The sequence below is a fragment of the Pontibacter lucknowensis genome (assembly GCF_900156415.1).
In the GTDB taxonomy this organism is placed as follows: domain Bacteria; phylum Bacteroidota; class Bacteroidia; order Cytophagales; family Hymenobacteraceae; genus Pontibacter; species Pontibacter lucknowensis.
The window spans coordinates 230686-288356 of the sequence record NZ_FTNM01000005.1 but is presented as its reverse complement, the minus strand read 5'-3'; the positions used below and the strand labels follow the sequence as shown (position 1 = coordinate 288356).

Annotated in this window: 45 protein-coding genes and 1 other RNA gene (2 of these 46 only partly in view); 37 read left to right on the top strand and 9 right to left on the bottom strand. The window is 51.7% G+C overall.

Annotated elements, in window-relative coordinates:
• The 26 genes from BW972_RS16200 to BW972_RS16075 form a co-directional block, all read left to right on the top strand.
• Positions 1-1060: the end of an ABC transporter permease gene (locus BW972_RS16200; protein ID WP_083674226.1), read on the top strand. It extends 1349 nt beyond the left edge of the window; only the last 1060 of its 2409 coding nucleotides appear in the window; the start codon falls outside the window, past its left edge; the stop codon is at positions 1058-1060.
• Between the two features lie 41 nt (positions 1061-1101).
• The gene (locus BW972_RS16195) at positions 1102-2487 is read left to right on the top strand and encodes a S41 family peptidase (protein WP_076422873.1); all 1386 of its coding nucleotides are present in this window, start codon (positions 1102-1104) and stop codon (positions 2485-2487) included.
• A gap of 24 nt (positions 2488-2511) precedes the next feature.
• Positions 2512-3705, top strand: coding sequence for a DUF4932 domain-containing protein (locus BW972_RS16190; RefSeq protein ID WP_076422872.1), 1194 nt, complete (start codon positions 2512-2514; stop codon positions 3703-3705).
• Positions 3706-4088: 383 nt separating this feature from the next.
• The gene (locus BW972_RS16185; RefSeq protein ID WP_007653307.1) at positions 4089-5225 is read left to right on the top strand and encodes a transglutaminase-like domain-containing protein; all 1137 of its coding nucleotides are present in this window, start codon (positions 4089-4091) and stop codon (positions 5223-5225) included.
• Between the two features lie 142 nt (positions 5226-5367).
• Positions 5368-5737, top strand: a transfer-messenger RNA (tmRNA) gene (gene ssrA, locus BW972_RS16180).
• A gap of 439 nt (positions 5738-6176) precedes the next feature.
• Positions 6177-6854, top strand: a complete 678-nt coding sequence (locus tag BW972_RS16175; RefSeq protein WP_007653308.1) for a response regulator transcription factor — start codon at positions 6177-6179, stop codon at positions 6852-6854.
• 1 nt (position 6855) lies between these two features.
• Entirely contained in the window at positions 6856-8250 is a 1395-nt protein-coding gene (locus tag BW972_RS16170) for a HAMP domain-containing sensor histidine kinase (protein ID WP_076422871.1), read from the top strand.
• A gap of 693 nt (positions 8251-8943) precedes the next feature.
• Positions 8944-9249: an urease subunit gamma gene (gene ureA / locus BW972_RS16165; protein WP_007653127.1), complete on the top strand. Its 306-nt coding sequence runs from the start codon at positions 8944-8946 to the stop codon at positions 9247-9249.
• A 32-nt stretch (positions 9250-9281) separates the two neighbouring features.
• Complete coding sequence (gene ureB, locus BW972_RS16160) at positions 9282-9692, top strand: urease subunit beta (protein WP_076422869.1); 411 nt, start codon at positions 9282-9284, stop codon at positions 9690-9692.
• A 20-nt stretch (positions 9693-9712) separates the two neighbouring features.
• Complete coding sequence (ureC, locus tag BW972_RS16155) at positions 9713-11548, top strand: urease subunit alpha (protein ID WP_076422867.1); 1836 nt, start codon at positions 9713-9715, stop codon at positions 11546-11548.
• Between the two features lie 62 nt (positions 11549-11610).
• Positions 11611-12090: an urease accessory protein UreE gene (locus tag BW972_RS16150; RefSeq protein ID WP_076422970.1), complete on the top strand. Its 480-nt coding sequence runs from the start codon at positions 11611-11613 to the stop codon at positions 12088-12090.
• A 5-nt stretch (positions 12091-12095) separates the two neighbouring features.
• Positions 12096-12782: an urease accessory protein UreF gene (locus BW972_RS16145; protein ID WP_076422866.1), complete on the top strand. Its 687-nt coding sequence runs from the start codon at positions 12096-12098 to the stop codon at positions 12780-12782.
• A gap of 24 nt (positions 12783-12806) precedes the next feature.
• The gene (gene ureG, locus BW972_RS16140) at positions 12807-13433 is read left to right on the top strand and encodes an urease accessory protein UreG (protein ID WP_007653122.1); all 627 of its coding nucleotides are present in this window, start codon (positions 12807-12809) and stop codon (positions 13431-13433) included.
• On the top strand, positions 13426-14433 hold the full coding sequence (locus tag BW972_RS16135; RefSeq protein ID WP_076422865.1) for an urease accessory protein UreD: 1008 nt from the start codon (positions 13426-13428) through the stop codon (positions 14431-14433). Before ureG ends, BW972_RS16135 begins: the two co-directional genes overlap by 8 nt.
• 9 nt (positions 14434-14442) lie before the next feature.
• Complete coding sequence (locus BW972_RS16130) at positions 14443-14787, top strand: hydrogenase maturation nickel metallochaperone HypA/HybF (protein WP_007653119.1); 345 nt, start codon at positions 14443-14445, stop codon at positions 14785-14787.
• A 24-nt stretch (positions 14788-14811) separates the two neighbouring features.
• Positions 14812-15531, top strand: coding sequence for a hydrogenase nickel incorporation protein HypB (gene hypB / locus BW972_RS16125; RefSeq protein ID WP_143732114.1), 720 nt, complete (start codon positions 14812-14814; stop codon positions 15529-15531).
• A gap of 6 nt (positions 15532-15537) precedes the next feature.
• On the top strand, positions 15538-16041 hold the full coding sequence (locus tag BW972_RS16120; protein ID WP_083674225.1) for an urease accessory protein UreE: 504 nt from the start codon (positions 15538-15540) through the stop codon (positions 16039-16041).
• Between the two features lie 155 nt (positions 16042-16196).
• The gene (locus BW972_RS16115) at positions 16197-17234 is read left to right on the top strand and encodes an ABC transporter substrate-binding protein (RefSeq protein WP_159439866.1); all 1038 of its coding nucleotides are present in this window, start codon (positions 16197-16199) and stop codon (positions 17232-17234) included.
• On the top strand, positions 17231-18238 hold the full coding sequence (locus tag BW972_RS16110; protein ID WP_076422863.1) for a FecCD family ABC transporter permease: 1008 nt from the start codon (positions 17231-17233) through the stop codon (positions 18236-18238). Before BW972_RS16115 ends, BW972_RS16110 begins: the two co-directional genes overlap by 4 nt.
• Complete coding sequence (locus tag BW972_RS16105; RefSeq protein WP_076422862.1) at positions 18235-19011, top strand: ABC transporter ATP-binding protein; 777 nt, start codon at positions 18235-18237, stop codon at positions 19009-19011. The genes BW972_RS16110 and BW972_RS16105 overlap by 4 nt, the downstream gene beginning before the upstream one ends.
• Positions 19012-19563, top strand: a complete 552-nt coding sequence (locus BW972_RS16100) for a GNAT family N-acetyltransferase (RefSeq protein WP_076422861.1) — start codon at positions 19012-19014, stop codon at positions 19561-19563. It abuts the gene before it with no gap.
• 3 nt (positions 19564-19566) lie between these two features.
• On the top strand, positions 19567-22014 hold the full coding sequence (locus BW972_RS16095; protein ID WP_076422860.1) for a TonB-dependent receptor: 2448 nt from the start codon (positions 19567-19569) through the stop codon (positions 22012-22014).
• Between the two features lie 18 nt (positions 22015-22032).
• Positions 22033-23319 (top strand): porin, encoded by a 1287-nt coding sequence (locus tag BW972_RS16090; protein ID WP_083674223.1) that lies wholly within the window; start codon positions 22033-22035, stop codon positions 23317-23319.
• Positions 23320-23828: 509 nt separating this feature from the next.
• Positions 23829-24233 (top strand): nucleoside diphosphate kinase regulator, encoded by a 405-nt coding sequence (gene rnk / locus BW972_RS16085; RefSeq protein WP_007653104.1) that lies wholly within the window; start codon positions 23829-23831, stop codon positions 24231-24233.
• A 49-nt stretch (positions 24234-24282) separates the two neighbouring features.
• A complete protein-coding gene (locus tag BW972_RS16080) occupies positions 24283-25305 on the top strand; it encodes a rod shape-determining protein (RefSeq protein WP_076422859.1) in 1023 nt (340 codons plus the stop codon).
• Between the two features lie 310 nt (positions 25306-25615).
• Entirely contained in the window at positions 25616-26152 is a 537-nt protein-coding gene (locus BW972_RS16075) for a TetR/AcrR family transcriptional regulator (protein WP_076422858.1), read from the top strand.
• A gap of 169 nt (positions 26153-26321) precedes the next feature.
• On the opposite strand, the gene xylE is transcribed toward BW972_RS16075, so the two are convergent.
• The 7 genes from xylE to BW972_RS16040 form a co-directional block, all read right to left on the bottom strand.
• Complete coding sequence (gene xylE / locus BW972_RS16070; RefSeq protein ID WP_076422857.1) at positions 26322-27776, bottom strand: D-xylose transporter XylE; 1455 nt, start codon at positions 27774-27776, stop codon at positions 26322-26324.
• A gap of 24 nt (positions 27777-27800) precedes the next feature.
• Complete coding sequence (gene xylA, locus BW972_RS16065; RefSeq protein WP_076422856.1) at positions 27801-29132, bottom strand: xylose isomerase; 1332 nt, start codon at positions 29130-29132, stop codon at positions 27801-27803.
• A gap of 26 nt (positions 29133-29158) precedes the next feature.
• Entirely contained in the window at positions 29159-30643 is a 1485-nt protein-coding gene (locus tag BW972_RS16060) for a xylulokinase (RefSeq protein ID WP_076422855.1), read from the bottom strand.
• A 6-nt stretch (positions 30644-30649) separates the two neighbouring features.
• Positions 30650-31831 carry an endo-1,4-beta-xylanase gene (locus BW972_RS16055; RefSeq protein WP_076422854.1) on the bottom strand — a complete coding sequence of 394 codons (1182 nt, stop codon included), beginning with the start codon at positions 31829-31831 and terminating at the stop codon, positions 30650-30652.
• 208 nt (positions 31832-32039) lie between these two features.
• Entirely contained in the window at positions 32040-32798 is a 759-nt protein-coding gene (locus BW972_RS16050) for an SDR family NAD(P)-dependent oxidoreductase (RefSeq protein WP_076422853.1), read from the bottom strand.
• A gap of 13 nt (positions 32799-32811) precedes the next feature.
• Positions 32812-34977 (bottom strand): alpha-glucuronidase family glycosyl hydrolase, encoded by a 2166-nt coding sequence (locus tag BW972_RS16045; protein ID WP_076422852.1) that lies wholly within the window; start codon positions 34975-34977, stop codon positions 32812-32814.
• A 70-nt stretch (positions 34978-35047) separates the two neighbouring features.
• The gene (locus BW972_RS16040; RefSeq protein WP_076422851.1) at positions 35048-36091 is read right to left on the bottom strand and encodes a LacI family DNA-binding transcriptional regulator; all 1044 of its coding nucleotides are present in this window, start codon (positions 36089-36091) and stop codon (positions 35048-35050) included.
• Between the two features lie 717 nt (positions 36092-36808).
• Here BW972_RS16040 and BW972_RS16035 point away from each other — a divergent pair.
• From BW972_RS16035 to BW972_RS15995, 9 genes are all read left to right on the top strand, one after another.
• On the top strand, positions 36809-39838 hold the full coding sequence (locus BW972_RS16035; protein WP_234986413.1) for a SusC/RagA family TonB-linked outer membrane protein: 3030 nt from the start codon (positions 36809-36811) through the stop codon (positions 39836-39838).
• 8 nt (positions 39839-39846) lie between these two features.
• Positions 39847-41790, top strand: a complete 1944-nt coding sequence (locus BW972_RS16030; protein ID WP_234986412.1) for a RagB/SusD family nutrient uptake outer membrane protein — start codon at positions 39847-39849, stop codon at positions 41788-41790.
• A 225-nt stretch (positions 41791-42015) separates the two neighbouring features.
• A complete protein-coding gene (locus BW972_RS16025) occupies positions 42016-43971 on the top strand; it encodes a sialate O-acetylesterase (protein ID WP_083674221.1) in 1956 nt (651 codons plus the stop codon).
• 187 nt (positions 43972-44158) lie between these two features.
• Positions 44159-45367 (top strand): mannonate dehydratase, encoded by a 1209-nt coding sequence (gene uxuA, locus BW972_RS16020; protein WP_076422850.1) that lies wholly within the window; start codon positions 44159-44161, stop codon positions 45365-45367.
• Entirely contained in the window at positions 45333-46790 is a 1458-nt protein-coding gene (uxaC, locus tag BW972_RS16015; protein WP_076422849.1) for a glucuronate isomerase, read from the top strand. Before uxuA ends, uxaC begins: the two co-directional genes overlap by 35 nt.
• Before the next feature lie 23 nt (positions 46791-46813).
• Entirely contained in the window at positions 46814-48139 is a 1326-nt protein-coding gene (locus tag BW972_RS16010; RefSeq protein WP_076422848.1) for an MFS transporter, read from the top strand.
• 74 nt (positions 48140-48213) lie between these two features.
• The gene (locus tag BW972_RS16005) at positions 48214-51120 is read left to right on the top strand and encodes a glycosyl hydrolase 115 family protein (protein WP_076422847.1); all 2907 of its coding nucleotides are present in this window, start codon (positions 48214-48216) and stop codon (positions 51118-51120) included.
• A 203-nt stretch (positions 51121-51323) separates the two neighbouring features.
• On the top strand, positions 51324-53042 hold the full coding sequence (locus BW972_RS16000; protein ID WP_234986411.1) for a glycoside hydrolase family 43 protein: 1719 nt from the start codon (positions 51324-51326) through the stop codon (positions 53040-53042).
• Positions 53043-53082: 40 nt separating this feature from the next.
• Positions 53083-54186 carry a glycoside hydrolase family 43 protein gene (locus tag BW972_RS15995; protein WP_076422846.1) on the top strand — a complete coding sequence of 368 codons (1104 nt, stop codon included), beginning with the start codon at positions 53083-53085 and terminating at the stop codon, positions 54184-54186.
• A 123-nt stretch (positions 54187-54309) separates the two neighbouring features.
• On the opposite strand, the gene BW972_RS15990 is transcribed toward BW972_RS15995, so the two are convergent.
• Complete coding sequence (locus tag BW972_RS15990; protein WP_076422845.1) at positions 54310-54972, bottom strand: bifunctional 4-hydroxy-2-oxoglutarate aldolase/2-dehydro-3-deoxy-phosphogluconate aldolase; 663 nt, start codon at positions 54970-54972, stop codon at positions 54310-54312.
• Positions 54962-55981, bottom strand: a complete 1020-nt coding sequence (locus tag BW972_RS15985; protein ID WP_076422844.1) for a sugar kinase — start codon at positions 55979-55981, stop codon at positions 54962-54964. Before BW972_RS15985 ends, BW972_RS15990 begins: the two co-directional genes overlap by 11 nt.
• A gap of 399 nt (positions 55982-56380) precedes the next feature.
• Here BW972_RS15985 and BW972_RS15980 point away from each other — a divergent pair, with 399 nt between their 5' ends.
• Together BW972_RS15980 and BW972_RS15975 are read left to right on the top strand one after the other, a co-directional pair.
• Positions 56381-56917: a YceI family protein gene (locus BW972_RS15980; protein WP_076422843.1), complete on the top strand. Its 537-nt coding sequence runs from the start codon at positions 56381-56383 to the stop codon at positions 56915-56917.
• 130 nt (positions 56918-57047) lie between these two features.
• Positions 57048-57671 carry the 5' portion of a ring-cleaving dioxygenase gene (locus BW972_RS15975; protein WP_076422842.1) on the top strand. The gene runs 312 nt beyond the window's last position, so the window shows 624 of its 936 coding nt (coding positions 1-624); its start codon is at positions 57048-57050; its stop codon lies beyond the right edge, outside the window.

Here is a 57671-nt window from a genome sequence, read left to right as displayed (position 1 = left end):
CGTGTGTACGCTGGTTGTATACCTGCAACTGCATTTCATTCGCACCAAAGACATCGGTCTGCAGCGTGAAAACGTGGTGCTCATACCTATAGAAGGACAAATACGAGACCGCCTCGAAGTTATAAAACAAGACATGCTGAAAATAAATGGTGTTTCGGCAGTAGCGGCATCAGACCAGAACCCACTGTGGATGGGGTCTAACACAGGCGATGTGGAGTGGAAGGGGAAGGAGTCCGGAGCAGATGTGCTGATAGACTTCATGCACGTAGACTACGGATTAATTGAGGCCATGGGTATGAGGTTGAAAGAAGGAAGGACCTTCTCAAAAGACTTTGGCGCAGACACTGCCAACTATGTCATAAACGAAGAGGCAGTACGGCTGATGCAGATGAGTGAGCCAGTGGGCCAGTGGCTTAAGTTGTGGGGCGTGGAAGGACGCATTATTGGCGTGATCGAGAATTTCCAATCCAGGAGAATGCAGGTTGGTGCTGCTCCTCTTATCATCAAGCTTGATCCGGATAACGTTAGCTACCTGTATGCCAGAGTAGAGCCCGGAAACACATCAAGTGCGCTTGCCGACATTGAAGGAGTGTTGCAAAAGTATAATCCGGCTTTCCCTTTTGAGTATCACTTCCTGGATGATGTTTTTGAACGCATATACAAGAGTGAGGTCATCATCGCAAAGCTGACCAATTATTTTGCAGGTATAGCCATCGTGATTTCCTGCCTCGGTCTGTTTGGGCTGGCGTTGTTTACAGCGGAGCAGCGCAAGAAGGAGATCGGTGTGCGCAAGGTACTGGGTGCGTCAGTGTCGGGTATCGTATTCATGCTCAGCAAAGACTTCCTGAAGCTGGTGCTCATTGCCAATGTCATTGCGCTGCCTTTGAGCTGGTACATGATGAACTCCTGGCTCAGCGATTATGCCCACCGCACTGAGCTTAGCTGGTGGATCTTTGCATCAGCCTTTGCTGCCACCATCATCATCGCCATGTTTACACTCAGTTTTCACGCCATCAAAACAGCCATGGCCGACCCGATCGGTTCGCTGCGGACGGAGTAAGTCATTCATGTAAAATCAAGCCAAAAGTATAAAATAACCCTATGAAAAAGTTTCTATTATTGCTGATGTTGCTAACAGGCTTTGTCACGAAAGCCCAGATTCCTAACACGCTGTCTGCTGCTGATAAGGTATACGGGCTGTCGAAGTTCTGGCAGGAAGCAAATTATAATTTCGTATACCTAGATAAGGTGGACCGGACCAAGTGGGACAATGCCTACCGTGAGGCGATCAACATCGTGCAGCACACCAAAAACGATTACGAGTACTACCGCGAGCTGCAGAAGTTCTGTGCCCTGCTCAACGACGGTCACACCAACATCTATTTCCCGAAAAGCATCGATACCCTGCTGTACAACGACATGTTTGGCAAGTACAGGATTTTCCTGAGCAACATCGATAACAAAGCCATTGTCACAAGGACCAACCTTAGCATAAAAGATGAGGTGCCGGTGGGCAGTGAGATAATTGAGGTGAACGGACAGCCGACAGCGGACTATCTGAAGCAGCACGTGTTGCCTTATATTTCCTCTTCTACGGATTATGTGCTGATGGATTGGGCCGTTAGTAATATGCTGAAAGGTCTGAAAGGGGAAAAGTATGACATCACCTACAGAACCCCGAAAGGTAAGGTGAAAGCATTGACACTGACGCATGACAAAACTGCCGAAAAGGAAGTATTCCCTTCCGTTGAAAAGCGGGAGCTGCTGACCCTGAAGTGGTATCCCGACCAGACAGCACACCTGGCCCTGAATGGCTTCCATGATCCGAAGATAAATGAGCTGTTCCTGGAGAAGCTTCCGGAGCTGCGCAAAGCGAAAGTCCTGATAATAGACCTGCGCTCCAACGGCGGCGGTTCTACCACCATAGGCCGTGAGATACTCGATTACCTAAGCCCCGATACGCTGCTGTACGGTTCGAAAAACTCCACACGCCAACACCTGGCTAGCTATAAAGCATGGGGTGCATTTACAGCTCCAAAAGATACGGTTGATAATGCCTGGGCCGCTAAATCATTGAACGCTTTCCAGGACAGGCTGATGCATGAGTTTGACTACAGTCCGGCCCAGAATAAAGTAAAACAGAACGATAAGGTAATTGTGCCTACCGCCATACTCATCGGGCACAACACAGCTTCTGCCGCCGAAGATTTCCTGATCTACGCCGACAACCAGAAGCACATGACCAAAATTGGCGAGAACTCCTTTGGGAGCACAGGCCAGCCTTTTATATTTGATCTGCCTGGAGGAGGTGGAGCCAGGATCTGTACGAAGAAGGACACCTACCCCGACGGCCGTGAGTTTGTGGGCTATGGTGTAAAGCCTGACATAGAAGTGAAAAGGACGCTGCAGGACTACATCCAGAAGAAAGATCCGGTACTGGAGCGTGCGCTTAAGCACTTAAAAGGACAGAAGCTGGCATCAAAATAAACCAAACCTACTTTTAGCTAAACCATGAAGAAGAAGATCCTGAAATATACTTTGGGAGTAGCATTAGCCTGCGTCCTATCTGCTGGCTATATATGGCAGGCAGGGCATGATAAAGCCATTGCCGGAATAGTGGATGTGCCTAAGAACGTAAACTTTACGGAGAAGTACATTCGTGAGCATCAAGGCAAATTTGCGGTAGAGGTGCCAGAAGTGCACGAACTGGCAAACATTCTGGTGGCCATATCCACCATAGGGCAGCAGGACTCGAACATGGTGGATATGACCACACCCTACTATAGAGAGGTGATGGCGCATTTCTCACCGTACAAGAATCACCCTGTTATGGATGTGGTAAACAAGCACATTACGGAGGTGTTCGACAATGACAGCTACTGGTACTACTATGCCATGAAAATGAATGCCTGCGCCTACGTGTTCGATAAAAAAGGCAACATTAAAAACGAAGGCATCATTCAGAAAATGGGTTTTGATAATCAGGACGACCCCATCAAAGCCAATCTTGCATTGATTGAGGACTTTGCCCAAAAGTCTGATTTTCGAAAATTCTACAAGCGGCACCAGCCATATTATAACGAGTTGATAAAGACTTACCGCTCCCTGAATCCGATAGACCAGATGCAGGCCTGGCTGGAGAGTAAGTTTAGATTTAAGTATGGAAACTACCGTGTTACGTTTTCTCCCCTGGTGGGTGGTGCGCATGCTACCCAAAGTTTCGAAGATAATGGCTTTAGCCAAACAGTAATGTTCGTATGCAGAGCCGAGTCCGATTCTCAATATAACACACAGGTAAATGAGATGCTGGAAACGCGTGTGGTATTCACAGAAATCGATCACAATTTCGTGAATCCGACATCAGACAAGTACATTAAACAGATTAACGAGATTTTTTCAGACAGAGGAAAGTGGGTTGTGGAAATGAATGGTACCAGCGCCTACAGCTCGCCTTACAACGTGTTCAACGAGTACATGACCTGGGGTATCTATTCGCTCTACTGCCTGGACAAGTTCTCTGCCGAGGATGTTGCTACGTTTATACCTTTGATGGAACGCCAGATGGAGCAAAGTAGAGGCTTTGCCCGGTTCGGTGATTTTAACCAGAAGCTGATCTCACTCTACAAGGATAATCCACAGATAAGCATAGACGAACTGTATACAGAGATGTTAGACTGGAGCAAAGAGCTACAGGCAAAACGATAAAACAGCACAGCATTTTGGACTGAGCGATTGATCAGGTCAGAAACAGACCCTGCAAGCAACCAGCTTGCAGGGTTTTTTTATTTGGTAGCTATTGTTGGCAGCAGAAATTGTGCGACGAACCGGTAGGTAAAAGATTGTCTCAGAAACGCACAGATGTGTCAGATGCAGGTGTATCGAAAGCGAACAGGTATGTATTTTATTTATAGTTAATTTATTGATTTATAGCATTTTGTGTTTTTTTGGCACCGATCTTTCTTATACTCTTTCAGCAGGCCAGCAGGTATAGCGTTGAGACCAAGCCCGCAGGTAAGAGAAAGATAAAGATCACATAAAAGCGAAATAAAAAATCATCTATAACACAGTATTAAGCGCAAAATAAAATTATGAAAAAGTTATCATCAATCCTGTTCGTGTTGTTCGTGTTGGCCATGCCTGCCTTAGCGCAGCAGAAGTACAAAGGCCTGCCTGTAATCAAAGCCAACGCTGCCAAAGCCGACTATAAGATCGGTAAGGAGTGGACAAAAGGTACCTGGAGCATTATGCCAGAGCTTTCGCCTGATGTAATGTTGGTGCCGGTGCACAACAAGAAAACGTATGTGATGTTCCGTACCGACCTGGACTCTATTTCTTTCCAGGTGAAGCCGGGTAAGTCGTACCGGTTCTATGTGCAGCTCAACGAGGAAGACTATGCCCTGACTAAGTTTAAAGGTTACGGCCACGAAGCTCTGAAATTCAACAAGGCGCAGGAAGTGTCGGGCTATACCTTCCTGTACGAGCAGAATCAGAATAACGAGTTTTTGCAAACGCTGCGCAAGCAGTACCAGCTGGATGCGCTAGTAGCCGGTGCTAAAAACGATACTGAAAAGGCGCTGCGTATTGTGAATTGGGTACACCGCCAGTGGAAGCACGATGGCATGAACGAGCCAAGCAGCCCTGATGCCCTGACCATTCTGGCCGAGGTGAAAGAGGGCAAGAACTTCCGCTGCGTGGAATACGGCATCGTAACGACAGCTGCTCTGAATGCAATTGACCTGCCTGCCCGCACCATGGGTCTGAAAATGAAGGAGGTTGAAACCATAGAATACGGAGCTGGTCACGTGGTACTGGAGGTGTTCTTGCCGGACCTGAACAAATGGGTAATGCTCGACGGCCAGTTCGACGTAATGCCAGTGCTCAACAACGTGCCACTCAACGCAGTGGAATTCCAGCAGGCAATTGCCACTAACTACGAAGCGCTGGAGATTAGAAGCCTATCGGGTACTTCCAAGAGCAAATACGTGAGCTGGGTATACCCATACCTGTACTACTTCGACGTGAAGTTCGACAACCGCGAAGGTATAGCCCTGCAGCGCGAAAAGATCGACGGAAAGTCTTCTCTGATGCTGGTGCCTGCCGGCGCTAACATCCCGAAGGTGTTTCAGATAAAGTACCCGATGGAATACCTTAAGTACACGCACTCCCTGATTGACCTGTACGAAGCGCCTAAAATGACAAAGCAGGAAATGCTGACCGTAAAGTAAAAGGCTACGCAAGCATGAAACCTAGAACCAGTTAATTGTGTTCTATACACAGAAAACAGATAGAAGTATGCCGCAAATTGCTTATATTTGTGGCATACTTCTTGAAGTATAATGCGTAGGAATACGACGTTCTTTAATTTATGGGGATGACTGGAATTGACAGCTTGTGCAGATTGCGTGTAAGCATGTCGGGTGATGAACGTACCACCTGTTAAAAATCCGTTCGAACAATAACTGGCGAATATAACTACGCCATGGCTGCTTAATCTAGGTATTAAGCACTAGCCATAGTCTCGTGCAGGTTTCGTGAATCTGCTTGCACATACGAGGCTTCGATCCGATTTACTAGTCTGTGTAAAGGTGCGGTGCACAGGCGAAATAAAGCATCTAAGGAGTGCGCATAAGTTTGACTTATACTTGCAAGCTCCCGACAATCCGAATAAGTCTAAGCATGTAGAAAGCCCGTCGATTTCCTTGTCTGGACCAGGGTTCGAATCCCTGCATCTCCACAATCCTAAGCAGAAAGCCCCGCTGGTGATAAACCGGCGGGGCTTTTTTTGTTTTTTATGTATAGGGCATCTACAGCCTTGTTGGGTGTCTTTCTATACCAATAGGCACTATGCCATTTTATCTCTGTTATTGCTCAAGATCAATGTAAACCGGGGCTGCAACGGATAGAATCGCTTGTTACTAAAGCGCAGGTATAGAAACACGGCTTGTAGGTCCATGAACCTTCTGGCATGGACTTTTATGGAGCAAATCCCCAAATGTTCGTTCGAACCTGTTATTTTGGTGCTGCTGTTCATAATACGAATATATGACCATCTCCCATGATTTTGACCTAAACGATATAATAGAAGTCTCGTCTGACTAATATAGGCTTAGGATGCTTTGATTAGAGCTGATCTGTGTTCTGCGTAATGGGAAATTGCATTAACCGGTTTTTGATTTATGAAAGTATTGTTCTTAGAAGACGAGCCCAAAGTAGTCTCTCTTGTCAAACGAGGGCTTGAAGGTGAGGGAATTGAATTTGCGGTGGCGATGGATGGCTTTACGGCTGTAAAGATGGCCGGGCTGAACCAATATGACCTGATCATACTCGATGTAATGGTGCCCGGCATGAGCGGACTAGAGGTTTGCAAAAGCATCCGGGATGCAGACCCCGATACGCCAATTCTCATTTTATCTGCCTTGGGTTCTACACAGGATATAGTGGCTGGCTTTAACAATCTGGCTGATGACTATATGGTGAAGCCTTTCAACCTGGCTGAACTTCGGGCACGCATGCAGAGCCTCGTGAGAAGATCGGGCAGAAGTATGGTGCAGCAGAATGTGATGACCATAGCGGACTTAAGCGTTAACCTCGACACAATGGAGGTGACCCGCAACAACAAGGTCATTGCGCTTACTGTGCGGGAGTTCAAACTGCTGGAGTACCTGATCAAGAACAAACGCAAGGTGCTCCCACGGCTGGACATTCTGGAGCATGTATGGGGCGCTGACTTCGATATGGGCACCAATGTGGTGGATGTGTACATCAACTACCTCCGCAAGAAGATAGACAAAGACTTTAGCCCGCGCCTGATCCACACGGTGGTAGGTATAGGCTATGTGATGAGGACGCAGTAGCATGAGATTACAGTATTCGCTGATCGTTTTATTTACCGGCCTGATGGCTTTGATATTACTAGGTATAAACCTGGTGATGTACTCCATGTCGTCTGGCTACAGGCAGCATAACTTCTTCCTGAGTCTGGAGAACAGCTCCACTGTTGTGGCAAGCGCCGTGCTGCAGCAAGAGAAAGCGGAAGATTACTATGCCGTTAAGAACAGTATGCTGCAGCATTTGGCAGATGAAGAGGAATACATCCTGCGTATCAACAAAGGAAGCGAACAAATTCATTTTCCAGCCTCACTGCCACTCGACGAGTCATTTTACTGGGAGACTATCCGTAACGGAAGAGCCCGGCATTATGAAAACGGAGTGCATTATGTCGGACTGTTTAGAGAAAATGTCACCGGAGAAGAGGATATACTGGTGGTGTCTTCGGCACGGGATGTGGAGGGTGACGCTTACCGTAAACGCCTGAAAACAACGCTGGCCATTGCCTTTCTGGCGGCTGTGTTTGTGATGACGCTCACCACCGTGTTTTTCTCTAAAAGACTGTTTGGCCCCATGGTCAAGATCATAAAGAAGGTGAACAGTATCAATGCCTTCAACCTGAACGACAGACTTGAGAAAGAACATAGCCTGGACGAAATCAGTGAACTGCAGGATACGTTGAATGATATGCTGCAGCGGATAGAAACGGCTTTTAAAGCACAGCAGGCCTATGTCAGCAACATCTCACATTCGCTCCGCACGCCGCTCACTGTTATTGCCGGGGAGGCTGAGATAGCCCTTTTTCGACTGGAGCAGGGGCACCCGGCTACCTACTCGATACAGATGATTATGCAGGAAACCGAAAAGCTCAAGCACATCATCAATACCTTGCTGGAATTGGCAAAAGCCGAGGGGAACGGGCAGGACCAGGGCTGGAGTGTGCGCAGGATGGATGAAATACTGGAGTCGGTGCAGGAGGTGGTGAGTAAGATGGATGAGCGGTATAAGCTTAAGATGGACTACAGCGAATTCCCGGAAAACGAGGCGATGCTGTTTGTTAATTGTAATGAGCAATTGCTGATTCTGGCTATCTGCAACATCATTCTGAACGGGTTTAAGTACTCAGATAACCAGGCTGTATACCTGAAACTAACCTCAACAGGGCAGAAGATAAGCTTGCAGATAACAGACTCAGGCATTGGCATACCCGCTTCTGATCAGAGCAAAATTTTCAATTCTTACTTCAGGGGTTCCAACACGGCTAATTACGAAGGTTTTGGCATCGGGCTGCCGCTGGCCATGAAAATCATTGAAACGCACAAAGGTACGATTCGGGTAAGTTCGCAGGTTGGTAAAGGTACTATCATGGAGGTAGTACTGCCTGCGGCGTATGCTGCCCATCACGCTACCATGCAGGTATAGCCCGACTGCCTGCGGCCTGCCGAATGTAGGTTAAATCATTTTTTTTATTTATTACCGGATCATCTATCTGAAGCCCTACCAAGTGTAGGGCTTTTATTTTGGTTATATTTCCTATCTATCTGTCTGGCTATCGCAATGCCCTACACGATCTGGTAAACACAGAAACAGGCAGCTCACACCATGTAAAGGGCTGCAAACTCCTTCTCTCTAATCTCATTCTAATCTCTCTCTTAAATCAGCTTAATAGGTCATGTCTAACTTGGCGCTTGAGTATGAGCTAGTTGCCTTACAACCTTTTAATGCTAAGGTAAGTAAAACTTATTTCAGTACAGAGCAATACGGGTATAATGATATCAATACAGGGGCGTTTAGGAGTATTTGATTTTTTTGTTTCAGCATACCTTTTAGGGGTTGTGCCTCTCTGTACACAAAATGCACCCAGCTGTCAGCGAGACCCCTTACTCAATAGCAACGAAAGAAAAGATTACTATCTCCGGTTCATGCTCTGGAGTCAAAAAATCTGTGCCCGTGCAACAGAGAATAACCCTTAACTCAGCAGCATAGTGCCCATATAAACTTCCAACACTTACTAAGTCCTTACTAATAGCCACGGAAATGACCGATGGGCGGCGGAATGGGTTCATTGTTCAGTTTCAGATATTTCTATAGTCAATCTTATTAACACACAGTTATATGCACTTAAATCCGATTGAACACGAAAAACTATTGCTTCACCTCGCAGGTGAACTTGCAGCCAAGCGGCTCAAGCGAGGCGTGAAGCTGAACTACCCGGAGTCCATTGCCTACATCTGCGGCATTTTGATGGAAGAAGCCCGTGATGGGAAGAAAACGGTGGCGCAGCTGATGGAAGAGGGAACCAAGCTCCTGAAAAAGGATCAGGTAATGGAAGGTGTGCCCGACATGCTGCACTATGTGCAGATTGAAGCAACCTTTCCGGATGGTGTAAAATTAGTCACGGTCGACCACCCTATACGCTAAAACAGACTAAGAACAATTAAAACATTTATACTATGAAACCGGGTGAATATATACTACAGAAGGGTGAGATAAAGGCGAATGACAAACGCAGGACAGTGCGTGTCACCGTGGCCAATACCGGAGACCGACCGATTCAGGTAGGCTCGCATTACCATTTCTTTGAGACCAATAAGGCGCTCGAGTTTGACAGAGCAGCTGCCTTTGGCATGCGCCTCAATATACCTGCCAGCACGGCTGTGCGCTTCGAGCCAGGCGAGAAAAAGGCAGTGTTCCTGGTAGAATTTGGGGGCAACAAACTGATCAGCGGCTTTAACAACCTGACGGAAGGAGATGTGACGAAGAAGAACGTGCGCGACGCCGCTATTCAGAAAGCACAGAAGGAAGGATTTAAGGGCGCAGGAGGTGCTGCCGCACCTGCCAAGGGTAGAAGAAACAGAAAATAACATCATTTAATCAGGAAACCATGTCAAATTGGAATAGACGCGAATGGATTAAAGTGGTCGGACTCTCGACCGCCGGGCTTTCACTGCTTGACTTCAATGCATTGGGAAGCGATTCTTCTTCGGTAAAATATGTAGACGGCGAATTATACATCCCGCGCGACCGCTATGCTGCACTCTTCGGTCCAACTACGGGCGACAAAGTGCGCCTGGCCGATACGGAGCTCTTCATACAGATCGAAAAAGACTTTAACGTTTACGGCGACGAAAACAAGTTCGGCGGCGGCAAAACCGTACGCGACGGTATGGGCCAGTCTACCTCAGCAGGGCAGGACGAAGTGCTCGACCTTGTGCTGTTGAACGCCATTATCATTGACCACTGGGGCATTGTGAAAGCCGACATCGGTATAAAAGATGGCAAGATTGTAGGTATAGGAAAAGCCGGTAACCCCGATACCCAACAAGGTGTGACCAAAGGCATGATCATCGGTGCGGCCACCGAGGTGCAGGCCTGTGCGGGCAAGATCGTTACGGCAGGAGCTATCGATACGCACATTCACTTTATTGCGCCGCAACAAGTAGAGGTAGCGCTTTTCAGTGGCGTTACAACCATGATCGGCGGTGGTACAGGTCCATCAGACGGAACCCTTGCTACAACCGTAACGCCAGGCAAGTGGTGGATGGAACGCATGTTCGAGGCGTCGGAGTCTACCCCAATGAACTTTGGTTTCCTGGGCAAAGGCAACACTTCTACCTTTAAAACAGCTGCACAGCCAATCGAGGCAGGTGCACTTGGCCTGAAACTGCACGAAGACTGGGGTACTACGCCCTCTACGATCGACATCGCTTTGCAGGTGGCTGACAAATATGACGTACAGATCGCCATTCACTCGGACACGCTCAACGAAGCGGGCTTCCTTGAAGACACTGTGAAAGCGATCAACGGCCGTGTGATCCATACCTACCACACCGAGGGTGCAGGTGGTGGCCACGCTCCGGATATCATCAAGATTGCCATGTACCCGAACGTGCTGCCTTCCTCTACCAACCCAACCAAGCCGTATACCATCAACACCGTGGACGAGCACCTGGACATGCTGATGTCGGTGCACCACCTGGATAAGAGCATACCGGAGGATGTTTCATTTGCCGACTCCCGTATCCGTCCGCAGACCATTGCCGCCGAGGATATCCTGCAGGACATGGGTGTGTTCAGCATGATGTCGTCCGACAGCCAGGCCATGGGGCGTATTGGTGAAACCATCATGCGTACCTGGCAGACCGCTCATAAAATGAAAGTGCAGCGTGGCCCGCTGGCAGAGGATAAAGCCTCTGGGGCAGATAACCTGCGTGTGAAGCGCTACATCTCCAAGTATACCATCAACCCAGCCAAAACACACGGCGTGTCCGATTATGTGGGCTCTATCGAGGTAGGCAAGTATGCTGACCTCGTGTTGTGGGAGCCAGGTATGTTTGGGGTGAAACCAGAGATCATTTTCAAGAATGGCGTGGCTGTGGGTGCCCGTATGGGTGACCCGAACGGTTCTATTTCCCTGCCGCAGCCTGTTATTTACCGTCCGATGTGGGGGTACTACGGCAGGTCTATCCAGACAAGCGGTTTCAACTTCGTGTCGCAGATATCGATGGAGAACGGCAGCATCAACAAACTGGGGCTGGGCAAAGGGTTCCTGCCAGTGAGAGGATGCCGCAAAGTGACCAAGAAAGACATGGTGCACAACAACGCCACACCGAAACTGGAGGTAAACCCAGAAACCTACGCCGTAACGGCCAATGGCGAGTTACTCACTTGCGAGCCGCTGAAGGTGCTACCAATGGCGCAGCGCTACTTCCTGTTCTAAACTTGTTACAAAACGTGCTGCCGGCTGGGTTATACCTGAACTGGCAGCACCTTTATCACCCTATGCTACTAGTAGAAAAGGTCATCGGCAACCTATCCAACACCAATACAGGTAACCTTTCGATTGATTTTTTGGACCTCGATTGGTTTGATACGGGCAAAACTACCCTACGAAAGCGGACTAGGGCGGGACAGGAGATCGGTATACGCAAAGACTCGACACCGCTGGAAGACGGTGACTTGCTATACCTGGACGGAGAGCGGGCCATTGCCATCAACATACTGCCCTGCGAGTGCATCGTGTTCAAGCCCGACAACTTCAAAGACATGGGCACCATTTGCTTCGAGATCGGAAATAAACACATTCCTGTTTTCATCAACGAGGAGGCAGAGGTCTTGGTCGAGTTTGAGAACCCGCTTTACCGCTTGTTGGAGCGCTCAGGCTACGAGCCACGGCGTGAGGTGCGAAAGCTCCTGAAAACACATGCCTTGCGTGTGCGCCGGCATGGAAACAATTACACCAGAAAAATAACCATTAAATAACAGCTATGCAGCCACTCTTAACCCTCCTGCAGATCAACGACTCCATGTTTCCGATCGGAAGCTTTACGCATTCTTATGGGCTGGAGTCTTACGTGAGTCAGGGCATTGTGCACAACACGCCAACGGCCAAGGTATATGCTAACAACATGCTGCGCCATAGCATTTACTACAACGATGCGGCCTTTTTGCAAAAAGCCTGGGCCTTGCTGGAGGCGAAGAAATCGGTGCGGGAATTTCAGAAGCTGGACGAAATGATTACAGCCCTGAAGGCACCTGCCGAGATTCGGGACGCGAGCAAAAAACTGGCTGTCCGTTTCCTGAAGCTGACGCAGGAGCTGCACCCTGTTAAGCGCTGCAGTAACTACCTGTCTAAAATTCAGGAGGGCAAGCTGCACGGGCACTATGCCGTCGCCTTTGCCATGTATGCGCATGCCAGTGGCATCACCCTGAAAGACGCCTTGCTGGCCTTTTACTACAACACCCTCAATGGCATTGTCACCAACTGTGCCAAGCTGGTGCCCATTGGGCAGGGTGATGCCCAGAAGATCCTTTTCGACCTGCAGGCCACCATTAAGCAACTGGTGGATGAGCAGGAAAACATGGAAGAGGAGATGGTCGGGCTCTGCTGCATCGGGCAGGAGATACGTTGCATGCAGCACGAAAAGCAATACTCAAGACTATATATATCCTAAAGAAACCACCTAAACAGATACTTTATGTCAAAAAAACATGTGAGAATAGGGGTTGCTGGTCCTGTAGGATCAGGAAAAACGGCTTTGATTGAACGCCTGACCCGCAAGATGAGTGAAGCGTACAGCATCTGTGTCGTGACCAACGACGTGTATACCCGCGAGGATGCTGATTTTTTGACAAAGAATTCCTGCCTGCCTGCCGACCGCATCATGGGTGTGGAGACGGGCGGCTGCCCGCATACTGCCATACGCGAGGATGCCTCGATGAACATTGAGGCCGTGGAAGAACTGGTAGAGCGCCACCCCGATACGGAGATCGTGTTCGTAGAGAGCGGCGGCGATAACCTGTCTGCCACCTTCAGCCCCGATTTGGCTGATGTGACCATTTTCGTGATTGACGTGGCCGAGGGCGACAAAATGCCCCGCAAGGGAGGCCCGGGCATCACCAAGTCTGATTTGCTGATCATAAACAAAACGGACCTGGCCCCTTATGTAAATGCCGACCTGGACATGATGGACCGCGACACAAAGAGAATGCGCGGCGAGCGACCGTACATCTTCACCAACCTGATGAAACTGGAAGGTTTGGATGATGTGATCAACTGGATCAAGACGTATGCTTTACTAGAAAAAACAGAGGCGCATGCTTAAAAGTACCATCAAGGTTAACGCGGAGAGGGAAGGGGCGCTGACACTCCTGAAAGAGAGTTGCCACAATGCGCCCTACAAAGTGATCCACTACGGCTCCCGACATCTGCATGAGCATCTGGAGCTGATCATGATGAGCTCTTCTCCGGGTATCATGGATGGGGATGAAATTGACATTGAGGTGAACGTGCATGAGGATGCCCGCCTGAAGCTGTTTACGCAGTCCTTCAACAGGCTGCACCCCATGGAGAAAGGGGCTGTGCAGCGTACGAATGTGCTGGTCAGGAAAGGCGGCATCTACAAATTCATCCCACACCCGATCACGCCATTTGCTAATTCTATTTTCAGGACGGTGAATGAGATCCATGTGGATGAGCACGCCAACCTGATCTGGGGCGACATCATCGCTTCGGGGCGAGTGCACTCGGGAGAATCGTTTCAATTTACGCGCCTGCACAGCATCACCAAGGTATACAGCGGCAAAAAGCTGGTGCTGTTCGACAACCAGTTGCTCGAGCCCGGCAACCAGCCATTTGACTCGATCCTGTTTTATGAGCGCTATACCCACCAGGCTACGCTGATCTATGTATCGCCTTATGCGGCGGAGCTGAAAGCAGAGCTGGACGAGATCCTGACGGCTCAGTACGAGGAGTTCACTTTTGGCTTCACGCAGTGTGCACCGAATGCCGTGATGATACGAGCACTGGGCAACGAGGGCGTGATGCTCTATGACTGGCTGAGCGCCATGGGGCAGCTGTGCTGGGAGTTTACGGTGCACAAGCAGGAAGAGGAGCAAGCTAAGCTGGAAACGGAGCAGGCACCTGCACCAGAAGCCGAAGAAGCGGCGCCAGTAGCTGAAAAACAAACTAAGCGAAGCAGCGCCAAACGAACAAAAAAAGACGCAACCGCAAAAGGCTCAGCTAAAAAAGCAAAAGCTATGCCTGAGGCACCAGCCCAACAGGATTTGGAAGAAGTGCTGGCCGAGGTGGTGGCAGAGAAATAGAGAGAAACCATGCACGAGATTTCGATTGTACGGAACGTCTTTGAAACACTGCAGGAAACCTATCCCGACAAGTTTGAGCGGATAACGAAAGTGCAGATAGAGGCGGGTTTGCTGAGCAATATACAGCCCATCCTGATCCAGAACGCCTTTGAGGCCCTGATCATGGAAGAGCCGCAACTGGCCGACATTGAGCTGGAGGTGCTTTTGCTGCCCATTATCGCCCACTGTGCCGCCTGCGACAAAGACTTCGAAGTGAAACGGCACAAGTTTGTGTGCGACTGCGGCACTCCCTCCAAAAACATTGTGCAGGGAGAGGAGCTGCAGATCAGCCGCATTGAATTTTTAGAGAATTAACCCTAAGACTTAAAAGATATAGATATGAGTACACCATCCATGCCTAAAAGCAACAGAATGCCGGTAGGCTCTGTGCAGTGCGATAACACCACCCTCAACCTGTTAAAAGCTAACGACTTCGTCGCCAAAGCCATCCGCGACAGATTGCCTGATGTGCTGGTGATCAACGTGTGTTCCTCTCCGGGCAGCGGCAAAACCACCCTGATGCAGGAAACCGGCAAGCGCCTGAGCGACAAACTGAATATGGCTGTGTTGGTAGGTGACCCTGAAACCGACCGCGACGCCATCCGCATGAAAGAAGTGGGTATTAACGCGCTGCAGATCGTAACAGGCGGCATGTGCCACATCGAGGCCCAGATGATTCTGCAGGCACTCGACCACATCGACCTGACGGGCGTTGATCTTCTCTTCATTGAGAACGTGGGCAATCTGGTTTGCCCTGCCGCCTTTGACCTGGGCGAAGACATTCGGGTAACCGTGCTGGCTGCGACCGAGGGCGACGACAAGCCAAAGAAATACCCGCGCATGTTCCTGACCAGCGAGCTGATGGTGGTTTCCAAAGCCGACCTGCTGCCTTATGTGCCTTTCTCGGTAGAGGCCGCCACGCAGGATGCCCGCGAAGTGAACCCGACCATAGAAGTGATAAGCATCAGCAGCCTGAAAGGCGATGGCATGGACGATTGGTGCAACTGGCTGTTGGCCAAAGTAGAAGAGAAGAAAAAAGCCAAGCTGGCGACGGCTTAGTAGTACATGGCAACCGAGTTATCTATGCTGACGGAGCCGCTAGTGGTGACGCGGGCGCTTGCCAAGGAGCAGAACCTGAGCGGCCGCATGATCGACTTTTTCGAGATAGAATGGTACGAGGCCTCCAAGTCGCGGATGAAAAAGAAGACGCAGGGCGGAGTAGAAGTGCTGGTGGAGAAGTCGCATAGAGGCCCGCTGGAAGACGGGGACCTGCTATACCTGTCAGAGGAGCGGGCGATCATGCTGAAGATAAAGCCATGCGACTGCATCGTGCTATACCCGCGGGGTCTGCAGGAAGTGGGCACGATCTGTTTCGAGATCGGTAACAAGCATGTGCCGATTTTCATCACCGAACAGAACGAGGTATGTGTGGCCTACGATGCGCCGCTGTACCAGTTGCTGCTCAGCGGAGAATTCGTGATTGAGATTGAGGAACGGGTGCTGCACCCTGCGCAGATGGTCAAGGCCTATGGTAATAAGCGGCAGATTGAGAGCGAGCGACAGGTATAGATGAAAATATAAGTTTAGCTAAAAGCTGAAAAGCAGACTGTTCCAGCCAAGGCAAGCGGAACAGTCTGCCTTTTGGTAGGCAAGAGTCAAGGTATAAAGACTGGATAATTAAAATGGTCTCAGGAAAAAGCACTCAGCGATTTTGTGAAGAAAGTATGACGTATTGGAGAGAGAGAATGGCCGCTCGTCTGGTGATGGTTATGTGTGCTTGTATGCTTTTGTTGAGCGCCTGCCAGAGCGAGAGCGGCGACGTGAAGGCAACAGCGGCTGATGCGATTGTAGTGAATGATATTCGGGGGAAGGAGATCCGTTTGAGCGAGCCAGCCCAGCGTGTGATTGTGCTGTATCAGGGCGCTTTGGACGGCATGTATATGCTGAATGCGGAGCATACCGTGGTAGGTATACAGAATAACATCTACACCAACCCCGAGACCTTTAAGTATTTCAGCAAACTGGACCCACGCATTGCCCGAAAAGAGCTGCCCGCTCCAGGTAACTGGGAAACCTCCACCAACATCGAAAGTGTGCTGGCCCTCAAGCCGGATCTGGTGATCATCGCCTCCGGCCAGACCGACGCCATTCGTTTGCTCGAAAGTTTAGGTATAAACGTGTTTGCCGTATCGCCGCAGAACAACGAGCAATTGTTTGAGGAGATCGAGAGCATCGGCAAACTGACAGGTACGCACGAGCGGGCCGTAGAATTGCTGGGCTATACCCGTCGCAAGCTCGATGAGATTGCGAAAGCGACAGATCACATTGAGCAAAAAAAGTCGGTGTACTATGCGTGGTCAGGCGGGCGAATCTACTCCACTTCGGGCCAGAACAGCCGCATGGCGGAGTGCTTCCGGTTAGCGGGTGTGAACAACGCCTGCACCTTTGAACTGGACCAGCCCAACATTAACCCCGAAACGCTGATAGCATGGGATCCTGACCTGATTTTGCTCTGGAGCACCGAACCGCAGGTGCTGTATGACAAGAAAGAACTGGCGGTGCTCAAGGCTGTGAAAAACAAAAACGTGCACGTGCTGAATCCGCCGTTTTTCTACGACCCACATACTCTCAAAATTATGTATGCCGCTATCGAGCTGCACAATGTTGCTTATGGCGGCAGCGAGAACTTCGACCTCGACGAGAACCGAAGGGATATCATGACGAATTTGTATGGTGCCAAAGCCACTGCCTTGCTTGAATGAGAAAAGTACTGACTGGCTTCCTGATCTACGGCCTGCCTATACCGCTGTTGCTGTATTCCCTGACGGTAGGTCCGTCGCAGGGGCTGGTGTTCGCGGATTATTGGGATTGGGGCAAAGCCGCGCTGAACGGCGGCATTCACGAGAACTCGACCAAGGTATACATGCTCAACAACATCATCGAGAATGTGCGCCTGCCCAGGGTATTGCTCACATTTATCATTGGTGCGGGCTTGGCTTCCTCGGGAGGAGCCTTGCAGGGTATCTTCCGCAATCCGCTCGTGGACCCTTATGTGCTGGGTATTTCCTCGGGCTCTGCTTTTGGAGCGGCGCTGGCGATTGCCTTCCCGCTGTTGCACATCAACGTGATGGCCTTTGTGTTGGGAGTGGCCTCTGTTATTATGACTTACTCCTTTGCCTTTAGCAACAACAAATCCTCTATTGTGGCGGTCATCCTTTCAGGTATGATTGTGTCGGGCATCTTTACGGCCTCGCTCACGGTGGTGCAGTACATCAGCGATCCTTATAAATTACAGGCGATTGTGCAATGGACGATGGGCAACCTGCACCACGCCTCCTGGGATAAACTCAACACGGCGGCATTGCCGGTAGGTATAGGCATTGTGGGCATGTACCTGATGCGCTGGCGCCTTAACTTATTGGCACTGGGCGAACAGGAGGCAAAAGCCGTGGGCGTGAATCCGACGGCAGATAAGGCGACTTTGGTTGCGCTGGCTACGCTCACGACGTCCACCTCAGTGGCGGCGGCCGGTGTCATCAGTATGTATGGTCTGTTCATCCCGCACCTCACCCGCATGATGGTGGGGCCGGATAACCGCAAAGCCATGCCAGCCAACATCTTCTTTGGCGGGTCCTTTCTGGTGATCATCGATAACTTCTCCCGCTCACTAATGGACTTCGAGATCCCAATCGGCATTTTCACGATGCTGCTGGGGGCACCTTTTTTCCTCTTCTTAATGAAGAAAAACAAAATCAACTGGGTATGACAGATGTGGCGATAGAAGTAGAGAACCTCAGTTTCGGGTATGGCAAAACGCCCATACTCGAGAGAGTGGATGTGGCCTTCCCAGCCAACCGTTTCTCGGTACTGCTCGGGCGCAACGGCAGCGGCAAGTCTACGCTTTTCAACATTATGGCGGGCCTGCAGAAGTACCAGTATGGCTCCGTGAAATTGATGGGAAAGGAGCGCAGCAAAATGTCTTTCTCAGATTGCGCCCGTGTGCTCGGCTTCCTGCCGCAGTTTCACAAATCGGTGTTCCCTTTTCAGGTGAAAGACGTGGTGTTGACGGGCAGGGCGGCTTTCTCGGCTTTCAGTCCGAAGAAGAGCGACATGGAAAAAGTAGGGCAGGCCATTGAGGAACTGGGCATCAGCCACCTGGCGGACAGGCCTTATACCGAGCTGTCGGGTGGGGAACAGCAACTGGTCATGATTGCGCGGGTGCTGGTGCAGAACCCCCGCATTATTTTGCTCGACGAGCCCACCAACCACCTCGATGTGTACTACCAGACCTACGTGCTGGAGAAGCTAAAAAAGCTGACGGAAAATGACCTGACGGTGATCGCCATCATGCACGACCCGAATATGGCTTTCCTGTACGCCGACCAGTGCTACTTCATGAAAGACAAAACCGTGGTGACGCCAACAGAAGCGTTCGACTACCACGACAGCAATTTCCTGGAATATGTGTATGACGTGCACTTTACGACTGTGCAGGTGAACAACAAAATGATGGTGGTACCCGGCAGAAAGATAAACTAAATGATACAGATAAAACCTATAGCAAAGGAGCTGATACCAGAGTTGGTCGCTTATGTGATGGATTTCCGGAAGGAGCTGTTCCCGATGATAGACCATGGCAAATTGCCGCACGACCTGGCACATTTCGAAGCTTCTTACATCGAGGACAAGTATGCCGTTTTTTTGGTAGCTACCGATCTTTCTGATACTATCGTTGGCACCATCGGCATGCGGACCTATGACCACCGCTTTACCCATCTCAACTACGAAAGACAGCTGACTACCGAAGTGCAAAAGCTCTACGTGGAGCCTTCTCTCCGGAAAGTCGGTCTGGGGACCTGCCTTGTCAGCGCCCTGAAAGAAGAAGCCGAACGCAAAGGCATCGAAATGCTCTACCTGCATACCCATCCTTTTCTTTCCGGAGCACAGGAGTTCTGGGCAAAGCAAGGTTTCCGGCTGGTTTGTCAGGATGAAACACCTGTTTACCAGGCCATCCACATGGAGCTGCAACTGAAAGAGCTAAGCGAAAACAATATAAACCAACACAAAGCGACGGAGCTAAAACTGACCTGACCGATGTCTGCAAGATCGATGCAAGGTATACTGAGCCTGCTGGTGCTATACCTACTTTCTATACCTGTCTTTGCCCAGCCAACTGGCAGTGTGGGCGGTAAGGTGAAAGACGGAAAAGGAGAAGCCTTAGTCGGGGTTTCGGTAGGTATAAAAGATGCCTCAGTTGGGAATGTAACCGCCCTGGATGGCACTTTCAAAATTGACGGGCTGCCGTACGGACGCTATACCTTGTTGGTGAAAGGGCTGGGCATGGTGGACAAAACCGTTCCTTTTACCCTGACCGAACAGTCGCCCCATGTATGGCTGGACGTGGTGCTGGACCGCCAGACGCACGTGATGCAGGAGGTGCTGGTGACGGGACGCAAGGAAACCAACTACGTGAACGACTACAGCTTTTTGGGCACCAAACTGCAGAGCAGGGTGGTGGACGTACCGCAGACCATCTCTTCGGTGACTAAGGAGCTGATAGAGGACCAGCAAGCTTTTCTGGTAACGGATGTGGTGCAGAACCTGGCGGGAGTAACCCAGTACTCGGCCTACGACGACCTGACTATCCGCGGCTTCCGCAACGGCTACGATACAGGGTATAGGCTGGTGAACGGACTGCGCTCGGGCTACGGGTTTGGCACGAGCTTTTTTCGGGTGCCGCTCACGGTGAACATTGAGAGTGTGGAAGTGCTCAAAGGTCCTGGTGCCGCCCTCTTCGGCGACATCAACCCGGGGGGTACAGTGAATCTGGTGACTAAGAAGCCGCTGGACGAAAGCCGCAAAGCGGTGAGTTTCTCTGTCGGCAGTTTCCAGACTATGCGCACCACGCTCGACCTGACAGGTCCGCTCAACGAAGACAAGTCTTTGCTCTACCGGCTCAACATCGGCTACGAAGACACCAAGACCTTCCGGGACGTGAACGACCGCAGCTCCCTGATGATTGCACCTACCGTTACCTTTCGCCCCACCGCAAATACCACCGTCAACGCCGAGTTGGTCTACAGCCAGTTCGACGGCTACCTCGACCGCGGTATGGGTATACGGGGCGGTGACCTGTATGCCTTGCCGCGTTCTTTCACCCTGAGTCAGCCCAGCGACTACTATCGTGTAAATGACATCTCATTCAACGGATCGCTCAACCACCGCCTCACCGATTGGCTGTCTTTCAACGCGGCCTACATGAAATTTGTGTACCACGAAGAACTGAGCGAGCACCGTACCCTCAACACCTTTGCCGATGCACCTGCCAATACCATCATGAACATGCGGTATCTGGAGAAAAAGATAAACGACTATACCGACAACCTCTCCGTATACTTCGCCCTCAGTGGCAACACAGGCTGGTTGCGTCACGATGTGGTGGCAGGTATGGACTACATCAAATTTGAAGCGGATAAGCGGGGACACCAGTGGGAGGCGCGCCGGATGGAAGTGGATGGACAGCCTGTTCCCCTTACTTTCGACCTCAACAACCCGACCTACGAACTCCGCGACCCGAGCAAGTACATTCGCCTGCCGCTGTCGCCGTTCTTTGTAGACTACCTCAACACCAGCTACAGCACCACAGGGCTATACCTGCAAGACCAAATCACCGTGACCGACCGCCTGCGCCTGTTGCTGGGCCTGCGGCAGGAGTTCTTCCGTGACCAGCGAGTGTATGACAACGGAGAAGAAAAGGTGCATCAGAATGTGCTCCTGCCAAGAGCGGGGCTCACCTACAAGTTGCTCGACAACCTGAACTACTTCGCCAGCTACAGCCATGGCTTCAAACCCATTGATCCCGCTTTCGTGCGCAACCCCGAGAATTACGGCAGCGACGCACCTTTCAATAGCGAAACCAGCTTTCAAGCGGAGTCAGGGCTCAAGGGTGAGTTCCTGAACAAGCGCCTGTTCGCGTCGCTGTCGGCCTTCCACATCGAGAAGCGGAACACGCTGGTGAACACCGGGCAGGTGACAGACACGGGCAACCCCATCTACCGGCAGAACGGGCGCATTAAGTCTCAGGGCGTGGAGCTGGAGATGAACGGCAGTGTAAGTGCCGCCTTCAACCTGAGCCTGAACTATGCTTTTAACCATACTGAAATAGTGACCACTGAAATGGAATCCGAAAAAGGGACCATGACACCCAATGCGCCGAGGCACTCGGCTGGGTTGTGGGCTAAATATACCTTCACGGGTGCTGGTCTGGAAGGCTTCGGGCTGGCCTTGGGCGGCAACTACGTGGGCGAGCGTAAGATGGAGCGACAGGTGCAGGACACGCACACAGGAGATTGGGTCTGGGGCTACTGGCCTGAATATGCGGTACTGAACGCGGCGGCCTTTTACCGTGCCAATAAGTTTAGGCTGAGCCTGAACGTCAACAACCTGTTCGATGAATTCTACTTCGTGGGCGGCTACGATTATCAGCGGGCCTTTCCCGGTGCCCCACGCCACTTTATTCTATCGGTCGGCTATACCTTTTAAAACCAATATACTAGTAACATGAAACAAAACTTACGCACAGGTTTTACGGCCTTTCAGGAATGTTTATCTAAAACCATATCAATGAATAAGTATTTCCTCTCTTTTATTATCCAACTATTTGTAGTTCAGTCTGTATTTGCTCAAAATACCGGAATCGAGAAGAGTAGTACGGATAGCACAAGCTCTAATAAAACGCCTACAATTCAAGGAATCTCAGATGGCAGCTTATCGGGTTTGAGCGAAAGGATAGATGTGAATTTTCTACTTCGAAGCTCAGTAGATTTCCCGAGTGGTGCTTCCAATCAGGCATCCGTTAATTTGAACGAAGCACGGATGGAACTGAGGGGAGATGTCACGCCGGATCTGAGTTTTCGCATACGGTACCGGCTAAACAGAAGCTTTGCTCAAAATAGTTTAGATAATGCCCCAGGCGCTGTTGATCATGCGAATTTAACTTATCGGTTTGGCACCGGAAAGAAATGGCATCTGACAGCAGGAAAGCAATCCGCGAGTGTGGGGAGCTGGGAGTTTGACAAAAACCCCACTTTTGAATACCAATATACCGAATACGTGAACAGGCAGCTGAACCTGTTTTTACTCGCCATGAAGCTCGGCTACGATGTCACTGAGAACCATACCTTCCAGTTACAACTGCACAATACCTCTAACAGCAATTTCAACACGATCTACAACACGACAGGCTACAACACAGACGGACTAAGGCCGTCAAAAACACCTTTTGGCTTATACGTTGCGTGGCTGGGCAATCTATTGGATGAAAAATGGCAGACTTTTTACAGCTATAATATTTCGCAGTTCGCCAGGGGTAAAACAGATCATGCCGTATCCATCGGCAACCAGGTTGTGCTCGACCGGTTTAAAGCTTACCTCGACTTGCAGAGCACCAACATGTCCGTGGACTATCCTAATATTGGGTCGCCGGCTGTCAATACATTTATGGCTCCTACTCCGGGGTTTACTCCGGTTTTTCTGCAAGACATCAATTACAAGACAGCCGTGCTCCGCGTAGATTATGAGTTTATACCCAAGTGGTTTGTAACTGCCAAAGGCTTTTACGAAACGGCCAGTCACCGAAAAGACAGCGAGATCGGAGACAATTTCAGAGAGCATACCGGCCTTTTGGCAGGCCTTGAATACAAGCCTATTGCCAGCCAGGAAATGCGGTTGTTTAGTTACTATTACTACAACACGTCACAGTATAACAATGCAGTAGGGGTAAGTAACCCGAATCAGAAGCTGCACTTGTTCTCGGTCGGTGTGCTTTACTTTGTGAATGCCCTTTAGCTGAAGCATTGTGCGGCAATTGTAGCTGCTGTAAGGACAAGTATAGCCGGTAAAGTGGTTGTTTCCTTGCTTTTATGGGGCTTTATCCGTTACTTTGAAAGAATACTATCAGAACCGTGCTGCCACCTAACAGAAAAATTCATCTCTTTTCAGAGCCGCTTACAGGCTTTGTTGCGGCATCGCATCACGTATCTCAAAGTGATGTGCTGAATGGCTATTGTCTTTTCTTTTATACAGCCCCTAAGGCCTTCATTAAGTAAGCCGGAAACCTCCGGCCCCGGGCGCAAGCCACCATACCTTGCTACAGGTTATCCCTGTTCAATATTCTAGCATTTATCTTTTCGCAAAACACCTTTACGCAGCACAAAGGCTGCAAGTAAGGGAGTTTTTGCGTGTTTAATTTTTTTAAAACCTCCGTGCTGCATGCGCTGGAGGTTTTGCGTCTGCCTTTGGGGCATGGCAAGGCGCTATACCTGCAAGATTTTTCAAAGCTTTAAAATACCAATGATATGAACCCGATTTATGTAACAGAAAAGGATTTACAACGGCTGCACAACCTGGTACAGGTGCAGCGCCAGGTAAGCGGTGCCCATTCCGTAGAGGCCCTCAGCAGGGAACTGAAGCGAGCGAAAGTGGTAGCCTCCGAGGAGATTCCGGAGAATGTGGTAACCATGAACTCGCTGGTGAAGCTGAAGGAGCTGAAAAGCGGTGCCGAGATGGAACTGACTGTGGTATACCCCAAGGACGCTGACTTACCGAAGTTCAAAATCTCAGTGCTGGCACCAGTGGGGACGGCCATACTGGGCTGCAAAGTAGGTGACAAGGTGGAGCGGCCGGGCCCTAAAGGCACGGTGGTGTACGAGGTGCTGGAGATTTTGTATCAACCCGAAGCTGCAGGCGATCTGGCCCTTTAATTTACCGGCCGGATTGGTCTGTCGGAGGAGAATATTTTTACCATAAAGAATGGGTTTTTTAGATTTTTTCAGAGAGGATATTGCCATTGATCTGGGCACAGCCAATTTTCTGGTGATGCAAGGCGACAAGGTGGTGGTGGACGAGCCTGCCATTGTAGCCTACAGCCGTTCATCAGGAAAAGTGCTGGCCATTGGCCGTAAGGCGATGCAGATGGAGGGAAAGGCGCATGAAGACATCCGTATTGTGCGGCCGATGAAAGATGGCGTGATCGCTGACTTTCATGCCGCAGAGCACATGATGAAGGGGATGCTGCAGCTCATTAATGGAGGGAAAAGGAAGCTGGGTGCTTCGTTCCGGATGGTGGTTTGTGTGCCTTCCGGTATAACCGAGGTAGAGAAACGCGCTATACGCGACTCGGCCGTTATTTCTGGGGCGAGGGAGCTATACCTGGTGCACGAACCAATTGCTGCGGCCATCGGTATCGGGCTGGATGTGGAGGAACCGAACGGGCACATGATTGTGGACATTGGGGGAGGTACCACCGAAATCGCCGTGATTGCCTTGAGCGGGATTGTCTGCGACCAATCCCTGAAGGTAGCGGGCGAAAGCTTTAATGCCGATATTGTGCACTACATGCGCAAACACCACAACCTGTTGATCGGACAGTCTACCGCCGAACGGATCAAGCTGGAAGTAGGTGCTGCCCTGCCTGAGCTGCAGGATCCACCTGCTGATGTGGCCATCAAAGGCCGTGACCTGCTCACAGGTCTGCCGAAACAGATACACGTTTCCTATACGGATGTCGCTTTTTTTCTGGATCGCTCACTTTCCAAAATAGAAGAGGCGGTGATGAAAACACTGGAGATGACACCACCTGAGCTCTCCGCAGACATTCACCAGACCGGTATCTACCTGACCGGTGGCGGCGCTCTGCTGCGTGGTCTGGACAAACGGATAGCTGCCCGAACGAAACTGCCCACCCACGTGGTGGAAGACCCACTCCGCGCTGTGGTGCGGGGCACGGGCACGGCTATGCGAAATATCGACCGCTTCCAGTTTTTGATGCGCTGAGTTAGTGGCAAATTTGTGCAACAGGGTATACCCTGGCAGTTCGTATAGCAGCATTGCAAAGAGCCCCGCTGGAGATAAACTGGCGGGGTTACTTTTTGTAAGAAATCACCGGAATGTATAAGTCTATAGCCACTGCCTGAATAGCTTTATTATTAAATAATCTTTAAATTTATTCTGATCGTCGGCGTTGCACTTTCAGTTTGTCTGGCAAGCTTTTATTTTTGCATAAAATCAATCTACATGCTTCCGGATTGTACCGTTGGTGCATTTTAGGTTGCATTTCCTTAGAAACCTTTAGTCCTTCATCAGAATGTATAAATCAAAGAAAGAGCATATTTTAGAAACAGCGTTGGACCTGTTTGCCGATAGGGGATACGAGGCTACTCCAACAAGTCTCATTGCCAGGGAAGCTGATGTTTCAGAAGGACTTATTTTTAAGCACTACATTAACAAATCGAACCTGCTGGAAGAAGTAATCAAGGCAGGTTACAGGCGCATTACGGACAAGAGTAAAGGCCTGGCCATGGAGAATGACCCGCTGAAACTGATCAGCAGTGTGCTGGATATGCCCCAGCGGCTGGTAGAAGACGAAAGGAATTTCTGGCGTATGCAGTTTCGGTTGGTTGATGACGAGATCGCGCAGAAGCATCACAACCGTTATACCCACTCCGTGATGCAGAAACTGGTGGAAGCATTCAGGGAGTTGGGCTACAAAGATCCCGAAATGGAATCGGAAGTGTTGATGCTACTCGTGGAAGGACTCTGGCGACTCTTCGTGACTAACGGTGACAAAGAGCATTACAGAAAAATGGTGGAGTTGATAAAAGCCAAGTACGCTGCGTCGTAAGGGCAAGGCCGGACCTTTATTGTACTACAGGTTTAAGGAGCGGACGAAGCTCCTTTTTTTGTATTCAGCAACAAGCAAGGTAAAAAAGAAGTCTGCCAGACAATCAGAAGAAACACTCCTGCTATACCTGACAGACTCTTCAAAAAAAACAATCAAAAAATACGAGATGCTATGCTTTGGTTTTAGCGGCCATGGCAGGTGCCTTGTGACGGACTGAAGCTGCCTCGCCGGTCCACAGCGCCTCCATCTCTTCCAGCGACTTGTTCTTTGTCTCTGGTACCATCTTCCAGACAAACAGCAGCGACAGCACACTCATCACACCATAAAAACCGTATGTGAAGGCCCCGCTGAACTCCATCATGGATGGGTAAGTAGAGGAGATGAAATAATTGGCTGCCCACTGCGCCGCCACGGCCACCGCGACTGCCTTACCCCGGATCTTGTTCGGGAAAATTTCCGAGATCAATACCCAGCAGATCGGTCCCCATGACATCATAAAGGATGCCGTGTAGATGATGATGAAAACGAGCGTGCTGATACCGATCACCTCAAAATAGGAGAGACCTGCAATAGCGAACATGCCGATGGCCATACCTACTGAACCCACCATCAGCAGTGGTTTTCTGCCCCATCTGTCAACGGTAAGTATAGCCACGACCGTGAAGATCACGTTGATGATACCCATCACAACTGTCTGCAGCATCGAGGCGTCCTTGCCGGCACCCATGCTTTCGAAAATGCGCGGCGCATAGTACAGGGCCACGTTGATGCCCACAAACTGCTGAAAAACCGAGAGCAGAATACCGATCACGATTACCGTTTTGCCATACGACAAGAGTTTGCCAGAGTGGTGCTCCACCGTGTTTTTAATGTCTGCCAAAATAAGGCTGGCGCGTGACGGGCCGTTTACTTTTGTCAGGATTTGCAGTGCCTCGCGGTCCTTGCCCACCATGCTCAGGTAGCGGGGCGACTCCGGAACGAAAAAGAGCAACACACCAAATAAACCAGCAGGTATAGCCTCCGACAGGAACATCCTTCTCCAGCCCACTTCATTGAGCCACTCCGGTGACTGTCCGCTGGCAATGCCCCAGTTCACGAAATATACCACCAGCATACCAAAGATGATGGCAAACTGATTGAGTGACACCAGGCGACCACGCAGGTTGGCTGGCGCGATCTCTCCGATGTATACCGGACAAACCGCCGAAGCCAGACCTACCCCTATACCACCAATGATGCGGTAAAAGTTGAACATGTACAGCAGGCCCATAGTGGGTTCGCCCTGGTTAAAGAACAAAAACTCCGGATATGCAGAACCCAGCGCCGAGAGAAAGAACAGGAACGCCGCCAGGATCAGCGTTTTCTTACGGCCGATGCCAGAAGAGAAGAACCCTGAAATGGCACCTCCAATGATACACCCAATCAGGGCACTGGAAATAGTCGCCCCGTGTACCCAGGTGCTCAGGCCCTGGCTCGTGATCAGGTACTGCTGCACCGATTTCTCGGCACCAGATATCACGGCCGTATCGTAACCGAAAAGGAGGCCGCCCAGGGTGGCGATTAACGTGATGCCAGCGATGTAGGGTAAGTTCTGCTCCGCCGATAGGTTTTCGTTCTTTAGCATAGAGATGGGGTTTAGAAACAACTACTAGATAAAGCGATTGATCAGGTTCTCCAGGTACTCCTGGCGGCCACTTCTCACTTCCGGCTCACCTTGCTCCACAGCGTAGTCGCGCAGATTCTCCAGCGTCAGTTTGCCTTCCTCGAACTCCTTGCCCTTGCCGCTGTCAAAAGAGGCATAGCGCTCTTCCCGGATTTTTTTGTAATCGGAGTGTTGCAGGATGTTGTCGGCCGTAATCAGGGCGCGGGCAAAGGTGTCGGCACCTCCGATGTGGGCGTAGAACAGGTCGGCCGGATCGGTGGAGTTTCTGCGGATCTTGGCGTCGAAGTTGATGCCGCCGCCCTGCAGACCACCCGCCTCCAGGAATACCAGCATGGCCTCTGTCAGCTCGTTGATGTTGTTCGGGAACTGGTCGGTGTCCCAGCCGTTCTGGTAGTCGCCGCGGTTCGCGTCGATAGAGCCCAGCATACCCGCATCAGCGGCCACCTGCAGCTCGTGCTGGAAGGTATGGCCAGCCAGGGTGGCGTGGTTCACTTCGATGTTCAGTTTAAAGTCACCGAGCAGGTCGTACTGGCGCAGGAAGCCGATCACAGTGGCGGCATCGTAGTCATACTGGTGCTTGGTCGGCTCCATCGGCTTCGGCTCGATAAAGAAGGTGCCCTTGAAGCCCTGGCTGCGGGCATAGTCTTTGGCCGTGTGCAGAAAGCGGGCAAAATGCTCCTGTTCGCGCTTCATGTTCGTGTTGAGCAAGGTCATATACCCTTCGCGACCACCCCAGAACACGTAGTTTTCGCCGTTCAAAGCGATGGTAGCGTCCAGTGCTGCTTTTACCTGCGCGGCCGCGTGCGTGAGCACATGGAAGTCGGGGTTGGTAGAGGCGCCGTTCATGTAGCGGCTGTGCGAAAACACGTTGGCCGTGCCCCACAGGAGCTTTATACCTGTCTCCTGCTGTTTTTGCTGGGCATAATCTACCATGGTCTGCAGTCGGCGCTCGTTCTCCTGGATGTCGTTGCCGTAGTCCACCACGTCCACATCATGGAAACAGTAGTAAGGCAGCCCCAGCTTGGAGATGAACTCGAAAGCGGCGTCCATTTTATCTTTGGCTCTGCCGATCACGTCGTCCTGTTTGTTCCAGGCAAACCTGAGCGTAGGTCCGCCAAAAGGGTCAGAACCGTCGGCGTTAAAAGAGTGCCAGTAGGCCACGGCAAAGCGCATGTGCTCTTTCAGGGTTTTGCCTGCCACCACGCGGTTCTCGTCGTACCAGCGGTAAGCCAGCGGATTGTCCGATTCAAGCCCCTCGAACTTGATCTTGTCGATGCCTTTGAAATATTCAGTCTGGGATAAGGTATGATTTGCCATAAGGTTTGCGGTTTAGCTATATGAGGTTAAATTTCATTCAGTTGTTTCTCCAGCAGCGCTTTCCACTCTTGGTACACCGGTTCGTACTGGTCGATGGCTTTGGGCTCTACCACCTGTATTTTCTTGCTGTTGGTAAAGGCCTCTTCCTCTGATTGAAAGGCTTTCACCCCGATGCCTGCCCCCAGTGCGGCGCCTACGCTGCCGTCGTTCTGGTACAGCTCCACGGGCACATGCGTGGCGTTCACAAAGGCTTCGGTAAAGGAATCGCTCAGAAAAAGGTTAGCTTTGCCTGCCCGGATGATGTTGGGGTTCATGCCGTTCTCGCGCATAATATCCAAGCCGTAGCGGAAGGCGAAGGCGATGCCCTCCTGCACGCCGCGGAACAGGTGCGCCTTGGTGTGCAGGTTCAGGTCGATGTGGTGGAAGTGGGTGCCAACGATTTTGTTGTTGAGCATGCGTTCGGCCCCGTTTCCGAAAGGTATAACGCGCAGCCCGTTGCTGCCGACAGGTATAGCAGATGCCAGTTGGTTCATCTCGGCGTAGCTTATACCCGTGCCGGCAATGGTTTTTATCCAGCGGTTGAGGCTGCCCGTGCCGTTGATGCAGAGGAGCACACCCAATCGTTTTTCGTCGCCGGCATAGTTTACGTGGGCAAAGGTGTTCACACGCGACTGCGGATCGTAGATCAGTTTGTCGCTCACGCCATATATTACCCCCGAGGTGCCTGCGGTGGCGGCTACTTCACCGGGCTTCAGCACGTTCAGCGACAGCGCATTGTTCGGCTGGTCCCCTGATTTATAGGTCACGGGTATACCTGCTTTCAGCCCCAGCTCTTCGGCCACAATTTTGCTCACAACGCCGTGCTCCGAGAAAACAGGTTTGATGTCAGGTATAAGGTTCCTGTCGAATTTGTAGTAGTTGAGCACGTCCTCCGACAGCTGGTCATCCTGAAAATCCCAGAATACGCCTTCTGACAGCGCCGATACGCTGGTGGTGATGCTGCCCGTCAGTTTCATGGCCACGTAGTCGCCGGGCAGCATGATTTTGTCGATGTTGTAGTACAGTTCCGGTTCGTTGGCTTTCACCCAGGCCAGTTTGGAGGCCGTGAAGTTGCCAGGAGAGTTGAGCAGGCGGGCCAGGCTTCGCTCTTCGCCGATGGCTTTGAAGGCCTTGTTGCCAATCTCCACGGCGCGGCTGTCGCACCAGATGATGGAGTTGCGGAGTACCTGCTGCGCTTTGTCCACTACCACGAGGCCGTGCATCTGATAGGCGATGCCGATCGCGCCGATTTCCTGCGGATTATACCTGCCGGTGGCGTTGGCTTTTTGCAGCGCGGCCTTGGCGTGCTCCCACCACATCTCCGGTGACTGCTCGGCCCATCCCGCCTTCGGGGAGATGATGTCGGATTCTTCTTCCGGATACTGCGCCGAGGCCAGGCAATCCTGCGTTTGGGCGTCTACTACAGATACTTTGATGGACGATGTGCCTATATCTATACCTAGTAAAAGCATAAAGAATTATTGTGCGTTGGCTTGTTTGTTTACAGGTTGCAATACCGCCTCCAAGGCTGGTTTCGGTTGGTAGTTGCGGTCGAATAACAGCGGGTAGCTGGTGCGGCCCTTGATCGGCCAGTCATTGAGCCAGGAGTTCGCATCAGACACTCCCCAGAAGGTCACGCGGCTGATTTTGTCGCTGTGCTTGCGGAAGAGCGCAAAGATGTCGGCGTAGCGCTGGGCCAGTTTCTGCTGCACAGAATCAGGTAGGCCGTTGGTGTAGACATTATACTGCTCGTCAAACTCAAATGTCGCGTCGATGTCGGCGCCGTTACGGTTGCTCGGGTTGGGCAGCACGTCAATGTCCAGTTCAGTGATCATTACTTTGCCTAGTTTAGAGAAGGCGATGATGCTCTCTTCGATCTGCGCTATACTGGGGTTCTCCAGCCCCCAATGCCCTTGCATGCCGATGCCGTCTACGCGTATACCTTTCTCCTGCAGGTTTCGCACTAATCGGATGGCCCCGTCGCGTTTGGCAGGCTTCCACATGTTGTAGTCGTTGTAGTACAGCTCGGCCTCAGGGTCTACTTCGTTGGCCAGGCGGTAAGCCTTTTCCAGAAATTCCTCACCCGCAATGGTCAGCCACTTGGACTGTCGCAGCGTGCCGTCGTCGTTTAGCGCTTCGTTCACTACATCCCAGCCGTGCACCTTGCCCTTATACCTGCCCGCCACGGTGCGGATGTGCCCTTCCATGCGCTGCAACAGTTGCGCTTTGCTGGCGGGCTTGCCTTTGCCGTTCTCAAACACCCAGTCCGGTGTCTGGTTGTGCCACACCAGGGTATGGCCAATCAGCTCCATGCCATGCTGCTCGCTCAGCGCCACCAACGCATCGGCTGGCTCGAAGTTATACTTGTCCGGCTCCGGGTGGATAGGACCCCACTTCATGATGTTCTCTGCTGTGAGGCTGTTGAAATGCTGCGTGATGACAGGTATAGCGTCCGCATCCTGGCCCATCGCCTGTCGTCCGTTGAGTGCCGCGCCTATTGTGAATTCACCTTCAAAAGCAGCCTTAAGTGAGTTCGGAGCTGCTATAGCTGCCTCTGTTTCGGTAGTAGTAGCGTTGGCATTCTGCTGCGCATCGTTACAGGAAAAGGTTAGTGCGGCAGTCAGGAGCGAAGAGGCGAGTAAGGTCTTGTGTAGGCGCATAATGTTGGTTTTAAGTGTCTCGGAAAATTTTAAGTAGCTTAACAAAAGAACTTAAGTCAAAGGCTTCTGGGCTTTAAGCAAAACCAATCAGCTCGTTCTATACCTTGGTTTCTCTGTTCCTCTTTTAAGCAAGGCGCCTTACTGATGGCGGTATCCCTTATTTAAAAGCGGCAAAGCACCGATCAGAGCTTGTGCTGTCGTTACTTTTCTAGAAACCGATGGAGTTGCCACCGTCAACGGGCAGCACGGTGCCGGTTACGTAGCGGGCGCCTTCGGTTGAGAAAAAGTAAACGGCATCGGCCACGTCGGCAGGTTCGCCCAGTTTGCCCATCGGTGTTCTGGAGAGCACCTTGTTTTTGCGTTCCGGATCGTTGTTCAGGGCTTTGGCCGACATGTCGGTGGCAATGAAGCCAGGGGCCACACAGTTCACGCGTATACCTTGCGGCGACAGGTCCACAGCCATGGCTCTCGTCATCCCTTCGATGGCTGTTTTGGAGGCGGTATAGGCAATCACCTTCGGTATACCGTATTGAGACGCCATGGAACTGATGTTCACGATGGCACCGCTGCCGTGTGGGAGCATGGTCTTCACCACTTCCCGGCTCAAAGCGAAAACGGAGCTTACGTTGGTCAGGAGTATCGTCTGAAATTCCTCGTCGGTCACTTCCGTAAAAGGCTTTTTCATGTTGATGCCCGCGTTGTTCACCAGAATGTCGATGCGGCCATATTCCTCCACAATGTGCGTTACCAGTTCCGGTATCTGTGGCAGGTTAGTCAGGTCGAAGGCGATGTAGGTGCACAGCTCCCCAAAAGCCTCTTTGGCTGCCTGCAGTTTTTCTTCGTTTCGGCCAATGATGATGGTGCGGATGTTGTTTTGCACGAACTTCCGGGCAATGGCATAGCCCAAGCCGGATGCACCGCCTGTTACGATGGCTGTTTTTATACCTGTGTTTGAATCTGAATGCATAATTTCTGTGTGTTTAGATGCCAGGAACAAATTTTGGGTCCAGGCGCATATAGTGCTCCAGCGTATAGGCTGGCTTTTCTAAGTCTTGCGGAATCGGGCGTTTGGAGAAGGTCTGAAAGTAGAGGAGGCAGGCATCTCGCCACCATTTCGCTTCTTTTTCCTGCATATTCAGGAAGGTTTTCACGTGCTGGAACCGCTCTTCGTCCACCTGCTCCTGCATGCTGTCCCAGATCTGTTGCATCTGCTGCACGCCTTTCACACCGTCGCTATACCTATAGCACAGCTCGTCCCACAGCGTTCTGCCCGATTTTACTTTGTAGTCCCAACCCACATGGTGGAACCACAGCAGATATTTCTCGGGCACCTGCTTCAGGTTGCCAAACTGCTTGGCTACTGGAGGGAAGTACTGTGCTACGGCATTGCTACCCGTCTTGGTGCGGTCAAAACCGATACCGTTTTCATCTGCCTTGTGGTAGTACACCGAAGTCCAGTCGGCGCGGTGCTTGTCTTTTATCCAGGGGCCGGGGCCGTAGTGGTGGTCCCAGGCCATGATGTGGTGCAGGCCAAGCGGAGTCATATAGTTCACCACCGTTTCATGTGAGCCCAGCATGATTTCCTTTACCGGCTTCACAAAGGCTAGGGTGTTCGTAAACGTCATGCGCACCCATTCATCCGCGATTTCTTCAGAAGAGAGGCTGTGGTCCCAGGCGAGGCGGCCGAAGCTATACCAGTTGGCCTGCCCGAAGTGGTGACCTGTCCAGTTGCGGTCAGTGCCGATGTTGGCCACACCCGCTATACCTGTGAGCGAGTGCTTGTGCAGCGTACCGTCTATGTCTTTGGCCACCGTGGAGCCTTTGCCCTTGGCGTGGGTGTCAGCGTCCAGCGTCTCCTTGTACATCGGGGAGAGGTAGGCCAGACTAGTGCCCTGCCCCAGGTACTCCTGCGTGATCTGGAATTCCATCATAAGCGGAGTTTTCGGCATGGCACCGAACAGTGGGTGGAAAGGCTCGCGCGGCTGAAAATCGATGGCCCCGTTCTTCACCTGAACCAGCACATTGTCGCGGAAGGTGCCGTCCAGTGGTTTGAATTCGTTGTAGGCCTGCTTGGCGCGGTCGTCGGGCTCCTTGTCGTCGTACACGAAGGCGCGCCACATGACAATACCCCCGTAAGGGGCCACGGCATCGGCCAGCATATTGGCACCTTCGGCATGGTTGCGGCCATAGTTCTGAGGGCCCGGCTGCCCCTCGGAGTTAGCCTTCACCAGGAAGCCGCCAAAGTCAGGTATAGCCTTGTAGATTTCGTCTGATTTTTCTTTCCACCAGGCTTGCACCTGTGGCTCCTGCGGGTCTGCAGTTTTCAGGCCGCCAATCTCGATGGGCGCACTGAAACGGGCAGTCAGGTATACCTTCAAACCATAAGGGCGGAAAGCATCAGCCAGCGCGGCCACTTTAGCAATGTAGTCTGCCGTGAGCACCAGGGCGTTGGCGTTTACGTTGGTGAGCACCGTGCCGTTGATGCCGATGGAGGCGTTTGCGCGGGCGTAGTCGATGTAGCGCTGGTCAATGTAGTCGGGAAGGCGGTGCCAGTCCCAGAGCGAGAAACCGGAGTAGCCCCGCTCCACAGTGCGGTCCAGGTTATCCCAGTGGTTGAGCACGCGGTGCCGGATTTTTGGCTTGCTACTCAACGAGAGCTTGCTGATGTCCTGGTTCGTTTGCAGGAGTCTCAGGAAATGGAAGCTGCCATAGAGCACCCCGATGTCTGAGTTGGCTGCAATCAAGGTATAGGAGCGGCCGTTTTGCTGTGTGCTGAGCAAGAGGTAACCTTCGTCACCAAGCGGTTTCAGGCGGTCTGTTATACCTGTGTTTTTGATGAAAGCGGAGCTGGCAGGGGTTCCCGCCACCAGCGCAGGTGATTGGCCGGGCGCCTGCGACACTTTCACCGCCTGCCCCAGCAAGCCATTCAGGCCCGACTGTAACTCTTTGCGTACGGCGGCAATAGTGGGGGAGTCGCCGGTAACAACCAGCTCACCAATGGCCTGCCGGTAAGCGGACAACTTGGCGGCGTCCTGCACCAGGTCATAACGCTGCCAGAGTCTGTAGCCGTCTTCGGCGCATACCTGTTGGTGCGTGGTCAGGCTCAGGAGCAAGAGAAGCAAAACGAGTAAAGGTTTCTTGTGCATGCGGTTTGCTTTTAAGGTATAAACCGGAACAGGTATAGCACTACTACAGTGCTATACCTGCCCGACAGAATTAGGCCAGTCTGGCCTTCGCTTTCTCTTTCTTCTGCGAAGATTCCCGCACTACCAGTTCCGAGTTTAGTGTGATAGTGTTGGTGATGCTCACATCTGACACGCCGTCCAGATAATTGATCAGGCTTCTGACAGCCACTTCGCCCATCTCGTAGCCAGGGTAGTTCACAGAGGTCAGGTTAGGCTCGATGATGCGCGTGATAGGGTCGTTGTTGAAGCCCACGACGGCAATATCATCAGGTATAGCGATGCCGGCTTGTTTGAGGGCCTTGATGCAGCTCACGGCGCAGTTGTCGTTGGCCACGAAAATGCCGTCAGGCCGCGGGTCCATCTCCAGAATTTTCTGTACTGCCTCTTCACCCGCCTTCTCGCTTAGGTCAGTCTCTATGATATAATCCTCCCGAGAGGCGATGTTGTGATCCATCAAAGCATATTTATATCCCTTGAGCCTGTCTTTGTACACATTGATGCGGTGGTTGCCGCTGATGTGTATAATGCGCTGGCAGCCTTGCTCGAGTAGATGTGTGGTAGCTTTGTGCGCAGCCTGAATATTGTTGATCACAATACTGGTGCATTGCTTGTGCTCTGGCACCCGGTCATAAAACAAAAGCGGTATGCCTTTGCTGAAGAAGGGCTCAAAATGGTCGATATTCTCCGTGTCGTACGCCACTGAAACCAGTAGCCCATCTACACGGCTCTCGAACATGGTTCTGGCATTGGCGATCTCCTTCTGCGCATTTTCCAGTGACTGGCTTATGATCAGGTTATAGCCGGCCTCGTTTGCCACTTTTTCCATACCCGCCATTACCGACGACTGGAAATTACTGTTCAGGAGCGGCACGATAACACCGATGGTATTGGTGCGCTTTTTTCGGAGGTTGCTGGCGAAGGCATTGGAGCGGTAGCCCATCTGCGCTGCCGCATCAAATATTTTCTGTTTGGTACTCTTGTTTACAGCCGGGTGGTTGTTTAGTCCCCTGCTTACTGTGGTAGGGGAGATAGATAATTCCCTGGCTATATCATATATGGTTATTTCCTTCTCCATTGCGGGTTCGTAGCATGTTTAAACAAAGTAATGAAATCGGTTGCAATAATAAAAGTCTATGTACGGTTTTGTTTTGCAAGAAGACTAAAAAAATTGAGTACTTAATCACCTTTTATAATACGAAATATTGCGATCTGGCTTAGTTATGTGCTAGGTTAAGGTGCTTTGTGTGTTTTTGTATGATTGTGCTGTATTTTTAATAGCAAAATATCTGCTCAACCAAACAGCTTTTAAAGCGTATCAGGGATAAAATCTTAAAAAAGTTTCTGCAATCGGTTGCAATTAATAAAAATAAGTTACAAGTTTACTTTGCTATTGAGCAATTACTCACTTTTAGAATGCCGCCTATAAGAGGTGTTGTTATAAGAGTGCCAGTGCAAGTACCCATAAGCATGAGCAATATAGTGATTTTGAGGTTTGGGTGCTGAGATGGAAGTGATGGAGTAAGCAGATGAGCAAGATTAGATATAGCCGGTAAGTGTGAATTGGAAGTGAGAATGGCTAAGGTTTAGAGAATGCTCTAGTGGTCCGGCAGCAGTGCGTGTCGGAATTGATAATACCAGATCAAAGGCAATAATACCAAGCAATACCATTAAAGCAAATTCAAATCAAACCTTAGCACTTATGAAATGTGATTTTACTGAAAATCTAAAATTGTTAACCAGGCGGTTGTGGGAACCGAAGGTTTTCAAAGTAATAACTGTGCTGCTCATGTGCATGGCAACAGGCTTTCATGCGCTGGCACAGGGGAACGCATTCAGTGTTTCTGGCCGCGTGACAGATGCTGCAACAGGAGAGGGGTTGCCAGGGGTGACGGTGCTGTTGAAAGGCTCGACCACAGCCGCTCCGACTACTGCCACTGGCGACTACACGATCAACCTGCCTGACGGAAACGGCACACTCGTGTTTACCTATATAGGCTACACTTCTCAGGAAGTGCCTGTTAGTGGGCGCTCTACAGTCAATGTGAGTTTGCAGACCGATGCCAAAGCGCTACAGGAAGTTGTGGTGGTAGGCTATGGTACCCAGCGAGCTGAAGCCGTGACAGGTTCAGTCGCATCGATAGGTGGAGAGGCCATGCGTGACGTGCCATCAGCCAACATCTCGCAGGCCCTGCAGGGGCGTCTGCCAGGTGTTGAGTTCACACAATCTTCTTCACAGCCGGGTGCCGCCATGCAGATCCGTATTCGTGGCACGCGCTCGCTTACTGCCGAAAACGACCCGCTGGTAGTGCTTGACGGTATACCTTTCGCCGGTTCTATAGCCGACATCAATCCCAATGACATTAGAAGCATTGATATTCTGAAGGATGCCTCTGCAACAGCTATTTACGGTTCACGTGGTGCTAACGGGGTGATATTGGTAACAACTTACAGAGGAAATGCGGGGCAAAAAGCGAGCATCAACTACAACAGCTTTTTTGGGGTGAAGAATGTTTTCGCCAAGTACCCGATGATGAACGGGCCTGAATTTGCGCAGCTTCGTCGTGATGCAGGTGGTGTTTTCACTAACTCACTGGACGAATCGGATGATGTAGACACCGATTGGCAGGACCTCTTTTACAGAACCGGCATCATCACCAGCCATGACCTTGGTATATCAGGGGGGATGGAAAATGGGAGTTACAACTTTACTGCCGGCTACTTTAATGACAAAGGGGTGGTTCCTACCCAGCAGTACACGCGCTATTCTGTCCGTGGTTCTCTTGATCAGGGCATTGGCAAGCTTTTCCGGGTGGGCTTTACGACCTATAACAACTACAATGTTACCGAAGGTTCTAACATAGGTCTTTACAATATCCTGAGCATGTCGCCTCTTGCAGATCCTTACAACCCGGACGGAACCTTTAAGCGCATTATCAGAATGCCGCAGGATGACCAGTGGCTATACACAAGAGAGACGCTTAAAGGGATAAGAGATCAGTGGTTGAGTGAAACAAGATCATTCGGCTCCTATAATACATTGTATGGCGAAGTGGCTATACCTGGGGTGGAGGGTTTGAAATACAGAGCCAACCTGGGCTTGAACTATCGCCAGAGCCACGGTGGTGCCTACACAGGGCAGGGGATCAACACTGTGAACGAAACAACACCTTCTACTGCCTCGATCAGCAACGCGCAGACTGTGGATTGGACCATCGAAAACCTGTTGATGTACGACCGCACTTTTGCGGGTAAGCACAATGTGAACTTAGTGGGTCTTTACTCTGCCTCCGAGAACACTTATAACAGATCGCGTATTGCAGCCAGAGACATTCCGGCCGACGCTTTTCAGTTCTACAACCTGGGTCAGGCCGCCGGCGAGATCACCATCAACCCGGGTGAGCAGCACTATACGAAATGGGGTCTGCTGTCTTACATGGGGCGTGCCATGTATTCCTACGACGACCGCTATATGCTGAGCCTCACCGTTCGTTCAGATGGTTCTTCGCGTCTGGCTCCAGGCCACAAGTGGCATACCTACCCAGCCGTATCAGCCGGTTGGAACATTGTCAGAGAGTCTTTTATGGAGAATGTGAGCCTGGTGAACATGCTGAAACTGCGTGCAGGCTACGGACAAACCTCTAACCAGGCTGTTGAACCTTATGCAACGCTCGGCCGCCTCGGCACCAGACCCTACAATTTCGGTCCTGACAACTATCAGACGGGCTTGTATGTAACCGAAGTGCCGAATGCCGGTCTTGGCTGGGAGTTCTCCAAAACCTGGAACTACGGTTTGGATTTCTCCATCCTGAATAGCCGCCTGTCGGGTACTGTAGAATACTATGTGACCAATACGGAAGATATTCTTCTTAGAGTGAATCTGCCTTCCACATCAGGTGTGAACTCGGTGGTGTCGAATATCGGGGCTACCCAAAACAAGGGCCTTGAGATCGGTTTGAATGGCGTGATCATCGAGAACCTGAACGGCTGGACCTGGGAAGCCGGCTTGAACGTGTATGGCAACCGCAATAAAATTGTGGCCCTTGCCTCGGGAGCTGAGAGAGATGAGCAGAACTGGTGGTTTGTAGGCCAGCCGATCAATGTGATCTACGACCACGAGCGTATCGGCATCTGGCAGGAAGAAGACCCGCATCGTGATATTCTGGAGCCAGGCGGAAACGCAGGGATGATCAAGGTGAAGTATACCGGCGACTACAATGCCGACGGCACACCGACCAGGGCCATTGGTCCTGAAGACCGCCAGATACTGAACGTGAATCCAGACTTCCAGGGAGGTTTCAATACCCGCATATCATACAAAGGCTTTGACCTGAGCGCTGTGGGTGCCTTCCAGAGCGGCGGTATTCTGATTAGCACGCTACACTCAGCCTCCGGCTACCTCAACATGCTGAGCGGACGCCGTAACAACGTAAGTGTTGATTACTGGACCCCGGAGAACACCGGTGGCAAGTATCCAAGACCAGGTGGCATAACAAGCGGTGACAACCCGAAATACGGCAGCACCCTCGGTTACTTTGACGCCTCTTACATGAAGATCCGCACCATCTCACTTGGCTATAACTTCGGAAGCAGCAACTGGGTGCAGCGTGCCGGTATTGGCAACCTGCGTGTGTACGTAACGGCACAAAACCCATTCGTGCTATTCTCGCCATTCCACAAAGAGTCAGGCATGGATCCGGAGACCAACTCGTACGGCGACGAAAACGCGGCAGTAACTACTGCCTACCGTCCACGCTTGCTGACTATAGGTACAAACTCACCATCGACCCGCAATTTCCTGGTTGGTCTTAATGTGACATTCTAAAAGAGATAATGATGAAACGTTTCAATAGAAAATTTTACATAGGCTCAGCCCTGATGATGGCCTTGTCCCTGGGGTCCTGCGAGCACATTCTGGATGAACAGCCACGCAGTATCTACGAGCCCGGCTTCTTCAGAACGGAGAAAGGCGTTCAGGGCGGCATAACTTCCATGTACGCGCACCTGCGCTACATCTACGGCCAGGCCTACTACTACAACGCCACCCAGACAGGTACTGATGAAGTAACCTACGCGCAGAGTGCGGATCAGAACTTCCTGGTGATGGACCTCTCGGGGCAGGGAGAAATCAACTCCTCCAGCAGCCGTGCCGACGTGCTGTGGGGCGCCGCTTTCCCAAACATAAACACTGCCAGTGGCATCATTGAAAACGCCGCTGAAGTAGGCTCTATACCTGCTTCGCTGATTGCCGAGGCCAGGTTCTTCCGTGCCTTCGACTACTTCCTGCTGGTGCAGACTTTTGGTGGTGTGCCTTTAGATTTGGGAGCCGGAGAGCTGAAATTCAACACCAACCCTGTGCGGACCTCGGTGCGAAACACCGTGCCGGAGGTATACACGAAGGCTATTTTCCCGGATCTGCTGAAAGCGATAGAAGACCTGCCGGACAACCCGCGTGTGACGGGCGGTGTGACCAAAACGCTGGCACGCCTGTATCTGGCAAAGGCCTACCTGACCTACGGCTGGTGGCTTGAGAATCCGAACAATATCCCTACTTATCCGGAGGCTCCCCGGGTAGACCCTGACGGGCAAAACGCACAGTGGTACTTCCAGCAGGCGTATGATGTGGCAATGGCCGGTATCAACAATCCGGGGCCTTACCGCTTGCAGGATACCTATTATGATGTGAACCGTGGCTCGAATGACCGCAACAGTGAAGTGATGCTGTTCGCTGACCACACGGAGACCAGCGAATTCTATAATGGCGCCAGTCTGACCTGGAGTAACGGCAACGCGCCGGAGAACTTCGCCGGCTGGATGATGACCTGGAACTACACTAACCTTAGAAGCGCTACCGACCAGAACTGGTCCAACGTGATCAGCTCCGTGCAGCGCGAAGCGCATCAGGCCCTGGGGCGTCCGTGGACGCGTATGGCTCCGACCATTGGTGTCTTCACCAACACTTTTGCCGACAAAACCAACGACTCCCGCTACGACGGCACTTTCACAACCGTGTACCGTGGTAACTGGCCTAAGGCAGGTGTAAGTGCACCGGTGGTGTACAATGCGAACGGGTTGCCGGTAAGTCCGGGAGGGGCCATCCTGACTTTCCTGAACGAAGAGCCGTCAACAGCGATCAACTATCCGAGTGGAGCTGGCAAAAGCAATGTGGGGGCTGGCGAGATTCCGGGCAGATCTGACTTTGTGATCTCTCCACGCGGCATCAACCGCATCGTATACCCTGGCCTTTGGAAGCTCGGCCCGTACCGTACCGATGGTGGCAACGGATTGGGACAGCCGAACGCAGCCAGTACCCGTCCGTTCAACATCGCCAAGTTCTCGGAGTTATACTTTGTGGCAGCAGAGGCAGCCGTGAAAGGTGCAGCTGGCAGTCAAAGTGCCCGTGACCTGATCAACGTGATTCGTGCACGTGCCGGCAAGTGGCGCTGGGACAACAATGGCAATGTAGCGAAAGCAGAAGACCGTAGCGCCGAGATGATTGCCGCAACGCCAGCCACCATTGACATCAACTACATTCTGGCTGAGCGCTCACGCGAGTACTATGGCGAAGGCTACCGCTGGTTCGACCTGGTACGCACCCAAAAGTGGGGAGAACTTGCCGGTACTTATGAAATTGGTGGTATGGGCTACGGAGACCATACGCCGCAGCGGGTAACGCGCAACATCCAGCCGCACCACTACCTGCGCCCTATTCCGATCGGGCAGATAGATGGTATGGAAGGCGAAACAGGCGGTTACCAGAACCCTGGCTACAATTAAACATAGATTATGGTGAATGGGATTGGTTGCCTGTCATGGGCAGCCAGTCTTTCATCACAATAAAAATGCAGGTATACTGTCATACTCATTCGGACTGTAGCTATATTAAGAATCCTTTATCAATTGAATAATGAGTTTTGTTAGGTAAGTACATAAAGCGTGTATGGTCGGTCGGGGTCTGTCGGTCGATCATATGCATTTTATGCACGGCTTAAATCCCAAAGTATGCGAGTAGCTTTTACGCAAAAATTTATACTGCTATACCTGTTGCTGAGCATCAGTACGGCGGCACACAGCCAGGTGAAATTGCCCCGCCTGATCAGCGATGGCATGGTGCTGCAGCGCGACACCGAAACCAAACTGTGGGGCTGGGCCAAACCAGGCGAAGAGGTGAGACTCTCTTTCAAACAAAAAGATTACCGCACCACCACCGGCCCCGACGGCAGGTGGACCATGCAACTGCCCCCACAGCAGGCAGGTGGCCCTTATGACATGACGTTTGCGGCTAGCAACCGTATCACACTCACAAACATACTCTTTGGCGATGTTTGGATCTGCAGTGGACAGTCCAACATGGAGCTCACCATGGACCGGGTGCAGGACACCTATCCGGATGCCATCGCGAAAACCAACTACCCCAACATCCGGCAATTCGAAATTCCTGACCGCTATGATTTCAAACAAGAGAAACAAGACGTGGAGGCGGGGGAATGGCTGCCGGCCACGACACAGAACATACGCAAGTTTTCCGCTGTCGCTTTCTTTTTTGCGGAGGAGATTCACAACCGATATAAGGTACCGGTTGGCCTGATCAACGCAGCGCTGGGCGGTTCGCCTGCCGAGGCCTGGATCAGTGAAGGCGCTCTGAAGAAATTCCCGACACCCTACCAGGAACTTCAGAAATTTAAAGACGATGCCCTGATTGCCCGCATCGAAGCCGATGATCAGAAGGCAAGCCAGGCCTGGTACTCCAAACTAAACGAGACAGACGAAGGAAAGAAAAACAACTGGGCTGCCGCTGATTTGAACGACAGCGATTGGGCGCAGATGGCTATACCTGGCTACTGGGCCGATGGTCCACTGGGACAGGTGAACGGAGTTGTTTGGTTCAGAAAAGAAATCAATGTGCCCAAGAGCATGGTGGGCAAAGAAGCCAAACTGATGTTGGGCAGGATAGTAGACGCCGATGAGGTATACCTGAACGGAAAGCTCGTAGGCACCACCAGTTACCAGTACCCGCCACGCCGCTACATGCTGCCAGCCAATGCGCTGAAGGAAGGTAAAAACACGCTGGCTGTGCGGGTGATCAACAACTCCGGCAGAGGGGGCTTTATTCCTGACAAACCCTACGACATCACAGTAGGCGGCCTGGCCCTCGATCTGAAAGGCAACTGGAAGTATAAACTCGGCACCACCATGGAGCCAGCGCCAGGGCAAACCTTTGTCCGCTGGAAACCAACCGGCCTTTACAATGGCATGATTGCCCCGCTGACTGACCTTTCCATTAAAGGCGTGCTCTGGTACCAAGGCGAGTCCAATACCAAAAACCCGGGAGAATATGCCAGTCTGATGGAAACGCTGATTGCCGACTGGCGCACACAGTGGGGGCAGGGCAACTTCCCTTTCATTTATGTGCAGCTGGCGAACCTCAACGAGGCAAATAAAACTCCCGTCGAAAGTAACTGGGCGGCACTGCGGCAGGCCCAACTTGATAACCTGGCTATACCTAACACCGGTATGGCCGTGGCCATGGACCTGGGCGAATGGAACGACATCCACCCGCTCAACAAACGGGATGTGGGTTTGCGCCTTGCACTACAAGCCCGGAAGCTGGCTTACGGTGATAAAGCGGTTGTCGCTTCAGGGCCTTTATTCCAGTCGATGCAGGTGCAGGGCAATAAGGTAACACTCAGTTTTACGGACATCGGAAAGGGCCTGCTAGCAAAAGGAGATAAGCCGCTGAGCGGTTTCGCTATTGCCGGTACAGACGGCAGGTTTGTGTGGGCGAAGGCGGAGATTAGGAAAAATAAGGTTGTGGTTTGGAGCGATGCTGTTGCCAATCCAACAACAGTGCGGTATGCCTGGGCCGACAATCCGGAAGGGGCCAACCTGTATAACAAAGAAGGTTTACCCGCCTCACCATTCGAGGCTAAACTGGATACAAGCACCAGTAGCAAATAGCCTGAGAAGCAGATAACACAGGTGCTGAACCTGCAGAACATACAACGGATAGTAAAGGTGATTTTTAGGTGAGATAGGGAAGGAACTGCTTGTAGGCGGTCTCCTTCCTTCATCCTGGCCGAGCATCGTGGGAAGCTAAAAGTCCACCATAAGAGACAATAGGAACAACAATTGAAACACATACACCATGGCACTAATACAAAGCTGGAGATGGTACGGACCCAACGACCCGGTTACACTACAAGATGTGAGGCAGGCCGGAGCGACAGGTATAGTGAGTGCGCTGCACCACGTACCACACGGGCAGGTATGGCCGCTGGAAGAAATACAGGAACGCAAACGCATTATTGAGGCAGCTGGTCTGGAGTGGGTAGTGGTAGAGAGTGTTCCCGTGCACGAATCCATCAAGACCCGCCGCGCCGACTGCGCACTATACCTGGAAAACTACCGCCAGACGCTCCGCAACCTGGCCGCCTGCGGTATCAAAACCGTGTGCTACAACTTTATGCCGGTGCTCGATTGGACCCGCACCAACCTGGCCTACGAGCTTGAGAACGGAGCCAAAGCTCTGTACTTCGATTGGGTGGAGCTGGCCATTTTCGACATGTTCATCTTAAACCGCGAAGGTGCCAAAAAAGACTACCCTGAAGCGGTGGTGCAGCAGGCAGTGGACAGGTATAAGACTTACTCCGAAGAAGACCTGCAAAAGCTGAGCGATACCATTTTGATGGGTGTGCCCACCGAAGGCAGCGTGACCATTCCGGAGCTGTTGCAAAGCATCGAGATATACAAAAACATCGGCTACGACGGGTTGCGGGAGAACCTGGCGTATTTCCTGGAGGCCATTATACCGGTGTGTGAAGAGACGGGCATCAACATGACCATCCACCCCGACGATCCGCCTTTTGCCATACTTGGGCTGCCGCGCATCGCTACTTCCAAAGAAGACTTGCTGCACATCATCACACGGGTAGACCATCCTGCTAACGGTATCTGTTTCTGCACAGGCTCCCTCGGGGCTGGCAGCCACAACAACCCAGTTGAGATCCTGAAAGCCTTAGGGCACCGCGTATACTTTGCGCACCTGCGCAACGTGCTCAAAGACGAAGCGGGCAGCTTTCACGAATCCGACCACCTGGCCGGCGACGTGGATATGTTTGGCGTGATGCAGGAACTGGTGCAAATAAACGAAAAGCGCGAGCAGCCAATCCCTTTCCGTCCGGACCACGGCCACCAGATGCTCGATGACCTGCACAAAGTAACCAACCCCGGCTACTCTGCCATCGGCAGGTTGCGCGGGCTGGCTGAGCTGCGGGGCCTCGAAATGGGTATAGCACGTTCCATGAACCAAACTGACTTACATGAACAGACATACGACACTGCCAACCGCCACTAACACCAAGACGGCAGCGGGTTTTTTGAGCGAAGATTTTCTGTTGCAAAACGAGGTCGCGCGCGAGCTATACCATGGCTACGCGAAAGACCTGCCCATCATCGATTATCATAACCACCTTCCTGAGGAGCAAATCGCCCGGAACGAGAATTTCCGGAATATGACACAAATCTGGCTGGCTGGCGACCATTATAAGTGGCGCGCACTCCGCACCTTAGGTATAGACGAGCGCTACATCACCGGCAATGCCAGCGACGAAGAGAAGTTCGTCAAGTGGGCCGAAGCGATGCCTTATACCATGCGCAACCCGCTCTATCACTGGGCGCACATGGAACTTAAAAATCCCTTTGGCGTGACCGACTTGCTTTCCGGCGCCAATGCCCGCGAGGTATACGACCACTGCAACGAGTTGCTGCAGCAGCCCGAGTTTACGCCGCAGGGTTTGTTAAAGCACTTCAATGTGGAAATGGTCGGCACCACCGACGACCCCGTGCATACCTTGGCGTACCACAAGCAACTGGCTGATGGGCAGCTCAGCACAAAAGTGCTGCCTTCTTTCCGCCCTGATAAAGCGCTGAATCTGTCTGGAGGAGAGAGCTACCGCAGCTACATCCGCCGCCTTTCGGACGTCAGTGGCATACACATTTACAGCATCGATACCTTGCTGGAGGCACTGCAGAACCGCATGGAGTACTTTCATGCCCATGGCTGCCGCATCTCCGACCATGGCTTGTCGCAGCTGCCGGCAAGAGGCAAACACAGCGGCAAAATAGAACAGGTATTCGCCTGCGTGATGGCTGGTCAGGATGGCGAGGGTGCGAGATACCAGGAGGAGTTCTCCCGCTTTATTTTGCTGGAACTTTGCAAAATGTATAGCCGAAAAGGCTGGGTACAGCAGTTCCACGTGGGCGCCCTGCGCAACACCAACAGCCGCATGCTGCAAGTCAATGGTCCCGACACGGGTTACGATTCCATCGGGGACTATGCACAGGCCAGCAACATGGCCGCTTTTTTCGACGATTTGGAGCGTGAAGGTATGCTGGCCAGGACTATCATCTATAACCTGAACCCAGCCGACAATGCCGTATTTGCCGCCATGATTGGCAACTTCCAGCAGAGTGGCATCAAAGGCAAAATGCAGTTCGGTTCGGGCTGGTGGTTCCTCGACCAGTTAGACGGCATGAAATCACAAATGGATGCGCTCTCTAACATGGGCCTGATCAGTTGCTTCATCGGCATGCTTACTGATTCGCGCAGCTTCCTGTCGTACTCACGGCACGAGTATTTCAGAAGGCTGCTCTGCAATATTTTCGGGCAGGAAGTGGAGCAGGGCCTGTTGCCTGCCGACACCGCATGGATTGGCAAACTGGTACAGGACATTTGCTACTACAACGCCAAGAACTATTTCCCTTTTGATCAAGATTAATCTTTTCCCTTAACTCGCCTGCTATGAACTCACCTCTCCTCAAGAAGCCCAAGCTCGTCACTGAGAAAGTCAAGATAGGTTCCTACCGTTGGACGATCTGTGCGCTCTTGTTTGCCGCCACCACCATCAACTACCTCGACCGGCAGGTGATGGGCTTGCTGAAACCGGCACTGGAGCAGCAGTTCAGCTGGACCGAAAGCGACTACGCAGCCATCGTGACGGCCTTTACGGCAGCTTATGCACTAAGTATGGTGGTGTTCGGGCGCTTCATCGACAAGATCGGTACCAAGATGGGCTACTCCATCTCGATTGTAGTGTGGAGTGTGGCCGCCATGGCGCATGCCGCGGCTCGCAGCACCTTCGGCTTTGGTGTGGCACGTGCAGCATTGGGTGCGGGAGAATCAGGTAACTTTCCTGCCGCCGTAAAAACAGTAGCGGAGTGGTTCCCCAAGAAGGAACGGGCACTGGCTACGGGCATTTTCAACTCAGGAGCCAATGTGGGTGCTGTGGCTGCACCTATCATCGTGCCCTGGATTTTGGGTGTCTACGGCTGGCAGGAAGCCTTCATTATAACAGGGGCCATCGGTTTTGTCTGGCTGGCTTTCTGGTTATACTACTACGACACTCCGGCCAAGCAGAAGCGCCTGAGCCAAGCAGAGTACGACTACATTCACAGCGATGACGATGCGGCTTCTCTGGAAGCTGAAGAGAAACCGTTGAAATGGTCGAAGCTCCTGTTCATCCGCCAGACTTGGGTATTCATTTGTGGCAAGTTCTTCACCGACCCTATCTGGTATTTTTTCCTTTTCTGGCTGCCTTCCTACTTCAGTACGACTTTCCAGCTGGATTTGAGCAAGCCTAGTTTGCCGCTGGCCATCGTATATACCGCGACCACAGTGGGTAGCATCGGCGGGGGTTATCTTTCTTCCTATTTCATCAACAAAGGCTGGCCCGTGTTCAAGGCCCGCAAAACGGCCATGCTGATTATCGCTTTGCTGGTGGTGCCCATCATGCTGGCCCGCTATACCTCCGACATCTGGGTAGCTGTAGGTTTGATTAGTCTGGCGGCTGCGGCACACCAGGCCTGGAGTGCCAACATCTATACCATCGTGTCAGATATGTTCCCGAAAAAAGCGGTGAGCTCGGTGGTAGGTATAGGCGGCATGGCTGGCTCAGTGAGCGGGGCGCTTTTCCCGCTCTTCATCGGCTTCATTCTCGACTATTACAAAGTACTCGGCAATCTGGTGGCGGGCTACAACATCATCTTCACGATTTGCGGACTGGCCTATCTGGTAGCCTGGCTGGTGATTCACTTCCTGTCGCCTAAAATGAAGCAGGTAGAACTCTAGCAACAGGATGTAATAAGCAGGCAATTGGCTTAACAAGAAATATCAATGCTTACAACGCTCTTAATACATACGACATGAAACACTCCTTGCTATACCTATCACGGTTGTCCTATACCTTGTTGCTGATGGCAGTTTTTACGCTGGTTGCACAGTCAGCGCAGGCTACGCATGACAAATCCTACATCAGCAATTCTCAAGAGAAAGGCAGCTTTACTCTGGCGGCGGCTGGCAAACTGGCCCCGCTGTATGTGAGCAATCAGGACCACGCGGGCGTTATTCGCGCTGCCCGCGACCTGCAGGCTGATATCAAGCGGGTAACCCAGGCCGAACCGAAACTGACTGTCGATAAAAAGGCTCCGAAAACGAAGCAACTGGTACTGGTAGGTACATTGGGCAAAAGTCCGGTGATTGACAAACTGGTGAAGGATAGAAAACTCGACGTGTCAGGTATAGCGGGCAAGTGGGAGACCTTTCTGGTGCAGGTAGTGGAGAAGCCGATGGCGGGTGTAGATCAGGCCTTGGTAATTGTGGGCAGTGACAAGCGCGGTACCATTTACGGCATCTATGATGTTTCGGCTCAAATTGGCGTGACGCCCTGGTACTGGTGGGCAGATGTGCCGGTAAAGAAACAAGAGAATCTGTACGTACTGCCAGGCCGCCATACCTTGGGTACGCCCGCTGTGCAGTACCGGGGCATTTTCATTAACGATGAAGCACCTGCGCTGGCAGGATGGGCTACCGAGAAATTCGGCGGCTTCAACTCGAAGTTTTATGTGCATGTGTTTGAGCTGATTCTGCGCATGAAAGGCAATTACCTGTGGCCGGCCATGTGGGGACGCTCTATTTATGACGACGACCCCAAAAGCCCAATACTGGCCGATGAATATGGTGTGGTGATCGGCACCTCACACCACGAGCCCCTGTCGCGTGCCCACGTGGAGTGGAGCCGCTACGGCAAAGGCGACTGGAACTACCAAACCAATAAAGCAACCCTGCAGGAATTCTGGCGTGAAGGAATTAAGCGCATGGGCAATAACGAAAGCATCGTGACGATAGGTATGCGCGGCGACGGCGACGAGCCAATGAGCGAGGACAGTAACATTGCCTTGCTTGAGCAGATTGTAGAAGACCAACGCAAAATCATTGCAGAAGTAACGGGCAAACCTGCTTCTGAAACGCCTCAGATCTGGGCGCTCTACAAAGAAGTGCAGGACTATTACGACAAAGGCATGCGTGTGCCGGACGACGTAACGCTTTTGCTGGCCGACGACAACTGGGGCAACCTGCGCAAACTGCCCAAGCCAGGCGAGAAGCAGCACTCGGGCGGTTTTGGCATCTACTACCACTACGATTATGTAGGTGGTCCGCGAAATTACAAGTGGATCAACACCAACCCGCTACCCCGCATCTGGGAGCAAATGCACCTGGCCTACCAGCACGGCGCGAACAAAATCTGGATTGTAAACGTGGGCGATATCAAACCGATGGAGTTCCCGACCGAGTTCTTCCTCGACTATGCCTGGAACCCGGAGAAGTGGCCTGTAGAGCGGCTCGACGAGTACACCAGACTGTGGGCAGCGCAGCAGTTCGGCGAAACCCATGCCCCAGCCATAGCCGGGATGCTGGCCAAGTATGCCAAGTTCAACTCACGCCGCAAGCCTGAGCTTTTGTCAGCCGAAACTTATAGCCTGACTAATTACCGCGAAGCGGAGCGGGTAGTAGCAGAATATCAGCAACTAGCGGAGCAGGCTGAAAAGCTCTACAACCAGCTTCCCGCCGAAGCCAAAGACGCTTACTTCCAGTTGGTGCTGCATCCTGTTAAAGCCGCAGCCAACCTCAATGCGCTGTGGGTGTCCGTGGGCTTTAACCGACTGTATGGCAAGCAGGGCCGCGCCGCCACCAATGCCATGGCTGAAAAAGGCAGAAAGCACTTTGCCCTGGATCAGGAGCTTTCCCGCATTTACAACGAAGACATTGCCAACGGCAAGTGGAGCCACATGATGGACCAGACGCACATCAGCTATACCTATTGGCAGCAACCCGAAAAGGACGTGATGCCGGATGTAACAGAAATCAAACTGCCAGCCGCCGAGATGGGCATCGCCGTGGAAGGTTCCACTGCCTGGTGGCCAGCCGCCAAAGAAGAGGCCATATTGCCTGAACTGACCCCGTTTGGCGAGAAAGCCCATTATATCGAAATCTTTAACCGTGGGCAGGCACCTTTCAACTATTCTGTGAAAACGGGTGCAGCCTGGCTACAGGTAGACCAGCAACAGGGCAAAGTAGAAGACCAGCAGCGCCTCTGGGTGCGTGTCGATTGGAGCAAAGCCCCGCAAGGAAAGCAACGGGTGCCGATTACCATCACAGGCCCGAACGGCAAAAGCGTGGTGGTGCAGGCGCAGGTGAACAACCCAGCTACGGCCAGCACGGCCAAAGGCTTCGTGGAAAGCAATGGCTATGTCTCGATGCAAGCCGAAAATTACAGCCGCAGCATACCCGCTGGCAACCTAAGCTGGAAGCTGTTGCCCGACATGGGCCGCACCGCCTCTGCCATGACGCCTTTCCCTGTTACAGCCTCAAGTCAGCAGCCTGGCGCCAACAGCCCTGTGCTGGAGTACGACATGCACCTGCTGACCAGTGGTGAAGTGAACGTGCAGGTACACGTATCGCCCACGCTCAACTACCTCGACCTGCCGAAAGGTATACGCTACGCCGTTTCCATTGACGATGCAGCTCCGCAGATCGTGAGCATCCACCACGACAACACCACCCAGTCCTGGGACGAGTGGGTAGCCAACAGCATCATCGTGACGCAGTCGAAGCACCAGGTGAGCAAGCCAGGGCAGCATACGCTCAAGGTATGGATGGTAGACCCGGGTGTGGTGGTGCAGAAGATTGTGGTGGAAACAACAGGAGCGAAGCCAAGCTATCTCGGTCCGCCAGAGAGCGTGCAGGCAGGAGCGGAGACGGCGGTGAATTAACCGACCTTAAGCTGTCATCTCGATGATAGGAAAGAACTGGATGTAATGACTTTCAGATTTCTCCCAAAGGTCGAAATGACAAGAAGACTTTCATAGCGCCAGCGAGAATGCTCGCGCCATGGGTAACAGCAGTGTTTGAAATTCCCTTTTTCTGAAGGGCCAAGTTTACAGCAACTAAATCTTCATTACAGCAAAAAGATAACATGGCAGGTATAACCAAGTATAGCAGCATCCTGAAAAAGGCAGGCCTGGCGATGGCTTTATTTCTGATTTCATTGGCAGTGCAGGCGCAGGAGAAGTTCCTGAATCCGATTCTGGCAGGCTTTTACCCGGACCCCAGCATCTGTCGGGCGGGCGATGATTTTTACCTGGTGCACTCTACCTTTTCTTACTACCCGGGTGTGCCAATTTTCCACAGCAAGGATTTAGTAAACTGGAAACAGATCGGCAACATACTTGACCGTCCGGAGCAATTGGACGTGGAAGGTCTGGGTGTGTCGCGCGGCATTTTTGCACCCGCCATTGAATACCACGACGGCGTGTTTTATATGATCACGACGCTGGTGGACAAAGGTGGTAACTTTGTGGTAACGGCCACCAATCCGGCAGGGCCATGGTCTGACCCGGTGTGGTTGCGCGAGGTAAGCGGCATCGACCCATCCATTTTTTTTGACAAGGACGGTAAAGCCTACATTCTCTACAACAGCGACGCACCTGACAACAAGCCGCTTTACGATGGACACCGCACCATCCGGATACTCGAGTTCGACTACAAAAACCTGAAAACAGTGGGCCAGCCAAGCATCCTGGTAAACGGGGGAGTAGATATTTCCAAAAAGCCTGTCTGGATTGAAGGGCCGCACATTTACAACGTGAATGGCTACTACTATCTGATGGCGGCCGAGGGGGGGACCAGCGTGAACCACTCCGAAGTGATTCTGCGCAGCGAAAAAGCAACCGGGCCTTATGTGCCCTACGATAAAAATCCCATTCTGACGCAACGCCATCTGCCCAACGACCGTCCCAACCCGGTATCCGCCACGGGCCATGCCGACCTGGTGCAGACAAAAAACGGCGAATGGTGGGCTGTGTTTTTGGCTACCCGCCCGTACGATACGGAGGACCACTACAACATCGGCCGCGAAACATTTCTAGCCCCGGTAACCTGGCAGGACGGCTGGCCCATTATCAACGCTGAGCACGAGCTGGTACAGTATAGCTATACCCGTCCCAATCTGCCAGAAGCCAAGCTGAGCGATTTCCCGCTGAACGGAAACTTCAGGTATAGAGAGGACTTTAACGACAGCAAACTGCCGATGCACTGGCTGATGCTGCGCACTCCGCACACCGACTGGTACAGCCTGAGCCAGCCATCCGGAAAACTGACGCTGGCGGTGCGCCCCGAAGAACTCTCTGGCAAAAGCAATCCGTCTTTCCTCACCAGAAGGCAGCAGCACATCGCGGGGAGCGCCAGCACTATAATGGAGTTTCAGCCAACAGGCGACAGCGAGTTTGCAGGTATAGCCGCCTTTCAGGGAGAGAAGCACCATTACCTACTCGGCAAAACCATAGCTAAAGGTAAACAGGTGGTGCAGCTGCGGAAAGCCGACGGCACGGTGCTGGCCGAGCAACAGCTCAGCAAAAAGGAAAGCAAACTGCCTTTGCAACTTAAAATAGACTTCGACGGAGCCAGGTATGCCTTCTCTTACGCGACTAAAGATGGCGCTTGGAAATTGCTGCAGGGCGAGGTCGACGGTCGTTACCTGAGCACCCGCGTATCGGGTGGCTTTGTGGGCGTGACGCTGGGTATATTCGCTACCTCACAGGGTAAATCATCCAACAGCAAAGCCGCCTTCGACTGGTTTGATTATGAAGGCAACGACGCGATCTACAACAGCACTTCCACTTCCCTGAAACAATAAAAAATTAAGCTTTTAACTGATTTATAACCCTATACCTATCATGATAGCAAAAAAGCCATTTAAACACACCGCGTTGGCCATGCTAGCGGTATCTGTTCTGGCAAGCGGTTGCCAGAGCACAGCATCCGAGAACCAGACAGAGGCCGAACAGCCCGTAGCGCAAGAAGTAGTCACTGTAGCAAACGACCCATTGGTGACGCACATTTACACCGCGGATCCATCAGCCCATGTTTTCAACGGCAGAATATACATTTACCCTTCGCACGATATTGAAGCAGGTATACCTGAGAAAGACGATGGCTCACACTTCGCTATGAAAGACTACCATGTGCTGTCGATGGACAGTGTAGGCGGTGAGGTAAAAGACCATGGCGTGGCGCTGGATATCAAGGATGTGCCTTGGGCCGGAAGACAAATGTGGGCACCGGATGCGGCTTACAAAGACGGGACCTACTATTTCTTTTTCCCGGCAAAAGACAAGCAGGATGTTTTTAGGATCGGGGTAGCGACCAGCAACTCACCAACCGGACCGTTCAAAGCAGAGCCGGAACCGATCAAGGGCAGCTACAGCATAGACCCTGCCGTGTACGAAGACAACGGCGAATACTATATGTACATTGGTGGCATCTGGGGAGGTCAGTTGCAGCGCTGGAGCACGGGCACCTATAACCCAAACGACGAATATCCTGCTGATGACGCACCAGCCTTGATGCCGAAAGTAGCCAAACTGAGCCCTGACATGAAGAGCTTTGCTGAGGAGCTGCGCGATGTGCAGATACTCGACGAGAACGGGAAACCACTGCTGGCCGGCGACAATGAAAGACGCTTTTTTGAGGCAGCCTGGGTACACAAGTACAATGGCAAATACTACTTCTCATATTCCACCGGTGACACGCACAACATAGCCTATGCTACCGGCGACAGCCCATACGGCCCGTTCACCTACCAGGGTGTTATCCTGAAGCCCGTGCTAGGCTGGACCAACCACCATTCTATCGCAGAGCACAATGGCAAGTGGTACCTGTTCTACCACGACAGTTCTCTGTCAGGGGGTAAAACACCGCTGCGTAGCGTGAAGGTAACAGAACTGAAGCACAACCCGGATGGAAGTATCCAGACAATAGACGCGATGGTGAAGTTATAGTGAGCTCGCATCAAAAGTCTATTTTTATACCCTGTTGATGCTTATCGGCAGGGTATTTTTTTGGCATTTTGGGTGAGCTATACCTGAAATCAGGATATGAAACAGCCTCGAGGAACGCAGGCTTTATTTTCTGGCTTTTTTGACTATTTCGATAGCCTGCTGCGTTAGTTTTTCCAGTTTCGGGTAGTCCCTGTTGTCCAGTATGTCTTTGCTGATAAGTTTGGAGCCCATCCCTACGGCGCAAACGCCGGATTTAAACCAGGTGCTGATGTTGTCAAGGTCAATCTCCACGCCGCCTGTCGGGATGAACAGCTGCCCTGCGAATAGTTCTTTGATAGACGCTACATAACCCGGTCCGAGTACATTGGCCGGAAAAATTTTAATAAGCGCTGCCTGGTGCTGCTGGGCCACATGGATTTCGGTTGGAGTAAAGCAGCCCGGTATCCACAGCAGCCCGGCTTTGTGTGTGAGATCACCCACGGCAGGGTTCACAATCGGACACACAATATAATCTGCGCCTGCCTCTATAAAAGCCTCAGCTTCTTCAGTGGTTTTGATCGTGCCAATGCCTAGGTGCAAGTCAGGGTATAGCACAGTGAGTTCTTTCTTGAGAAATCTGAAGTTTTCGAGTGCCGCAGGACCTCTGTTGGTGTATTCGAGGGTGCGGATGCCAGCCTGGTAGAGCGTCTTCACAATCTGCAGGCTCACCTCTGGGTTTTCATAAAAGAACAAGGGCAGTAAACCCTGCTTCAAGAGAGTGTTCAGGGCATTTTCTTTAGTTTGCATGGGCTAGGGTGGTATCGTTGATCTCGGCCACGGTGCTGGTGGTGGCATCACTCGGGATAAATAATTTCCTGAAGGCGGCGGCAGTGGCGAATTCAACCGTTTCGGCAGGGGGAAGCTGGTTGTAGTAGCCGTAGATAAGGCCGGCCATAAAACAATCGCCACTTCCTACCTTGTCCAGGATCTGCGCCACCTGGTATTCGTGGGAGGTATACAGGTTGCCTGCTTCGAATAGTGTAGTAAAGTACCGAATGCCTTGCCGGAAGTCAAACCGGAAGGTGTTGGCTACCGTGCGGCACTTAGGAAACTTCTCCAAAATAGCTTTTGAAGTGCGGGCGGCATGCTGCTGCAGGCTCGCCTTGTTAAGGTTAGCGATCAGGTTTTCATCAAGCGGTATACCCAGCATCTTATTGGCTGCCCAGATGTTGCCCATGATCAGGTCACAATACTGTGCCAGCGCAGGCATCACTTCCAATGGGTCCTTGCCATATTTCCAAAGCTTAGCGCGGTAGTTAAGGTCCAGCGAGACCGTGATTTTTTTCTGTACTGCAACTTGCAAAGCCTCTTCGCAGACATCGGCTACGGATTGGTTGATGGCAGGGCAAATGGCGCTGAAATGAAACCAGCTCACATCTTCGAAAGCTTTCTCCCAGTCAATAGTGCCCGGTTTCAGGTCAGCATAAGCCGATCCGGCCCGGTCGTAAATCACGCCGGCATTTTTCAGGTCTTTTCCCTTGGGTAGGTAATACAGCCCGACACGGTCGCCCTGATACACAATCTGGTCCGTTTGTACCTGGCGGCTGTTGAGGTAGCCAACCAACTGTTCTGACACAAAGTTGTCGGGCAGGGCGGTAAGATAGGCGGATGGTATACCCCACAGGGCCAGCGCCGTTGCCACATTGGCTTCTGCACCGCCTACATAAAAAGGTAAGCTATTTTCCTGAAGCCACTGCCCCGCTTCATCCGGACAGATACGCAACAACAACTCACCAAAAGAAAGTACCTTTCCCATTTCTTGATCAGAATTAAGTCTTGATTCGGCACATTTCAGATGCTGCTACTCACTGTTCTGAACATGCCGGTTTACTAGCTGGAAGTTCGCTATTTTCTGCACCACTGCCAACCCGTTTGCGCAAAATACACTTTAATATTTGCGGTTTAGGTATGAAAAAATATCCTGCAACTGTCGGTATCTTGCTGGGTCTAACCTATGCTCTTATACCTGTCTGTGCGCCCTGTTTTTGAATTCATAAACCGGAGCAAATTTTCAGCGCATAATCAGCTATATAAGACAGGAAAGTTGAAGCATAAGAAACCTTTTTAAAATAATTGATGTATATACATTTAAAGTCTATACATTTATTGTAAGTTTGTAGCAGAAAACATTTTAACCCAAATAAAAGATAAGATTATGGCAAACGTAAAATGGTCAGTAGACCCAACGCACAGCGAAGTACAGTTCAAAGTAAAGCACCTGATGATCACGACTGTGACAGGTTATTTCGAAAAATTCACGGTAGAGGCCGAGAGTGAAGACGAGAACTTCAATGGTGCCAGCAACATTGTGTTCACGGCCGATGTGAACTCGATCAGCACCAACAACGAGCAGCGTGATACGCACCTGAAGTCAGGCGATTTCTTTGATGTAGAGAAGCACGACGAGATTCGCTTTGTTGGCAAGAACTACGAGAACGTAGGCGGCAATGAGTACAAACTGCACGGCGACCTGACCATCCGTGACGTAACCAAGCCTGTTACTGTGGACGTGGAGTTTGGCGGCACGGTAGTAGACCCTTACGGGCAGCACAAGGCAGGCTTCACGGTGACTGGAAAGATCAGCCGTAAAGAGTTTGGCCTGACCTGGAACGCGGTAACGGAAGCCGGTAGCGTCGTAGTGAGCGACGAGATCAAGCTGCAGGCTGAAGTGCAGCTGGTGAAGCAGGGCTAAGTTTGCAAATTGTCATTTCAGATGCAATGAGAAATCCGGATAATAAATGCCTTCAGATTTCTCATTGCATCCGAAATGACATCTTAACTCCCTCCTCGCGTATACCTTTTAACAGCTAAACAATATTACCATGGAAGACAGAATCTTAGGACTTCACCATATCACAGCCATTGCCGATTCGGCAAAAAGCAACCTGGACTTTTATACCAAAGTGCTGGGCTTAAGGCTGCTCAAAAAGACGGTTAACTTTGATGATCCCGGCACCTATCACCTCTATTATGGCGATGAGGCGGGCAGCCCGGGAACCATCCTGACCTTCTTCCCTTACGCAGGTGCACGTCGTGGCAAGGCTGGCACAGGTATGGCCACGCACATTGGCTACGCTGTGCCTGAGGGCAGCTTTGACTTCTGGATAAAACGCTTCGAGGAACACGGAGTAAGTTACGGTCGCCCTGCGGAGAAATTCGGGGAGCAGTACCTGCCTTTCCAGGACCCGGACGGGTTGTTGCTGGAGCTGGTGATCCCTAAAAATACTGACAACCGCAAGCCCTGGGAAACCGACGAAGTGAAAGCAGACGTGGCGACCAAAGGTTTCCATAGTGTGACGCTGACATTGGGTAAGGCTGAAAAGACGGCGACGATCCTGACCGACATCTTTGGCTATACCTTGCAGGACCAGACAGGAAACAGCTACAGGTATAGCACCAATGCGGTGGAAGGCGCCAACAACATTGACATCGTGGAAAACCCGAAT

Coding starts and splice junctions, on each gene's coding strand:
- BW972_RS16195 (WP_076422873.1), top strand. CDS start 1,102: ATGAAAAAGTTTCTATTATTGCTGATGTTGCTAACAGGCTTTGTCACG.
- BW972_RS16190 (WP_076422872.1), top strand. CDS start 2,512: ATGAAGAAGAAGATCCTGAAATATACTTTGGGAGTAGCATTAGCCTGC.
- BW972_RS16185 (WP_007653307.1), top strand. CDS start 4,089: ATGAAAAAGTTATCATCAATCCTGTTCGTGTTGTTCGTGTTGGCCATG.
- BW972_RS16175 (WP_007653308.1), top strand. CDS start 6,177: ATGAAAGTATTGTTCTTAGAAGACGAGCCCAAAGTAGTCTCTCTTGTC.
- BW972_RS16170 (WP_076422871.1), top strand. CDS start 6,856: ATGAGATTACAGTATTCGCTGATCGTTTTATTTACCGGCCTGATGGCT.
- ureA (WP_007653127.1), top strand. CDS start 8,944: ATGCACTTAAATCCGATTGAACACGAAAAACTATTGCTTCACCTCGCA.
- ureB (WP_076422869.1), top strand. CDS start 9,282: ATGAAACCGGGTGAATATATACTACAGAAGGGTGAGATAAAGGCGAAT.
- ureC (WP_076422867.1), top strand. CDS start 9,713: ATGTCAAATTGGAATAGACGCGAATGGATTAAAGTGGTCGGACTCTCG.
- BW972_RS16150 (WP_076422970.1), top strand. CDS start 11,611: ATGCTACTAGTAGAAAAGGTCATCGGCAACCTATCCAACACCAATACA.
- BW972_RS16145 (WP_076422866.1), top strand. CDS start 12,096: ATGCAGCCACTCTTAACCCTCCTGCAGATCAACGACTCCATGTTTCCG.
- ureG (WP_007653122.1), top strand. CDS start 12,807: ATGTCAAAAAAACATGTGAGAATAGGGGTTGCTGGTCCTGTAGGATCA.
- BW972_RS16135 (WP_076422865.1), top strand. CDS start 13,426: ATGCTTAAAAGTACCATCAAGGTTAACGCGGAGAGGGAAGGGGCGCTG.
- BW972_RS16130 (WP_007653119.1), top strand. CDS start 14,443: ATGCACGAGATTTCGATTGTACGGAACGTCTTTGAAACACTGCAGGAA.
- hypB (WP_143732114.1), top strand. CDS start 14,812: ATGAGTACACCATCCATGCCTAAAAGCAACAGAATGCCGGTAGGCTCT.
- BW972_RS16120 (WP_083674225.1), top strand. CDS start 15,538: ATGGCAACCGAGTTATCTATGCTGACGGAGCCGCTAGTGGTGACGCGG.
- BW972_RS16115 (WP_159439866.1), top strand. CDS start 16,197: ATGACGTATTGGAGAGAGAGAATGGCCGCTCGTCTGGTGATGGTTATG.
- BW972_RS16110 (WP_076422863.1), top strand. CDS start 17,231: ATGAGAAAAGTACTGACTGGCTTCCTGATCTACGGCCTGCCTATACCG.
- BW972_RS16105 (WP_076422862.1), top strand. CDS start 18,235: ATGACAGATGTGGCGATAGAAGTAGAGAACCTCAGTTTCGGGTATGGC.
- BW972_RS16100 (WP_076422861.1), top strand. CDS start 19,012: ATGATACAGATAAAACCTATAGCAAAGGAGCTGATACCAGAGTTGGTC.
- BW972_RS16095 (WP_076422860.1), top strand. CDS start 19,567: ATGTCTGCAAGATCGATGCAAGGTATACTGAGCCTGCTGGTGCTATAC.
- BW972_RS16090 (WP_083674223.1), top strand. CDS start 22,033: ATGAAACAAAACTTACGCACAGGTTTTACGGCCTTTCAGGAATGTTTA.
- rnk (WP_007653104.1), top strand. CDS start 23,829: ATGAACCCGATTTATGTAACAGAAAAGGATTTACAACGGCTGCACAAC.
- BW972_RS16080 (WP_076422859.1), top strand. CDS start 24,283: ATGGGTTTTTTAGATTTTTTCAGAGAGGATATTGCCATTGATCTGGGC.
- BW972_RS16075 (WP_076422858.1), top strand. CDS start 25,616: ATGTATAAATCAAAGAAAGAGCATATTTTAGAAACAGCGTTGGACCTG.
- xylE (WP_076422857.1), bottom strand. CDS start 27,776: ATGCTAAAGAACGAAAACCTATCGGCGGAGCAGAACTTACCCTACATC.
- xylA (WP_076422856.1), bottom strand. CDS start 29,132: ATGGCAAATCATACCTTATCCCAGACTGAATATTTCAAAGGCATCGAC.
- BW972_RS16060 (WP_076422855.1), bottom strand. CDS start 30,643: ATGCTTTTACTAGGTATAGATATAGGCACATCGTCCATCAAAGTATCT.
- BW972_RS16055 (WP_076422854.1), bottom strand. CDS start 31,831: ATGCGCCTACACAAGACCTTACTCGCCTCTTCGCTCCTGACTGCCGCA.
- BW972_RS16050 (WP_076422853.1), bottom strand. CDS start 32,798: ATGCATTCAGATTCAAACACAGGTATAAAAACAGCCATCGTAACAGGC.
- BW972_RS16045 (WP_076422852.1), bottom strand. CDS start 34,977: ATGCACAAGAAACCTTTACTCGTTTTGCTTCTCTTGCTCCTGAGCCTG.
- BW972_RS16040 (WP_076422851.1), bottom strand. CDS start 36,091: ATGGAGAAGGAAATAACCATATATGATATAGCCAGGGAATTATCTATC.
- BW972_RS16035 (WP_234986413.1), top strand. CDS start 36,809: ATGGCAACAGGCTTTCATGCGCTGGCACAGGGGAACGCATTCAGTGTT.
- BW972_RS16030 (WP_234986412.1), top strand. CDS start 39,847: ATGATGAAACGTTTCAATAGAAAATTTTACATAGGCTCAGCCCTGATG.
- BW972_RS16025 (WP_083674221.1), top strand. CDS start 42,016: ATGCGAGTAGCTTTTACGCAAAAATTTATACTGCTATACCTGTTGCTG.
- uxuA (WP_076422850.1), top strand. CDS start 44,159: ATGGCACTAATACAAAGCTGGAGATGGTACGGACCCAACGACCCGGTT.
- uxaC (WP_076422849.1), top strand. CDS start 45,333: ATGAACAGACATACGACACTGCCAACCGCCACTAACACCAAGACGGCA.
- BW972_RS16010 (WP_076422848.1), top strand. CDS start 46,814: ATGAACTCACCTCTCCTCAAGAAGCCCAAGCTCGTCACTGAGAAAGTC.
- BW972_RS16005 (WP_076422847.1), top strand. CDS start 48,214: ATGAAACACTCCTTGCTATACCTATCACGGTTGTCCTATACCTTGTTG.
- BW972_RS16000 (WP_234986411.1), top strand. CDS start 51,324: ATGGCAGGTATAACCAAGTATAGCAGCATCCTGAAAAAGGCAGGCCTG.
- BW972_RS15995 (WP_076422846.1), top strand. CDS start 53,083: ATGATAGCAAAAAAGCCATTTAAACACACCGCGTTGGCCATGCTAGCG.
- BW972_RS15990 (WP_076422845.1), bottom strand. CDS start 54,972: ATGCAAACTAAAGAAAATGCCCTGAACACTCTCTTGAAGCAGGGTTTA.
- BW972_RS15985 (WP_076422844.1), bottom strand. CDS start 55,981: ATGGGAAAGGTACTTTCTTTTGGTGAGTTGTTGTTGCGTATCTGTCCG.
- BW972_RS15980 (WP_076422843.1), top strand. CDS start 56,381: ATGGCAAACGTAAAATGGTCAGTAGACCCAACGCACAGCGAAGTACAG.